Genomic DNA, 57,486 nt, shown 5'->3' on the forward strand with positions numbered 1-57,486 from the left:
ATCGTCGATCACATGGGCCATACGCCCGTCGCCGCGGGGCTGGCTTCACCGGGATTCGCCGCCCTTCGCGAACTGGTGGTCGGGCATGGCTTCTGGGTCAAGCTGTCCGGCGCTTACCGGATCAGCGATCGCTTCCCGACTTTCGACGACGTGACGCCGTTCGCGCAGGCACTGATCGAAGACGCGCCCGACCGGATGGTCTGGGGCAGCGACTGGCCGCACGTGTCTCTGGAAGCGGCCAGGATGCCCAACACCGGCCACCTGCGCAACCTGCTCGCGCAGTGGGCGCCCGACGCAGCAATGCGGCGCCGGATTCTCGTCGACAACCCGGCCCGCCTGTACGGTTTCCCGCCCGGCAATCCATAAACGACGCAAGCACGCGCCGCTCAGCGGCCATATGACAAGGAGACACGATGAACTGGTACAGCAACATGTCCGTCACCGAAAGGCGGACCTTCATTTCCGCGGCGGGCGGCTGGGCGATGGACGCGCTCGACTTCATGGTGTTCACGTTCGTGATCACGACGCTGATCTCGATTTTCAAGATCGACAGCACGCAGGCCGGCCTGCTGGCCACCGTCACGTTGCTGTTCTCGGCCATCGGCGGCTGGATCGCCGGCATCCTCGCCGACCGCTACGGGCGTGTACGCATCCTGCAGGCGACGATCCTCTGGTTTTCGGGCTGCACGGTGGCGATCGGCTTCGCGCAGAATTTCGAACAGATCTTCGTCCTGCGGGCTCTGCAAGGGCTGGGCTTCGGCGGCGAATGGGCGGTCGGCTCGGTGCTGATGGGCGAGATCGTTCGGACCGAATTCCGCGGGCGAGCCGTCGGCACCGTGCAGAGCGCCTGGTCGATCGGCTGGGGGATCGCGGCCATCGTCTACACCGTTCTGTTTTCCTGGCTGCCCGAAGACTATGCATGGCGTGCGCTGTTCTGGGTCGGCGCGCTGCCGGCGCTGCTGGTGCTGTACATCCGCAAGGGCGTGCCGGAACCTGAAGTATTCCAGCGTACCCGCAAGCAGGAGCAAGCCAGCAACAAGCGCACGTCCATCTGGACGATCTTCTCGCCGTCGCTGATCAAGACGACGGCGCTGACCTCGTTGCTGTGTACCGGCGTTCAGGGCGGCTACTACGCGGTGACCACGTGGCTGCCCACGTTCCTGAAAACCGAGCGTCACCTGTCGGTGGTCGGCACGGGCGGCTATCTGCTGGTCGTCATTCTAGGATCGTTCGTCGGCTATCTCACCGGCGCATGGCTGACCGACCGCGCCGGCCGCCGCGCGAACCTGCTGATCTTCGCGATGCTGTCCGGCATCAGTATCTACGCCTATACGCAGCTTCGACTCACCAACGACCAGATGCTGATCCTCGGATTCCCGCTCGGCTTCGCGGCCTCGGGCATCTTCAGCGGCATGGGCGCTTACCTGACCGAACTGTTTCCGTCTGCCGTGCGCGCCAACGGACAAGGCTTTGCGTACAACTTCGGGCGCGGCCTCGGCGCGCTGTTTCCGAGCCTCGTCGGGTATCTCGCCCACGGTTACGGGCTCGGCATGGCGATCGGCATGTTCGCGGGCGGCGCCTATCTCGTCGTGCTGATCACTGCGTTGCTCCTGCCGGAAACGAAGGGACGCGAAATCAGCTGAGCGCCGCCCCGCAACGGGCCGGTGCGGCGACCGCTCATGCAAGCGGAACGTCGAACGCCACGTGCAGCCGCACGAGCGCCAGCATGGCCGGAATCGTCGCGCGCAGGTCGCCGCGCCGCCACTGAAATGCGTAATGCAGCGGCGACAACGCCGGCTGACTCGTCAGACGGACCAGCGTGCCGCCCGCGCGCGACGCCTCCCATGCCGTCGGCAGAAAGCCGATGCCGACGCCTTCGCGCAACATGCCGGCCACGGCGAACCAGTTGTTGCACGTAATGTGGCGCGGACTGTCGATACCGCGCGCCAGCAGCCACTCGTCCAGAATGCGCGTGACGCCCGACCCGGCGGGCAGCGTCACGAGCGCATGCCGCGCGAGCAGGGCCGGTGTCAGTGTGCGCTGACGGCCGACGAGCCGCTCGGCGGCCATCCAGGCGAATCGCGCTTCCGCCACCGGCTGGGACACGATGCTGCTGCGCGACGAGCGACCCGCGACCACCGCGAAGTCCAGCTCGCCTGCGTCGACCTTCTCCTCGAGCGCCTCGCCGACGTCGACATGCGGCTCGAGCTGCAGCTGGCCGTGCAGCTTTTGAACGGCGGCGACGAAACGCGGCAGCCAGGTCATCGCCGACAACTCGCCGACACCGAAGCGTAGTCGCCCAGACAGTCCGTTGTGCTGACCGAAGGTGTCCTGGATCGTCGCGACCGATTCGAGCACGCGCAGCGCCGTCGGCAACAGACTTTCGCCGTCCTGAGTCAGCGTGGCGCGATAGCCGCTTCGGTCGAACAGCGTTCGCCCGAGTACCTGTTCGAGTTCGTTGATCCGCTTCGACAACGACGACACGGACAAATGAAGCCGCTGCGCGGCCGTGGCGAAATTGGCGCAGGTCGCGGCCCAATAAAAGGCATCGAGCTGCTTGAGCGTCGGCGTCGACATCGTTCTCTTTTAGCGAACATGAATTTCGAAGGAATATCGCTTTTATTCAACCCCCGGTCAACCTAGCATGAGCCCTCGTCTTGAATGAAAAGGAGAATCCGGATGAGTGTCGCCGATCGCGCCACACTTCGTCGCGACGCTGCAGTGCCCACCGACAAGCCGCCGCGCGTGCTGCGCAACATGCTGAGCCTGCACGACTTCGAAGCACGCGCGCGCCGCGTGTTACCGCGTCCGATCTTCGGCTACGTGAGCGGCGCCGCCGAAGACAATCGCACGCGCGACGACAACCGCAGCGTGTTCGACGAGTTCGGCTTCACGACGCGCGTGCTGCGCAACGTGTCGGCCCGCACGCAGGCGGTCGACCTGTTCGGGCAGCGGTTCGCCGCGCCTTTCGGTATCGCGCCGATGGGCATCAACGCGTTGTCGGCCTATCGCGGCGACATCGTGCTCGCCCGCGCGGCGCAGGCGGCAGGCATCGCGTCGATCATGAGCGGCTCGTCGCTGATCCCGCTCGAAGCGGTCGCGGCGGCAGCGCCGTCAACCTGGTTTCAGGCTTATCTTCCGGGCGCTCCCGAACGCATCGCCGCGCTGCTCGAGCGCGTCGCGCGCGCGGGATACCGGACGCTCGTCGTGACCGTCGACATTCCCGTTGCGGCGAATCGCGAGAACAACGTCCGTACCGGTTTTTCCACGCCGCTGCGTCCGAGCATGCGTCTCGCGTGGGACGGACTGACGCGGCCGCGCTGGCTGATCGGCACGTTCGCCCGGACACTGCTCCGGCACGGGATGCCGCACTTCGAAAATTCGTTCGCCACGCGCGGCGCGCCGATCCTGTCCGCGCATGTGTTGCGCGACTTCTCCGCGCGCGATCACCTCGACTGGACGCATCTCGCGCAGATTCGTGCGCAATGGAAAGGCAGTCTGGTCGTCAAGGGCATCCTCAGCGTGGAGGATGCGCTGGCCGCACGCGACGTCGGCGCGGACGGCATCATCCTGTCCAATCATGGCGGCCGCCAACTCGACGGTGCGGTGTCGCCGATGCGTATTCTGCGCGACGTCGTGACCGCTCTCGAGCCTGCGTTTCCGGTAATGCTCGACGGCGGCTTCCGACGCGGTGCGGACGTTCTAAAAGCCATTGCGCTGGGGGCGCGGATGGTGTTCGTCGGCCGACCTTTCAACTATGCGATGGCCGTTGCCGGCGAAGCGGGCGTCGCGCATGCGATCCGGCTGTTGCAAGAAGAAGTCGATCGCGACATGGCGATGCTCGGAGCGCGTACGTGCCGGGAGCTGCATCCCGGGTTGATCGTCCGCAAACGCTGAGAGACGCGCGTGCCGCGCGGCGGCGCTCGAGCGTTGACGTTGACGGTTCCCGAACGCCCTCACGTGCACATTGCCTACCCCTTGCCGGTCGGTCGGCGTCGTCCGGCCTTGACTGTCCCGTGCGTTCGCGCCGCGCCGTCGGGTTCCCTCGACTGCATCTGCGACAACAGGCGCGCCGCGTTGGCGCTGCAATCGATTTCGTCGGGCTTGCCCTCGATCTCGGCCATCAAGGACACGAGATGAGCCTTGTTCCGCGCCAGCTTGATCTGCATGGCGTCGATGTCCCGCACCTTGTGACGGAGAGCTTCGAGCAGCGCACCGCGCTGCCACTGCCCAAGATCGGGTGGCAGCAACATGCGAATCTCGTCCAGGCTGAAACCGGCCTTCTGCGCGGTCGCGACGAGGCCGAGCACTACCACGGCGTCCGGCGAATAGACGCGATAGCCGTTTGGTTGCCGCCGGACCGCCGTCAACAGGCCGATGCGTTCGTAGAAGCGGATGCGCGACGGCGTCAGGCCGGTGCGCTCGGCCAGATCGCCTATCTTCATGTCGTGAATGTGACAGTGTCTAGCCGGGTGGGCATGTTCAAGACCACCTGCGCATCCTTGACGACGTCCATGCGAAGCACCGTGGACGCCCCGAGTCCGTCGAGCAGCTGGCTCAGCGGCCCATCGTGCCGCGCCAGCCGGACGTCGCGCGGCAAGAGGCGCTGCGCGAACGACAGCATGTTGGTTTGCACGCGCGTCTGGTGCCACTCGCCGTCAATCTCGTTGACCATGGTCGCCGTCGCCATATGGGACTGCGATGGAACATCGCGCAACACCGGAAGCGGCGCACGCAGCGTCAGATCCGCTTTGCCGCCGGGGCCGGCGATGCTGGCCCTGACGTCGGCGCCGATGCTCACGCCGATCTCCGTGCGCCATTTCGGCAATTGATACCCATAGAGACCGCGCACCCGCGCGATTTCCGTCGTCACCGGCAGCGCGAGAACATGCGCGTGGAAGCTGCGGCGCCGCATGGAATCGAGCAGCTCCAGTGCATGCGGGCCGCGCGCGCCCGGCCGGCGGACGACCACCGCGACCGAGACTTCGTCGTAGGGGTCGTTATCGCAAACGGCATACGAGAAGAAGGTCAACGCCACCAGTCCGCGGCCGGGATAGGCGCGCAGCGGCTCGAGCGGCATCGGCAACATTGCCCGCAATCGATCGGCAGGCGCCAGGAACAGCAACTGCACGTGACTGGAGCGGTAGTAGAAGTTCGGCGCCCAGGTCGGCCCGACCGTGGACGCGACGAGCCGCTTCGGGATCCTGCGAAAAAAGTCGATATTCCCTGCAGCAGGATCGCGCGCCACTTCGTCGAGGTCCGGGTTCATCCGGTAACGGTCGTAGTAGCCTCCGGCAGGCACCTCGACCTTGTGCGCGCCAAACTCGACCTGCGTGAACCGCTTGTCCATATTCATTGACCCTTCTCCGTGATTGAACCGGCAGGTGGGCCTCGAGCGGCATACCGATCAACAGCCGGCAATGGTCACTCTAAGATTGAATATGACTTTAAGGTCAAGCACTTCGCAACGACGGGGAATGTATCGACGCGATTCGCCGATGTCGCGCCGCCTGATTCATGCGAATCCCGAACGGAACCGTGCGACGAGGCGTCGGGCATGCTGCGTTGGGTCCACTCCCTGACGGATTTGAGCCGACGTCCTCGTCCACGCTGTGAAAGCGAGCACACTGCTCGGACGGCATGCTTTTGCCGTCGACGCAGATCAGCCGACAGTGCCGCCGTGAAGTGGGCCCGCATCGGGCGCAATTCCCGCTGCGCACAGGCGGTCGGCCACGCGCTTCTATTGTTTGCGCGAGCGATGCCGTGCGGCTTGTCCTCGATGCTCTCGATCGCGATCACGAGCTGCGCACGGCTCTGGTCGAGACGCTCGCCAATTCTCACGCGACACGCCAAAAAACTGTTGACATTAACGTTGACTTTAATCCTAAAGTTGCCCGGTGAGGACATGGCGAAGCGCGACCGACTGGAGGTAAGCAGTCGTACGCGGCCGACCGCCCGTTTCAAATTGTCTCAACAAAGGGAGCGCAATGTCTCATCCAGGTCCAAGCGAATGGTGACGCGGACCTGCGCATCGCCGGCAACGTGTCTGGATGCCTGCTCGATCGTTGCGTTGCCGTCTCGTCCATCACCCTCACCCAAGGAGCCGCCTATTACCGAGCAGCAACGATCGCCGTATACGTCACGGGTTGTCAATCTGAATATCGACAAGGAGTGCTGACATGGGATATGTCACAACGAAGGATGGCGTTCAGATCTTCTACAAGGACTGGGGGCCGCGCGACGCACCGGTCATCTTCTTCCATCACGGTTGGCCGCTCAGTGCGGATGACTGGGACGCCCAGATGCTCTTTTTCCTGTCGCACGGGTACCGCGTCATCGCGCACGATCGCCGCGGCCACGGACGCTCCAGCCAGGTTTGGGACGGCCACGACATGGATCACTACGCCGACGACGTGGCGGCAGTAGTCGACCATCTCGGCGTGCAAGGCGCCGTTCACGTCGGCCACTCCACCGGCGGCGGTGAAGTCATCCACTACGTCGCCCGACATGGCGAAGATCGCGTGTCGAAGGCCGTACTGATCAGTGCCGTGCCGCCGCTGATGGTCAAGACCGACCAAAACCCCGGCGGCCTGCCGAAGGACGTGTTCGACAACCTGCAGGCGCAACTGGCCGCGAACCGCGCCCAGTTTTACTACGACGTTCCGGCGGGCCCGTTCTACGGCTACAACCGTGCCGGCGCGCAACCCTCGCAGGGTGTGATCTGGAACTGGTGGCGCCAGGGCATGATGGGCAGTGCCAAGGCGCATTACGACGGCATCGTCGCCTTCTCCCAGACCGACTTTACCGAGGACCTGAAGAGCACCACGATTCCCGTGCTCGTGATGCATGGCGATGACGATCAGATCGTCCCCTATGCCGATTCCGGCGTGCTGTCGGCGAAGCTCGCCAGAAACAGCACGTTGAAGATCTACAAGGGCTTCCCGCACGGCATGCCGACGTCCAACGCGGAGACTATCAACGCCGATCTGCTCGCGTTCCTCCGCGGATAACCGCCACGGGTGCCGAGGGCTCGGCCCACGGCGCCCGTTCCCTTGAAGGGCATGCGCTACAAGCCGCGAGTCGGTTCTCGTCTATCGTGGCGCTTGACGCGTCCGGGCGCCATGCCGCTCGGTTGCATCGTTTTCGAGGATCGGCGTTGCCGATCCGGTTCGTCCGTGTACTGCCCCGGCTCTACGCCGACGGAGTATCCGTGTCCCGAAACATGTCAAACAACGCGCATCGCTCCTTGCTAAGCGTAGTGGCCGCGGCCTGCGTCGCGTCGGCCTCTTCCTCAAACGCTGCCGACCTGACACGCGACAACGGCTAACTGCTTGACCTTGAAGTTGCCTTCAAGGTTAGCCTCTCGCCTGTCGTCATTTGGCGCAAAGTCGCAAAGGCAAAGGGTATGCAAACGATATTAGGGGCCAACGGTCAGATCGCCACGGAACTGGCCCGGGAACTGCGGCGTATCGACACGGCGGATATACGTCTCGTCAGCCGCAATCCGCGCAAGGTCAATGACACCGATACGCTGGTGTCGGCCAATCTGCTCGATGCGCGCCAGACCGCGCAGGCGGTGAAAGGCAGCGACATCGTCTACTTCACGGCGGGCCTGCCGCCCGACACCGTGCTGTGGGAAACGCAGTTTCCGGTCATGTTGAAGAACGCACTCGATGCGTGCCGGGCGGAAGGCGCCAAGTTCGCCTACTTCGACAACACCTACATGTACCCGCAGGACGACCGGCCGCAAACGGAATCGACACAGTTCGCGCCGGTCGGCCGCAAGGGCAAAGTGCGCGCGGCGATGGCGTCGATGGTCCTCGATGAGATGGCGCGCGGCGACATTCCCGTCCTGATCGGCCGTGCACCCGAGTTCTACGGTCCCGGCAAGACCCAGAGCTTCACGAATGCACTGATCATCGACAAGCTGAAAGCCGGCAAGAAACCGAAAGTGCCGTTGCGCGACGACACGCGCCGCACGCTGATCTGGACGCCCGACGCGAGTCGCGCGCTCGCGACGCTCGGCAACACGCCGGACGCGTTCGGACAGACCTGGCATCTGCCGTGCTGCGACGATCGCCCGACATATCGGGAGTTCGTCGAGATGGCAAGCCGCGCATTCGGACAAAAGGCCGCTTATGCGATCGTCGGGAAATGGGCCTTCCGGACCGCGGGGCTCTTCTCGCCGCAAGTACGTGAAATCGAGGAGCTGCTGCCGCGCTACGAGCAGGACAACCTCTTTGACTCCACGAAGTTCAAGCGCCGATTCCCGCGCTTCGAGGTGACCACGTACCGGCAAGGTCTCGAGCGCATTCGGCACGAGTCGTAGGCATGTGCAATCTGCCGCCTGCCGAGCCGAGCCGGCTCAGACGGCGGCAACGCACCATGGGAAGCCGCGGCGTCCTTCCACCGGCACCGTCGGCTTGATGAAACAGGCCGGCTTCGCGCCGACCTTTTTTCATTTCACGCTGCGCCCGCACCGGGCCTCAAGCACCTCCCGCAGACTGCCCGCGTCCCTGGAGCAGATCGGCCATATCGTCGGCATGCTCCTCCTCGACCGCGAGAATTTCCTCGAACAGCCGGCGCGTGGTCACATCCTTCTCGCCGAGGTATCGGATGATCTCCCGATACGTATCGATCGCGATCCGCTCGGCCACCAGGTTCTCGGCAATCATGCTGGTCAGGTCGGTGCCCTCCTTGTACTCCGAATGCGCGCGCGTTTTCAGGCCGTCCGGCGCAAAGTCGGGCTCGCCGCCGAGCTGCACGATGCGCTCCGCGATGCGGTCGGCATGCTCCTGCTCTTCGGTCGCGTGCTGCGCGAATTCCTGCGCGACGGCCTCCGAATTGATGCCTCTCGCCATGAAGTAATGCCGCTTGTAGCGCAGGGTGCAGACGATCTCGGTCGCGAGCGCGTCATTGAGCAGCTTCAGCACCGTGGTGCGATCCGCGCCGTACGTTTGCGTGACCGGGCCGTCCGCCATGTGCTTGCGCGCATCTTCGCGAATTTTTTTCAGATCCAGCACGAACGAACCGCCCGATTCGGGTGCGGCCTCGTGGGTTGCAGCTGACTTCGTCATCGATCTGCTCCTCTATTCGGTAGGGAAATCTGTCACTCGCTTCGCCCAGCGACTGAGCTAGATAGCGCCGCGGACACGACCGTCCACGGGATGTCGCGGCCCGAGTGCGGCCCCTGCCTCCAGGCAGCGCGCCATTCCGCTCGCCGTCGGCGGTAAAGCAAGCGTCGAGCGAGCAAGTTCCGAGCCTGCCCGTCGAGACGGAGCGGCCGGTTCGCGGTACGGCGATTGCTGTCTTGCTGCCGACCCGGCCCGCGCGGGGCCGGACCGTGAACTCCGAAGACTTCCGCCATGGCCCTATCGAATGCGTCCGGCAGGACGATCGCCAGCGTGATCGGCAAAGTCGTTGCGTGGCTCGTCGCGGTGCTGATCATTCTGCTCGCGGCGATCGCGCTGTTCATTTTCACGTTCGACTGGAATCGCGCGCGGCCGCTGATCGACGACAAGGTCAGCGCCGCGATCGGGCGCCCGTTCACGATCAACGGCGACCTGACCGTACGCTGGCATCGCGCCGCCGGCGAAACCGGCTGGCGCGCGTGGGTGCTGTGGCCGACTTTCGCCGCACGCAACATCACGATCGCGAACCCGGACTGGGCAAAGCAGCGGTACTTCGCCACGCTCGAGCAAATCGACTTCCAGGTGAAGATGCTGCCGCTGCTCACGCATGACATCGTGATTCCTATCATCAATCTCGTCGGCCCCTCCGTCGATCTCGAGCGGCTTGCCGACGGTCGAAACAACTGGACCTTCAAGTTCAAGTCGTCCGCGCATCCGCTGGCGTGGAAGCTCGACCTGCACGACATCCGGCTCGACAAGGGCAACATCGCACTGTCCGACCAGCAACAAGGACTGGTGATGCAAGTGACAGTCAACACGCTCGGGCAGGCGATTCCGATCGGCGAAGTCCTCAAGCAGCAGGAAAACAAATCGCGCAGCGCGTCGGCCGAGACAGTCGGCAAGCGCGGCGCGCAACAGCTGAGCAAGCAGGCGCGGAAGGCGGCTTCGGCAACCCCGGCTACCTCCGCTACATCGGGCGTATCGGCACCTGCTGCCGCACCTGCAAGCGCAGCTTCGGGCGGCAAGCCGACGGCAAGCGGAGCGGCCTCCGCCTCGCCGCAAACGAACGAACCGCAATACGGCATCGGCTGGACGGCGACCGGCAGCTACCACCATTCGCCGCTGTCGGGCAGCGGCAAGCTCGGCGGCCTGCTCGCGTTGCAGGACGCGTCGCGGCCGGTGCCGGTACAAGCCGATGTCAAGGCGGGCGACTTGCATGTCGCATTGGTCGGCACCGTCACCGACCCCGCGCACCTCGCTGCCGTCGATTTGCGTCTGTGGCTGCAAGGCTCGAGTCTCGACCGCCTCTATCAATTGACGGGCATCACGCTTCCCAAGACCCCTCCCTATGCCACCGAGGGCCACCTGATCGGCAACATCCAACCGGGCAACAGCGTGTTCCGTTATGAAAAATTTTCAAGCCGCGTGGGCGGCAGCGATCTGAGCGGCACGCTCGTCTATACGCAGCGTAAGCCGCGGCCGCTGCTCAAGGGCGACGTAGTCTCGAACCTGCTGCAGTTCAAGGATCTGGCGCCCGTGGTCGGCGCCGACAGCAACGCGAGCAAGGCAAAGCGCGGCGACACCGCGCGCCAGCCGGCGAACAAGGCGCTGCCTGTCGAAGGCTTCCGGACGGAGCGCTGGAGCGCGATCGATGCCGACGTGAAATTCACGGGCCGGCGCATCGTCAAGGACCCCGCGCTGCCCATCACCGATCTGTACACGCACATCGTGATGACCGACGGCGTGCTGTCGTTGCAGCCGCTGAAGTTCGGCGTCGCGGGCGGCTCGATCGCCTCGGACCTCCATCTCGACGGCCGCGAACGGCCGCTCAAGGCGCGCGCCTCGACGCGCGTGCGCGGTCTCAAACTGAAGCAGTTGCTGCCGACCGTGAAGACGATGCAGAGCGCACTCGGTGAAGTCAATGGCGACGCGCAGTTGTCGGCGACCGGCAACACGCCGGCCGCGCTCGCCGCAAGCTCCAACGGCGAGGTGAAGCTGCTCGTCACCGACGGCACGCTCAGCCGTCTGCTGATGGAAGCCGCAGGGCTCAACGTCGCGAACGTCGTCTACGAAAAGATGTATGGCAATCGCAATGTGCATATCAACTGTGCGGCCGCCGATTTCGTCGTCACGGACGGCGTGCTCGATTCGCATGCGTTCGCGCTCGATACCGACGACGCCGTCATCAACGTCGACGGCAAGGTCGACATGAAGAACGAAACGATGAATCTCGGCATCCATCCGCACACGAAAGGCTTCCGCATTTTTTCGCTGCGCTCGCCGCTCTATGTCAAAGGCACCTTCAAGAATCCGCACGTCGGCGTGAACGCGACGGCCCTCGCCGTGCGCGGCGGCGCGATGGTCGGCCTCGGTCTGATCAATCCATTCGCCGCGCTGATTCCGTTGATTGCACCGAGCAACCACAAACCGCTGCCATGCCAGCAGCTGATCGCGGCAATGCAGTCGCAGCAGCCGAGCGCGCCGCCGCCCGGTCAGCGCAAGAAATCGAAGGGCCTGCGCCTGCCGCCCGGCACGCCGGTGTCGGACGCAGCCCACCCGTCCGGCCCGACGCTGCCGTTGCCCAAGGCGACGCATTGATTCCGCGGACCGCGATCCGCGTCGCGCCGTCGCGCGGATGGAATCCGGAACGACATAAGTTCGTCGTCAGGCACGATCGTTGCATCGTCGGGATGACGATGCGCTCGCTGCCGGCTGCCGATCCGTGGCAGTAGCCGGCGTGGCGATCGCTCGGCGGCCGGACCGTGCCGCCCGTCATCCTCGCATTACGCGTCGCCGCGAGCACCGGCCCCCAATCGTCGTCGATCGAGTCGGACTGCCTGCGCGACATCGCCGGATCGTTGCCGGCCACCGTGTCATGAGGAAACTGGAACAGCAACGCAGGAACGGCCGAAGGGCCCCCTTCAGGCCGGCGCGCAGCGACGCCGGCCCCCGCGGCCACAAGATAGCGCCGGCCGCCGTGCCGGGTTTGAAGACGTTGACCTCGCTGGCGACGGGCGTCGTCATGGTCTGCGCGATGTATTTCGGGCGGACGGTGCTGATCCCGATCACGCTCGCCGTGCTGCTGAGCCTCCTGCTGGCACCGCTCGTGGACCTGTTGCGGCGGCTGCGTCTCGGCGAGCTCGTCTCGGTGCTGGTCGCGGTCTGGCTGGCCTTGTCGGTGCTGACGGCATTCGGTTTTCTGATCGGCGCGCAATTGGCGGAACTGGCGTCCGACTTGCCGCGCTATCAAGTCGCGATCGAACGCCGAGTCGACAATATCCAGCAAACGGTCGTGGTCCACGCGGATGCGGTCCTCACACGGACCATCGACGCGCTCAAGCGCGTGGCGCCCGTGCGCGAGGAGCACACGTCCGACACCAGGCCTGCCGGCCCGGCGGACAAAGCGCCGTTGCCCGTCGAGGTCCACGAGCCGTCGCCTTCGCCGCTGCAGCTCGCGCAAGGATTTCTTTCGCCGGTCGTCAGCCCGCTCGCGACGATCGGCATCGTGATCGTGACCGCGATCTTCATCCTGCTGCAGCGCGCCGACCTGCGCGAACGCCTGATTCGACTTGCCGGCTCGCACGACATGCACCGCACCACGACGGCAATGAGCGATGCCGCGCGTCGCCTGAGCCGCTACTTTCTCGCGCAGCTGTGCGTCAACGTGTGTGTCGGCGCGGTGTTGAGCCTCGGGCTCGCCGTGATCGGCCTGCCGGGCGCGCTGCTGTTCGGCGTGATTGCGGGGTTGATGCGGTTCGTGCCGTACGTCGGCGTGTGGATCGCCGCGCTGCCGGCCACGATTCTCGCTGCCGCCATGAGCCCCGGCTGGTCGATGATCGTGACGATACTGGTGCTCTTCTCCGTGACCGAAGTGGCCGCCGGCCAGTTTCTCGAACCGCTCGTCTACGGTCACAGCACCGGCCTTTCGCCGATCGCGGTGATCGTCGCGGCGATTTTCTGGAGCTGGCTGTGGGGCGCGGTCGGTCTCGTGCTCTCCACACCGCTTACGCTCTGCCTCGTGATTCTGGGGCGCTATGTCAGCGGACTCGAATTCCTCGACGTGCTGTTCGGCGACAGACCGGCGCTGACGCCGGGCGAGCGCTTCTATCAACGTCTGCTGACCGGCGATCGAGAACGGGCATTGGCGCAGGCCGACACGCTGCTGAAGAAACGCTCGCTTTGCGCGTACTACGACGCCGTTGCGCTCGAGGGTCTTCGTCAGGCACGAATCGACCTGCTGCGCGGCGTCGTCTCGCCGAAGCAATTGCGGCGCATCCGCGAAACGGTGCTGGACCTCGTACATAGCCTCGAGCCCGACAGGGATGCCACGCCGACGCCGCCGTCCGCATCGCCGTTGTCGGCCGACGAAGGCACGCCCGATCGCGTGCCGTCGGTGCTTTGCATTTCGGGCAGCGGCAAGCTGGACGATGTCGTCGCCACCATCGCCGTACGTCTGCTGCGCCAGCGCGGGCTGCATGCCGAAAGCGCCGGTTGCGACCGCTTTCCAAGGAGCGGCTTTCGCGACCCGCGCCTGTCCGGCGCGGCCGTGATCGCCGTGATCTCGCTCGACGCCGTCGACGCACCCCCGTACCTGCGCGATCTGATACGTCGGCTGAGCCAGCGCGCGGCAACGGCCAACATCGTCGTCGGCTTGTGTGGACGCGACACCGAGTGCCCGGCGCTTTGGCGCAAGATGGGCGTATCGGCGACGCTGTCGTTCAGCGAACTCGTCGAGCGCTGCGTACTCCTCGCGCAGCGACACGCGGACGGCGGCGAGCCCGCGCGCAGCAACCCCGTCGCACCGAACACCGGCGCAGTCGTTCACTATCGACGCGACGCATGACGCTGCCCGTAACGCGCCGCCGCCGTCCGGCGCGATACCTCACCTTTCACCTTCCCAGTCGTGCCAGTCGACCGAATGCGATTTCAGATACGCCGACACGGTTTCACCGAGCGTCGGCATGAAGTGGTCCTCGCCGATTCGCTCGTATAACCCATACCGTGTCAGGCTGTCCTTGACCGGACCCTTGAGCTCGGCGAAGCAGAGCTGCACGTCCGCATCGTGGAGTTCGCCGTCGAGCCTTGCCAGCATGTCGGCTGCAGTGACGTCGATATCCGTCACCGGCTCGGCCGCGATCGCAACCCACCGCGTGTGCGTGGGCGCCTCGCGCGCCGCCGTCAACACGCGTTCGTGAAAGATTTCCGCATTCGCGAAGAACAACGGCGCATCCCAGCGCAGCAGAACCAGCCCCGGGATGCGCCGCGCGTCCGGATGGCGCGCGATGTCGTGATAGCCCTTCACGCCGTCGCGCCGGCCGAGCACCGCTGAATAAGGGCGCCACGCGCGCCACAGGAAGGCGAGCACGGCGAGCCCGAGTGCGATGCCCACGCCGACGACGACACCCCACACCACGACGCCGACAAAGCAGGCGAGCGACTGCGCGAATTCCGGACGACGCAGCCGGTAGAGCCGCCGCAGGCCGGTGATCTCGATCAACGACAGCGACGCGGCAACGACTACGGCGCCAAGGGTCGCTTGCGGCGTATCGCGCAATGCCTGCGGGACGAAAAGCAGCAACGCTGCCACGATGAGCGCGGCAATCACGCCGCACGCCTGACTCTTCGCGCCTGCGCCCTCGGCGACCGGCGTGCGCGATCCGCTGGCCGCAACTGCGAAGCCCTGGAACAGACCGGCTGCAATATTGGCGATGCCGAGCGCCACGAATTCGCGATTGCGGTCGACGCGTTCCCCGCTGCGCAACCCGTATATCTGCGACAGCATGCTGAGGTCCGTCAACGACACCAGCGCGATGGCGGCGGCACTCGCCGGTAGTGCAAGCCATTCGCTCCACGCAAGCGCCGGAAATTCGGGCATCGGCAGCCCGCGCGGCAAGGTGCCTACCACGCCGATACCGGCGCGCGCCGCCAGATCGAAATAGGCGGCAGCGACGGTCGCGACGACCACGGCGACCAACACGCCCGGCATTCTCGGCATCCGGCGTTTGAACGCGAGGATCACGGCAAGCGAAAGCACACCGATCGACAAGGCCGCAAGGTTCGTTTTGCCGGCAGCAACGGCCGTTGCCAGCTCGCGCAGTTGCTGCGGGATCGCAGCTTCGTGCACCGTCAGACCGAGCAGCTTCGGCAGCTGGCTGACGATGATCGTGACGACGATGCCGTTCAGATAGCCGTAGCGGATCGGCATGGAGAGCAGATCGGTGATAAAGCCGAGCCGGAACAGGCCGACGGCCAGACAGAGCGCGCCGGAGAGCAACGCGAGCGCGCCTGCGAGCGCAGCCGCATGCGCGGCATTGCCGTGCGCGAGCGGCACGACGCTCGCCGCGATCAACGCAATCAGCGCGGAATCGGGTCCGAGCACGAGGACGCGGCTCGGCCCGAACACCGCGTAGGCGACCAGCGCGGCAATCGACGCATAGAGCCCCGACGCGGCGGAAAGGCCGGACGCGATCGCGTAGGCCATGCCGGCCGGCACCAGCACGGCGCTGAGGGTCGCGCCCGCGATTGCGTCGCCCGGCAGCCATGCGATCCGGTACGCGCCGATCCACGCGATACCGGGCACGTAGCGCGCGACTTCCCTGCCGAGCCGTACGACGCCGACCTTAGCCATCCGTCCCGCTCCCGCGGAATGCGGCACGGCCGTGGGTTTTCGGATCTCGTCGTTCCATGGCGACTACGGGTCGTTCCGGACGCCCGTGCGCAGCAAGTCCCATACCTGGCTGCCGCGCGGCGCGCTGACGTCGCGCCTGTTACGTATGCCCGCGCGCCGATTACGGCAGCTTCGATTTGTACGTTTTTCTCGCCCGGGCGCAAATGTATCCGCCCGTGCCGCGGCGCGCTGCGACGCGACGCAACCGGACACGAGGCCTTGGGCGCGCGCATCGTCATGGTCAAAGCCGCGCGCGGCCGCTCGACGGTGCGAAAAATGCTCGCGTGTGTCGATCGGATCGGCCCGCTACCGCATGGCCGCTATCCATGAAGCGAATGCGTCGGAACGACGACACGCGAGGGAGCGTAATGGAAAGGGAACTGAAGCTGCTGGTCGACCGTGAGCACGTCGACCGCATCCGCGAATCGCCGCTGTTCGCGGACAGCAAGCACACCGATTTGACGGTGACGCCGCTGATCAGCACGTACTACGACACATCGGAATTCGCGTTTCGTCGGTGCAATGCATCGCTGCGCGTGCGAACGCAGGGCGACAAAACCGTCCAGACCATCAAGATCGACGGCGCGACATCGGCGGGCCTATACGAACGCGACGAATTCGAAATGCCGGTAGAAGGCGCTGCGCCGGATCTGAGCTTGTTCAACGACTCGATCCGCGCCGACAGCGACCTCGGCAAGCTGATTCGCGACGAACGCACCGCGACGGACCTCGGGCCGCGCTTCGTCACGAAGATTCGCCGCACGCTGCTACCGTTGCGCGCGCAACCGGGCGAGGAAATCGAGTTTGCGATCGACGAAGGCACGATCGAAACCGAAACGGATTCGGCATCCGTCGTCGCCGTCGAAATGGAACTGAAGCAAGGCCGCGCCGAGCGTCTTTATCAAATTGCGCTCGAACTGCTCGCAACGGTGCCGCTGCGCTTCGACCCGATGAGCAAGGCCGATCGCGGCTATGAAATGCTGCTGCAACACCATCAGCCGCCGGTGAAGGCGAAGCCCGTGACGCTTCGCAAGCGGGACAGCATCGAAGACGCCTTCCGCACGATCGCGCACAACTGCCTCGAGCAGGTTCACGCGAACGAGCGCGGTGTCGTGTCCGGTCACGACCCGTCGAGCGTGCACCAGATGCGCGTCGGCTTGCGGCGCCTGCGTTCGGCGCTCGATCTGTTCGACAAGATCATCCCCGCCTATCCGGGGCTTCAGGACGAACTTCGCTGGATCGCGTCGGAGCTCGGCGAGGCGCGCGACTGGGAGGTCCTCGCACGCTCGACGCTCGGCCAGGCACTCGCGCAGACCGAGAAAGAGCAGGAACGCCGGGCGGTGGAGCGCGCGTGCAAGCGCGTGGCGACGGAAAAGCGCGCCCGTGCAGCCGCGGCCGTGCAGTCCGTCCGCTACACGCGACTGATCCTGGAACTGACTTTGTGGCTCGACGGCGCACGCTGGCATGACGACATGTCGAGGCAGGCGTCCGAGGCCGTGCAGAAACCCGTGAAGCGGCTGGCATCCGACATCCTGCGCCGCCGACACAAAAAATTGCTGAAGCGCGGCCGAGGGCTGGCCGATCTCGACGATCGTCGCCGCCATCGTGCGCGTATCGCGGCGAAAAAACTTCGGTATGCGACCGAATTCTTTGCGTCGCTGTTTCCGAAGTCGGCGGTGAAGCACTATGTGGCGACGTTGAGCGAGCTCCAGGACGATCTGGGCTGGCGCAACGATGCCGTCGTCGCCCCTCGTCTGCTCGATTCGCTGCCGCATGACGCCGCCGACACCGTAGCGGGGGCCGCTTTCGTACGCGGGTTCTGGGCTTCGCGCGCGGCCGCCGACTACGTCCAGATGAAAAAATTGTGGAAACGCTTCAGACGGCTGTCTCCGCCTCAATAGCGCGCAAGCGGCGGCCGTGTCGTAGGCGCCGAGCCGCTGCGACGACGGGGGCTCGCGCGACATGCCATGCCGCGCGAACACACAGGGCTATGCGCAGCGTGGACGGTCGGTGTCCGTCGACGTTGAATTCGACGGACCACCGCCGCGCCTGCCCGTGCTTTAACGGTGATGCGCACGTGCCGCGCGTGTCTGGGCGGCCTTCTTTGCGGCTGCCGAGCGGCCTGCCGCCCCTTTGGTCTGCGCGGCCTTCTTCGCGGCGGCGGAACGGCTCGCGGCCGGACGACGCGCGGCAGCACTCTTCGCCTGCTTCGACATTGCGGCTGACGACGCGCCCTCCTTGCTCTCGCGCTTCAACACGGCGGTCGTCGTGCGTGAGCGTTTCGCTTTCGATTCGGTGCTGGCGCTGGTTTTTTTCTTGCCGTGACCGGCGGCGGTGTCCCGTGCCGCCTTCTTGCGCGTCGCTTCACTCGTCTTGCCCTTCGCGGGCGGCTTCAGATCGACGCCCGCGCGCCGTGCTTCCGACAAGCCGATGGCCACGGCCTGCTTCGCCGAACGCACCCCGTGCTTGCCGCTGCGTACGCGGTCGATCTCCTCCTTGACGAACTCGCCGGCTTGCGTGCTCGGCGACTTGCCGGCGCGTTTGTCGGCGCGTGCTCGCTGGATCGCTCTCTGTTCGGGCATGGTCACTCTCCTTGACAAAGGTGTGGCCGTTCCTGCGAGCAACCGACGTGCCCGCCGCTTATGCCCATCGGTCGAATCGATAGCAGAATTTATCGGTTCTCGTCCGTGCTCGGCGTTGGTACGTTAGCCGGCTCGCTTCAATGCAACGAACCCGACAAGGAGCACGCTTCATGACGTCGATGAACCGCCGCGCATTCGCGCGCGCGATGCTGGCCGCCGGCCTGACTGCCGCGGGTGTCCGCGCCCGCGCCGACGATGCGCCCACCGCGCTGCGCATCGGATACCAGAAATCGTCGACGCTGATCACGCTGCTCAAGACGCGCGGCACGCTCGAACAGGCGCTCGCGCCGCTCGGCATGCGCGTGTCGTGGCATGAATTCGCGAGCGGGCTGCCGCTGACTGAGGCGCTCAACGTCGGCGCCGTCGATTTCAGCGCGGACGTGGCCGACACGGTGCCGGTCTTCGCACAGGCCGCGCACGCGCGCTTCGTGTATGTCGCGCAGGAAGCGCCGTCGCCGAAGGCACAGGCGATCGTCGTCAAGCGGGACGGCGCGCTGCGCACGCTCGCCGACCTCAAGGGCCAGCGCATCGCCGTGACGAAGGCGGCCGGCAGCCACTATCTGCTGCTCGCCGCGCTCGCGCGCGCGAAGCTCGCGCCCGCCGATGCTGCGATCCACTACCTCACGCCTGCGGACGGCCGGGCCGCATTCGAGCGCGGCAGCGTCGATGCGTGGATCACATGGGATCCCTATGTCGCGTCGGTGGACCGGAATGCCGACGTGCGGATTCTCGCCGACGGCGACGGGCTCGCGTCTTACCAGCGCTACTACCTGGCGTCGAGCAGTTTTGCCGCGGCCCGCCCTGATGTCGTGCAGATCCTGTTCGACCGGCTGTCGCAGGCCGGCACATGGTTGCGTGCGCATCAGCCGGAAGCGGCGAATACGCTCGCGCCGATCTGGGGGCTCGACGCCGCGACGATCGAGCGCGCCAACGCACGACGCAGCTACCTGGTGCGCGAGGTGCTGCGGCCGAACTTCGGCGAGCAGCAGAAGATCGCCGACACCTTTCGCGCTGCCGGACTGCTGCCGGCGCGCGTCGATACCGGGCAGGCGCTGCGCTGGAATTTCGCCGCGAAGCGGGCGGAGCCGATCGGTGCGTGAGCGTCGGCGCGGAGGGGCGCGACAATTTCGTGCGCTTTGATGAAATTATGTTGACAGACGTTTCAGACACGCTAGAATAGCGGTCTTTCGCGATGCAGCACCCAGCGAAACGTGCCCAGGTGGCGGAATTGGTAGACGCACTAGGTTCAGGTCCTAGCGGTGGCAACACCGTGGAGGTTCGAGTCCTCTCCTGGGCACCACTGTTTTAAAAAGGTCGGCTTTATGCCGGCCTTTTTCATTTCCAGTCCAGGAAGCAAAGCGCCTGCTCGCTTTGCGCGAGGACTCGAAGGCTGCGCTTGCAAGCGCAGCCGGGGTCGCGCTCACGCGCCCTGCCCGTTCCAGCGCTTCGCCGCAATCGCGACGCGCTCGCCCAGCACTTCAGCCGTTTTCCGGTCGCTCTCGATGATCGCGTCGCCGCCCTGATCGGCATTCGCCTGCGCCATCGCGCCGAGGAACGAACCAAGCCGATTCAGATCGTTGACCGATCCCTGGCTGTTGTTGTTGCCGGGCATCAGGCCGAGACTCACCCACAGCATCTGATGCTGGGCCGCGAAGATGGCGAGCTGCTGCAGCGTCGCCAGCTTGTCGCCGCTTTGCGAAGCGGAGACCGTGAAGCCGGCCGCGAGCTTGTCGCGCCACTTGCCCCAGTACTTCGACGACGCGTCCATGAATCCCTTGAACTGCGCGGACGCGCTGCCCATGTAGGTCGGCGAACCGAAGATGATCGCGTTCGCATCGTGTTCCAGATACGCCCAGTGATCGTCGATCGCCTCGACGGGGATCAGCTTCACCGACGCGCCGTCGACCTTCTCGACACCACGCGCGACGGCTTCCGCAATGACGGCCGCATGACCGTAGCCACTATGAAACACCACGGCAATTTCCGACATGAATGACTCCTTGTTCAAATTCAAAGGGAACGAGCGATGAAATGTTACCAGTTAAGTAACACATTTGCTCGCAAACGAATCGAGTCGCCGAACCCGGCCCGCGTCGCACGTCGTTGCGTCGATGATGAACGCGTACACCGCGTCGACCGTATCGGCGGAGCTCGGCACGTGTCCGCAATGACGAGTGCCGTGTCGAAACGATAGTGCGCGGGCAAACGTGCATAAATACGCATCGAGAAAATTCACCCGTTCGCGGTATGCGGCAATCGCTGCACGCCGCACGAGCGCAGCAACGAGGCCTGCTCGGCGGCGCGTGTTTTTCGATCGATCCGCAAAAAGCTGTTGACAGTCCTCGAGGACACGCTACAATAGCGGTCTTTCGCATCGCAGCAAGCGAAACGTGCCCAGGTGGCGGAATTGGTAGACGCACTAGGTTCAGGTCCTAGCGGTGGCAACACCGTGGAGGTTCGAGTCCTCTCCTGGGCACCACTTTTTTAAAAGGTCGGCTTTATGCCGGCCTTTTTCATTTTCAGCCCAGGAAGCAAAGCGCCTGCGCGCTTTGCGTGAGGACTCGAAGGGCTGCGCTTGCAAGCGCAGCCGGGGTCGCGCTCGTGTGACCGAGTCCTCTCCTGGGCACCATCTGTTTTAAAAGGTCGGCTTTATGCCGACCTTTTTTCATTGCGGTGACCCGTCCTGAAATAGGTTGACACTTTTTCGCCGAGACGAAGAGGTGGCAAGTGGAACAAGGGATCAAGCGGACGCAGCGGGACTACAGCTTGGCTTTTAAGCTATCGGTGGTGGCCCAAGTCGAAAAAGGCGAGCTGACGTATAAAGAGGCGCAGCGGCGCTACGGCATCCAAGGACGCTCGACCGTGCTGGTATGGTTACGTAAGCACGGCTTGCAGGATTGGGCCGATCCATCCGGCCGTGCGCGATCGGGTTCTACTATGTCAAAGCAAGACGCCAAGCCGCTCACGCCGGAGCAGCGCATCAAGGAATTGGAAACGCAGCTGCGAGAGGCACAGGAGAAAGCTGCGTTGTTCGAGGCCGTGCTCGACGTGATGCGCAAGGACTACGGGATCACCGTAAAAAAGCCTTCGGGCAGGTCGTCGCGCAAAAGCGGATCAAAAAGCTGAGCGTCGAACGAGCCTGCCGCTACATGGGCATCAGCCGGCAAGCGTATTACAAGCGATGTCGCAGCGAGGAACGCCGCAGCACGCAAGCCGAAGTCGTGACGACGCTGGTGCGCGATATACGGCTGCGCCAACCGAGACTCGGGGCACGAAAGCTGCACCATCTGCTCGGGCCTGTCTTGGGTGAGCGCGGCATCAAGCTCGGGCGAGATCGATTGTTCGATGTGCTGCGCGCCGCGCGCCTGTTGGTCGTGCCACACCGGGCGTACCACAAGACGACGCAGAGCCATCATCGCTTCCGGCGACATCCGAATCTGCTTAAACCCGGGCCGGATCAGGTCGTGCCGACTGGGCCCGAACAAGTGTGGGTGGCCGACATCACCTATCTGCCCACGGCTGGCCCGTTCGTGTACCTGAGCCTGATTACCGATGCGTTCTCGCGCAAGATCGTCGGTCATCACGTTCACGACAGCCTACAGACCGAACAGGTCAGTCAGGCGCTGAAGAAGGCGTTGCGCACGCGCCAGACCAGCCAGCCCTTGATCCATCATTCCGATCGTGGGATCCAGTACTGCTCGACCTACTATCAGGACATCCATCGGCGTCACGGCTTGCGCTGTTCGATGACGGACGGCTACGACTGCTATCAAAATGCGCTGGCCGAGCGGGTCAACGGCATCCTCAAGGGTGAGTTCTTGCTGCAGCGTCCTGCTGACCTCGAGCAGGCCACCAAGATGGTCGAACAGTCCGTGCGCACCTACAACCACGAGCGGCCACATGCTGCCCTGAAATACAAAACGCCCGATGCGGTGCATCGGGCGTTCTAGCGTACGGATACTGTCAACCTATTCTAGGACTTGACACGGCGCAGAAAACGACAACAGATGCGATGCGTCCCTCCTTCCGGCGACGTCCTTCAACGCCCAAACACCGCCCGACGTCCCGACCTCCCCTCCCAACAACCGGGATTTCCCTAGGCTGACACACGCGCTTGCTCGCGCTTAAATAAATCAACGTGATTTATTTAATTCGCCCCGCAGCGGCGAAACATGGAAGGAGACGCCATGAGAAGTCCGCACATCGGCCAAGGCAGCAATTCGGCCAACGTGCGCCGTTACAACGAGCGCCTGCTGCTGAAAACGCTGCGCCGCGCCGGCAGCGCGTCGAAGGCCGACCTCGCCCGCCTCGCAAACATGACGGGCACGGCGGTCGGCAGCATCATCGCGTCGCTCGCGGACGCCAAGCTGATCGAGTTCGCGGGCCGCCGCACCGAAGGTCAACGCGGGCAGCCGGCGTCGCTGATCCGTCTCGATCCGCGCGGCGCGTTCGGCATCGGCGTCCATCTCGACCGCATGCGGATCGAAACCGCGCTCGTCAATTTCACCGGCGACGTGCTCGGCCGCCGCTCGCACGACATGCTGCTGCCGCCGCCCGCCGACGTGCTCGAGATCGTCCGTCACGACATCGCGGCGATGCAGGCGCTGCTCCCCGATCACGAACGTACGCGGCTCGCCGGCATCGGCGTCGCGCAGCCGTACAACCTCGGCGCCTGGATGCGCGAACTCGGCCTCGCGCCCGATACGTTCCGCGCCTGGGAAGACGTCGATTTCGCGAGCGACCTCGGGCGCATGTCGTCGCTGCCCGTGTTCGGCGAAAACGACGGCAACGCGGCCGCAATCGCCGAGCTGTTCTACGGCTACGGCCGCCAGTGCGACGATTTCGTCTATCTGTTCATCGGCCCCGCGATCGGCGGCGGCATCGCGATCGACGGCGACTGCCTGCGCGGCGTGACGGGCAATGCGGGCGACATCGCGGTCATCCCGGTGCCGCCGAGCCGGCTCGCGTCCGCGCCGCCGCCGCGCGGCCCGTGGGACATCCTGCTCGCGCGCGCGTCGCTGCATGCACTCGTGCGTCATCTGCGCCATCACGGCGAACGCGTCGACAACCGCGCCGATCTCGAAGCGTGCATCGCGCGCGGGCTGCCCGCCGTCGCCGAATGGATCGACGACTGCGTCGATGCGCTCGCACCGGCGTTGCGCGCGGTGCTGTGCGTTGTCGATGCGCCGGTCGTCGTGCTCGACGCGGATACCGACGCCGGCCTGCTCGATGCGCTGACCACGCGGCTGCGCGCGGCGCTCGTCGCGACCGCGCCCGAAGCGCGCGGCACGCCGACGCTCGTGCGCGGCACGTTCGGCGCGGACGCCGGCGCGATCGGCGCCGCGACGCTGCCGATGTACTTCAACTTCTCCCCGCGGGCCGGCATCCTGAAAGGCGCCCGCACGGAATCGCAGGAGGTCAACCATGTCGCGATCTGAGTCGCCCCGGCCGCTGCTCGAAATGCGCCGGATCAGCAAGACGTTCCCGGCCGTGCGCGCGCTCGACAACGTCAGCCTCACCGTCTATCCGGGCGAAATCCATTCGCTGATGGGCGAGAACGGTGCGGGCAAGTCGACGCTGATGAAAATCCTGTCCGGCGCATACCGCGCCGACGCCGGCGGCGAAATCCTGATCGACGGTCGGCGCATCGAGATCGACGGGCCGCTCGCCGCGCGCGATGCGGGCGTCGCGGTGATCTACCAGGAGCTGTGCCTCGCGCCGAACCTGACGGTCGCCGAAAACATCTACGTCGGCCGCGAACTGCGGCACGGCAACCGGCGCTGGGGCACGATCGACCGCGCGGCGATGGCGCTGGGCTGTCGCGACGTGCTGTTGCGTCTCGGCGCATCGTTCGGCCCGGACACGCTCGTCGGCACGCTGTCGATCGCCGAGCAGCAGCTCGTCGAGATCGCACGCGCCGTGCACACGCGCGCACGCATTCTCGTGATGGACGAGCCGACCACGCCGCTGTCGTCGCGCGAAACCGAGCATCTGTTCCGCCTGATCCGGCAGCTGCGCGAAGAAGGCCTCGCGATCATCTACATCAGCCATCGGATGGCGGAAATCTACGAACTGTCCGACCGCGTGTCGGTGCTGCGCGACGGCACGTACGTCGGCACGCTCGGACGCGATGAGTTGTCGGCCGAGCGCCTCGTCGCGATGATGGTCGGCCGCGACATCTCGGGCTTCTACAAGAAGGAGCACGCGCCGTACGATCCCGGCCATCTGCTGCTGTCGGTCCGCGACGTGTCGGACGGCGGCCGCGTGCGCGGCTGCAGCTTCGATCTGCATGCGGGCGAGGTGCTCGGCATCGCGGGCCTCGTCGGCGCGGGCCGTACCGAACTCGCGCGCCTGATCTTCGGCGCGGAGCCGCGCACGCGCGGCGACGTGAAGCTCGGCGACCGCACGTTCGGTGCGCACTCGCCGCGCGATGCGATCGACGCGGGCCTCATCTACCTGACCGAGGATCGCAAGCGCCAGGGCCTCTTTCTCGACATGAGCGTGCGCGACAACATCAACATCTCGGTGTGCAGCCGCGATGCACGGCTCGGTGCACTCGACCTCGCACGCGGCGCCGAACGTGCGCGCGACGCAATCGCGTCGCTGTCGATCCGCGTGCCGCACGCGAACGTGAACGTCGGCGCGCTGTCGGGCGGCAACCAGCAGAAGGTGCTGCTGTCGCGCCTGCTCGAAACGAAGCCGCGCGTGCTGATCCTCGACGAGCCGACGCGCGGCGTCGACATCGGCGCCAAGTCGGAGATCTACCGGATCATCAACGAGCTGGCGCGTGCCGGCGTCGGCGTGATCGTGATCTCGAGCGAGCTGCCCGAAATCATCGGCGTCGCCGATCGCGTGCTCGTGATGCGCGAAGGCGAAATCGCGGGCGAGCTCGGCGGCTATACGGGCACGCCGATCACGCAGGAAGCGATCATCGCGCTCGCGACCGGCTCGCAGGCCGAACTCGCGGACGCGCACTGACCCCGGCCACTTCATTTCATTCTTACATTCAGGTTACCGAAATGATCAATCCGACCAAGCAGCGGAACCTCGCTTCCGCCACCGCCCATCCGGCGGCCGATCGTGCGCCGCAGGCGCGCGTCGCCGATCATCGCGCGCGCATGCAGTCGCTGATGCGCACCGCCGGCATGCTGCCGGTCCTTCTGGTCCTCTGCATCGGCTTCGGTTTTCTGACCGACGGCTTCTTCACGCTGCAGAACCTGTCGATCGTCACGCAGCAGGCCTCGATCAACATCGTGCTCGCGGCCGGGATGACGTTCGTGATCCTGACGGGCGGCATCGACCTGTCGGTGGGCTCCGTACTCGCCGCGGCAGCCGTCGCGTCGCTGCTCGCGTCGACGATTCCGGGCTGGGGCTGGCTCGGCGTCCCCGCCGCGCTCGCGGTCGGCCTCGTGTTCGGCGCGATCAACGGCGGCCTGATCTCGCTGCTGCGCCTGCCGCCGTTCATCGTGACGCTCGGCGCGATGACCGCCGTGCGCGGCGTCGCGCGACTGCTCGGCAACGACACGACGGTGTTCAATCCGCAACTGCCGTTCGCGTTCATCGGCAACGGCACGATCTTCGGCGTGCCGTGGCTCGTCGTGATCGCTTGCGCGGTGATCGCAATCTCGTGGTTCATCCTGCGCCGCACGGTGCTCGGCATGCGCATCTATTCGGTCGGCGGCAATCCGGAAGCCGCTCGGCTGTCGGGCATCAACGTGCGCGCGATCCAGCTGTTCGTCTATGCGGCCTCCGGCCTGCTCGCCGGGCTCGGTGCGGTGATGTCCGCGGCGCGGCTCTATGCGGCCAACGGGCTGCAGCTCGGCCAGTCGTACGAACTCGACGCCATCGCCGCGGTGATCCTCGGCGGCACGAGCTTCGTCGGCGGCGTCGGCTCGATCGTCGGCACGCTGATCGGCGCGCTGATCATCGCGGTGCTGACCAACGGGCTCGTGCTGCTCGGCGTGTCCGACATCTGGCAGTACATCATCAAGGGCCTCGTGATCATCGGCGCCGTCGCACTCGATCGCTATCGCCAGCGCGACTCGGCGCGCACCTGACGCGCGGCTCGCCGCTTTCCTCTGCGCGCGCAGGCAGGTCAACCTGCGCGCATTCGCCAACAGACCTCACGGAGACACAACGACATGTTCAAGCACAAAGCCGCCCTGACCGCCCTCGCGTGCGCGTTCGCCTTCGGCGCATCGGCCGCGCATGCGGCCGACAAGCCGCTGAAGCTGATCGGCGTCACGGTCGGCTCGCTCGGCAACCCGTATTTCGTCACGATCGTGAAGAGCGCCGAAGCGCGCGCGAAACAGATCAATCCGAACGCGAAGGTCACCGCTGTTTCGGCGGACTACGACCTGAACAAGCAGTTCACGCAGATCGACAACTTCATCTCCGCGCACGTCGACATGATCCTGCTGAACGCGACCGATCCGAAGGCGATCGAGCCGGCGGTCAAGAAGGCGCAGGCGGCCGGCATCACGGTCGTCGCGGTCGACGTCGCCGCGGCCGGCGCGAACGCGACCGTGCAGACGAACAACGTGAAGGCCGGCGAACTCGCGTGCGACTACATCGCGAAGAAGCTCAACGGCAAGGGCAACGTGATCATCGAGAACGGCCCGCAGGTGTCGGCCGTGATCGATCGCGTGAACGGCTGCAAGACCGTGCTCGCGAAGAGCCCCGGTATCAAGCTGCTGTCGAGCGACCAGGACGGCAAAGGCTCGCGCGAGGGCGGAATGAACGCGATGCAAGGTTACTTGACGCGTTTTCCGAAACTCGACGCGGTGTTCACGATCAACGATCCGCAGGCGATCGGCAGCGATCTCGCCGCGAAGCAGCTGAATCGTTCGGGGATCGTGATCACGTCGGTCGACGGCGCGCCCGACATCGAGGTCGCGCTGAAGTCGAACACGCTCGTGCAGGCGTCCGCGAGCCAGGATCCGTGGGCGATGGCGCAGCAGGCCGTCAACGTCGGCTACGGGATCATGAACGGCCAGAAGCCGGCGAATCCGATGATCCTGATCGAGCCGACGCTCGTCACGCGCGACAACGTGAAGAGCTACAAGGGCTGGAGCACGCCGCGCTGAGCGCCCTGCTCCGCGCGCCGCGCCGACGATGCACGCGCGACGCCGCCTTGCATCGTCGGTGCGCGCCACCCGTTCGTTTTCTCCGCGGCACCGCACGGCCCGGTGCCGCAGCACACAAGGTTCCGACATGACGACGACGTTTCCCCGCCTGATCGTATTCGGCGAAGCGCTGACCGATTTCATCCGCGACGATGCGCACCGCTGGCACAGCGTGGCCGGCGGTTCGTGCTGGAACGTCGCGCGCGTGGGCGCGCGGCTCGGCGTGCCGACCGCCTTTGCCGGCACGGTCAGCCGCGACCTGTTCGGCGACGAGCTGATGCGCAAGAGCGCCGAAGCGGGCCTCGATCTGCGCTTCATCAGGCAGGTCGATCGCGCGCCGCTGCTCGCGATGGTCGTATCCAAGCAGCCGCCGGACTATTTCTTCATCGGCGAGAACAGCGCCGATCTCGCGTTCGATCCGGCCGACCTGCCGGCCGGCGCGCTCGATGCCGCTCAGATCGTGCACGTCGGCTCGCTCGGCGTCGTGCGCGAACCGCTCGCGTCGCGTCTGCTCGAGGTCGTGCAGGCCGCCCGCGCGGCCGGCAAGCGCATCTCGTTCGACCCGAACTATCGCGCGCCGATGGCCGCGCCCGCGTATCGCGACACGCTGCGCCGGCTGGCCGCGCTCGCGGACTGGATCAAGGTGTCCGACGAAGATCTGCACGGCCTCTTCCCCGAACTCGACGAAACGGCCGCGCTCGCACAGCTGCGCGCATGGGCGCCCGATGCCGCGGTGCTCGTGACGCGCGGCGCGTCGGGCATGCAGCTATTTCATCGCGAGACGATGCTGTTCCAGCCGGCGTTCGCGACGCAGGTGGCCGATACGGTGGGCTGCGGCGACGCGAGCATCGGCGGCTGGCTCGCGAGCCAGCTCACGCGCCCCGAGGCGACCGCTGCCGAGCATCTGCGCTACGCCGCGGCGTGCGCGGCGGTCGTCTGCGCGCACCCGGGCGCGTATGCACCGACGGCGGCCGAGGTCGACGCACTCGTAGGCACGGCGGCCCACACGGACACGACCGCGGCAGCCGACGCAGCGCTGTCCGGTTGAGCGCGGCGGCCGCGCCGCCGCGCGTCATCGTGGGTCCGTGCGCTCCCTACCGTCCGTACCGTGCGTCTGCCAGAGCTGCAGGCTCTCGTCGACGCTCAACTCGGACAACGCATCGTCGCGCAGCGTATCGTCGGCCGCGCGGCGCAACGCGTGCAGTGCGTGCAGCTTCAGCCGCACGATCACGAACCGCAGCCCGTGCGCCGCGCACTCGGCCGCGAACGTGCGCAGCGACTCGATCGTCGTCCCGTCGACGTCGGGTGTTTCCTCGAGGCTCAGCATCACCGTTTGCACATCCGGCGCCGTTTTCAGCAGCGCCCGCACGCGATTGAGCATCCGGTCTGCGTTCGCGAAGAACAGCTGCGCTTCCGGCCGCACGATCAGCACGCCCGGCACGGGCCGCGCATCCGCATGACTCGCGATGTCGACGAAATCGTGGCTGTCGCGCAGCCGGCCCAGCACGCTGACGTTCGGCTCCGACAGCTTGCGCAGCGTCAGCAGCAGGCTCACGCCGATCGCGGCGAGCAGCCCCTGCAGCACGCCGAGCACGAGCACCGCGAGCAGCGCGGCGATCACGACGAGCCGGTCGCGATGCCAGGCCCAATACGGCCGAAACACGGACGGATGCAGCGAATGGCTGACCGCGAAGATCACGATCGCCGCGAGCACCGGCTCCGGCGTGCGCGCGAGCTGCGGCAGCAGTAGCCATACGATCAGCGCGACGACGGCGGCCGCCCACAGGCCGGCGAAGCGCGTCTGCGCGCCGGCCGCCTCGTTGGCCGAGCTCGCGGAATAACCGGCGCCGACCGGCATGCCGTGCAGCAGGCCCGACACCAGATTCGCGCAGCCGAGCGCGACGAGGTCGCGGTTCGGCGCAATGCTGTCGCCGTGCTTCAGCGCGAAGGCACGGATCGAGCCGTACGATTCCGCATACAGGATCAGCATCAGCGCGAACCCGAGTTCGATCGTCTGCGTCCATGCGTTGCGGTCGAGATGCGGCAATCCGAATGCCACGCGGCTCAGATCGATATGGCCGACGACCGCGATCCCGTAGCGGTGCCAGTCGACTGCATAGCCCGCCACGATCGACAACACGATCACGACGAGCGTCGCGGGCACGCGCGAGCGGCGACCCAGCACGAACAGCAGCGCAAGCGCGGCCGCGCCGAGCGCGGCGCTTGCAACGTTCGCGTGCGGCACGCCGGCGACGAGATCGAGCGCGACGCGCGGCGCATCGCTGTGCGACACCGGAATCGCGAGCATTTTCGGCAACTGCTTGAGCACGATCGTCAGCGCGAGCCCGAACGTGAAGCCGCGCAGCACGGGCCGCGCGACGAAGTCCGACATACCGCCGAGCCGCGCGGCGCCGGCGAGTATGAATAGCACGCCCGTCATCGCGACGAGTGCGGCGGCCAGCGCGATTTGCGCGGCCGGCGCGACGCCCGATTCGGCGAAGACGGTGGCCGCGAGCACCGCGGCCGACGACGATGTCGACGAGACGATCGCGAAGCGGCTGCTGCCCGTGAGCGCATAGACGACGAGCCCCGACAGCAGCGCGATCAGGCCCGCCTGCGGCGGCAGATTCGCGAGTCCCGCGTATGCGACGGCCTCCGGAATCAGCAGGCCGGCGATCGATATGCCGGCCAGCGCATCGAGCGCGATGCGGCGCGCGCGCGACGGCGATGCCTGCGCCGTGGCGAAATGCTCGGCGCGCTGCGGGCCGGCGTCGGGCCGAATCGGCGCAGTGGTCATGGTCGGTCGGCGCGTGCGCCGCTCAGGGTTTGATGGCGATCACGCCCGACCAGCCGGGCAGATAGCGCGCGTCCTGATCGTGCGCATGCCGCAGCGCGATCTCGAGCGCCTTCGAAAAATTCTTGCGGATCTGGTCGAGCGACACGTGCTGACGCAGATAGTCGGCCCACAGGAATTCGCTGAACGGCGTCGCGTCCTTCGCATAGCCGCCGGCCGTCCTCAGCTCGCCCGCGAGACTGCGATACGGATCGTCCTCGAGGCCCGTGAGGGCGTTCGGCAGCTTCGAATAGTCGCGGCGCGCGCCATCCGCACCGAACGGATGCACCCACTGGTTGTGCTCCATCATGCGCCAGAAGATCGTCTCGTCGAGCCACGACAGATCCTTCAGCAGCATCGCGTTCACGCGCATCTCGCCCTCCTCGATCAGCGCGAGACCGAGATGATGATGGTCGGTGATGTAGTGCGCGCCGCCCGGGCCGAGCACCGCCGGAAACCAGTGCGAATCGATCGCGGCTTTGCGCTCGCGTTTGCCGAGCGTCTTCCAGTGCTTGCGCTTCGCTTTCACTTCGCGATAGCCGACCGTCATCTGCGTCGGCCGCAGCGCGTCGAGCCTCACCGGAATCAGATGCACGTCGTTGCCCAGTGCCATGACACTCCCCCCTCGCCGGATTTTTTCGCAACGATACGCCGGATCTCGCGTGCCGTTAATACGTCGCGCCGATCGTTCGCGTGCGTCTGACCATCTCTGACAACCGGCGCCCCGCCGTCATCGCGCTACGCACGCAGATCGTCGCGCTCGAGCCGATGACGCACATACGGAATGCCGTCCTGAACGACGCCGACGCGGCGCATGCCGAGCTTGCGCGCGACGTTCAGCGAGCCCGTGTTCGCTTGCGCGATGTCGGCGATCACGCGCGGCAAGCGCACGCATTCGAATGCATGGCGCACGACTGCGGCAGCCGCTTCGCTGGCGATCCCGCGCCCCCACGCGCGACGCACGAGGCGCCAGCCGATCTCGACGTCCTGTCCACCGTCCGCATAGTCGGGAATCAGCAGCACCCAGCCGACGAACGTATCGGGCGCGCACTTCTCGAAGATCGACCAGTAGCCGAGGCCCGGCGGATAGTCGCGCGTGATGCGGTGTGTGACGAAGCGGCGATGCTCCGCGGGATCGTGCCACGGCCCCGCGATGTGCCGTGTGACCTCGGGATCGCGATCCATCTCGATGCACGCATCGAGATCGGCCAGCACGCGCGGACGCAGCCAGAGCCGCGCCGTTTCGAAGGTCGGCAACGTAGGTGAAGGCGAATCGGTCATCGGGTCTCCTGATTCGACGAACGCGCAGGCGAGAATTACAAACGTGATACAGCGAGCCGACTCGAATCATACAGATAGCTGTCGCAGCGGCTTCAACGGCGCACGTCGTTTTCCGAAACATGTCATTTCGTAGGGATTATTCCCGATTCGCGGCTATCGCGCCCTACATTGCGGCGCGCGTCGGCCTACACTCGATCAGTGCCCCGAACCGCGCGCGAATCGGGCCGCACGTCCTTGCGTCCCGCGCGCGCACGCCAACGAGGAGACCTCGCACATGAGCTGGACCCGCGAACAACGCAACGTGACGATTGCCGCCTATCTCGGCTGGACGCTCGATGCGTTCGATTTTTTCCTGATGGTTTTCGTGCTGAAGGACATCGCGGCGGAATTCGCGTCGACGATCCCGGCGGTCGCGTTCGCGCTGACGCTGACGCTCGCGATGCGCCCGCTCGGCGCACTGATCTTCGGCCGCCTCGCCGATCGCTTCGGCCGCCGTCCGACACTGATGGTCAACATCGCCTGCTATTCGGTGCTCGAGCTCGCATCGGGCTTCGCGCCGAGCCTCACCGCGCTGCTCGTGCTGCGTGCGCTGTTCGGCATCGCGATGGGCGGCGAATGGGGCGTCGGCTCCGCGCTGACGATGGAGACCGTGCCCACGCACGCGCGCGGCATCGTGTCCGGCCTGCTGCAGGCCGGCTATCCGAGCGGCTATCTGCTCGCGTCGATCGTGTTCGGCCTCTTCTATCAGTACATCGGCTGGCGCGGCATGTTCATGATCGGCGTGCTGCCCGCGCTGCTCGTGCTGTACGTGCGCGCACACGTGCCGGAGTCGCCCGCGTGGAAGCAGATGGAAAAGCGCGAGCGTCCGAGCCTCGCGACCACGCTGCAGCGAAACTGGAAGCTGACGATCTACGCGATCGTGCTGATGACCGCGTTCAACTTCTTCTCGCACGGCACGCAGGATCTGTATCCGACCTTCCTGCGCGAGCAGCACCACTTCGATCCGCATACGGTGTCGTGGATCACGATCGTGCTGAACATCGGCGCGATCGTCGGCGGCCTCGCGTTCGGCGCGATCTCCGAGCGGATCGGCCGACGCCGCGCGATCTTCATCGCCGCGCTGATCGCGCTGCCGGTGCTGCCCCTTTGGGCGTTCTCGAGCGGCCCGCTCGCGCTCGCGGCCGGCGCCTTCCTGATGCAGATTTCGGTGCAAGGGGCGTGGGGTGTGATTCCGGTCCACCTCAACGAGATTTCGCCGGACGAGATTCGCGCGACGTTCCCGGGCGTCGTTTATCAGCTCGGCAATCTGCTGGCGTCCGGCAACGCGACGATGCAGGCCTCGCTCGCCGTCTCGCACGACAACAACTATGCGTTCGCGCTCGCACTCGTGGCCGGCACCGTCGCGGTCGTGATCGCGGTGCTGATCCTGTTCAGCCGCGAACGGCGCGGCATCGACATGACGCAATCCGTCAATACGCGTACCGCCGCGACCTGAGCCGACGGTTTTGCGCATTGCATCACCGCGCGCGGCCCGCAGCGCCTGGGCCGCGCGCCGCGCTTTCCGCATTCGCACATCGAACTAGAGGAATCCGACCAGAATCGCCGCTTGCCCGCCCCGCCCGCGTTTTTTTATCTTAATAAAAACGCTTGTTTGAATCAGATAAACCAATCACCTGTTCGCGGCCGGGCGACCGGCATGGGAGGCGGAACATGGCAGTGAGTCAGGAGGGACGACCGTCTGCGGCGCGGTCGTCCACGGGGCGATCGTCGGGCAACCGGCAAACCGGCGGCACCAAGGCGCGCATCCTCGATGCGGCGGAGGACCTCTTCATCGAGCATGGCTTCGAAGCGATGTCGATGCGACAGATCACGTCGCGCGCCGCGGTCAATCTCGCCGCGGTCAACTATCACTTCGGCAGCAAGGAAGCGCTGATCCACGCGATGCTGTCGCGCCGCCTCGATCAGCTGAATCAAGAGCGGCTCGCGATCCTCGATCGCTTCGATGCGCAACTCGGCGCGCACATCACCTGCGAGCACGTGCTCGGCGCGATGTTCATTCCGGCGCTAAAGGCGTCGCGCGATCCGGAGCGCGGTGGCCCTGCGTTTCTGCGCCTGATCGGCCGCGCGTATACCGATCCGTCGCCGTTCGTGCGCAACTTCCTGACCGCACACTACGCGAGCGTCGCGGGACGCTTCTTCGATGCCTTCCAGCGCGCGCTGCCGCATCTGCCGCGCACCGAGCTCGGCTGGCGGCTGCATTTCGCGATCGGCGCGCTGTCGGGTGCGCTCGCCGGCGCGGAAACCGAAAGCCTGATCGACGAATTTTCGCAAGGGCGCACGATGAACGACGTGCAGATGATCGCGCGGCTGTCGTCGCTGATCGTCGCCGCGCTGAAGGCGCCGATGCCGGACAGCGCGCAGCTCGAGATCTTCGCGGCCGTGCTCGACGACGCAGGCGCGAGCGACGCGTTCGGACTGCCGCCGCCTGCGACGACGGCCGATGCCGCCACGCTGCATTCCACGAATTGAGCTGACCGTATCGCCGGATCGACAAGCGGCCGCAACGCGACCTCTCGCGCCGGCCGGGCCTCGCAGCGCGCGGGCTCGGCCGGTGTGACGCGCGGGGCCCGTCGGTCGCGACACAGCGGGCCCGAGCGTGCGCCGACGCGCGCCTCGCGCCGACCGAGAAGACCCTGGAGACGACCATGCCCGACCCCGCAGCAACCGCCACCGCACAGGTCCCGCCGAACACCGACGGCATCTGGTACGCGTCGTACCCGCGCGGCGTACCGCACGAGATCGACATCTCGCAATACACGTCACTCGTGCAGTTCTTCGACGAATGCACGACGCGCTTCGCCGATCGCGTCGCCTACGTGAGCGCCGGCGCATCGATGACCTACCGCGCGCTCGCCCAAAAAGTGGATGCGTTCGCGTCGTACCTGCAAGCGATCGGCGTCAAGCCCGGCGACCGCGTCGCGATCATGCTGCCGAATACGTTCCAGTATCCGGTCGCGCTGTTCGGCACGCTGAAGACGGGCGCGATCGTCGTCAACGTCAATCCGCTCTACACCGTGCGCGAACTCGCGCATCAGTTGAAGGACAGCGGCGCCGAGACGATCGTCGTGTTCGAGAACTTCGCGCGCACGCTGCAGGACGCGCTGCCCGACACGCGCGTGAAGAACATCGTCGTCACCGCGCTCGGCGATCTGCTCGCCGACGGCTTCAACGCGAAGGGACGCCTGATCAATTTCGTGCTGAAGCACGTGAAGAAGCTCGTGCCGGCCTACGACCTGCCGCAGGCGATCCGGCTGCGCGCGGCGCTCGCGCTCGGTGCGCGCGAACGCGCGAAGCCCGCGGCGATCACGCGCGACGATCTCGCGTTCCTGCAGTACACGGGCGGCACGACCGGCGTCGCGAAAGGCGCGATGCTCACGCACGGCAACCTGATCGCGAATCTGCTGCAGGCGAAGGCCTGGATCGCCGATCAGCTGACCGGCGAGATCGAGACCGTGCTCACGCCGCTGCCGCTCTATCACATCTATTCGCTGACGGTGAACGCGTTCATTTTCATGGGGCTCGGCGGCCGCAACATCCTGATCGCGAATCCGCGCGACACGAAGATGATGATGAAGATTCTTCGTCACGAGACGTTCACGGGCATCACCGGAATCAACACGTTGTACAACGCGTTTCTCGACAACGACGAATTCCGTCGGCGTGACTTCTCGAAACTGAAGCTCGCGATGGCGGGCGGCATGGCGATGCAGCGCGCGGTCGCCGAGCGCTTCCAGCAGGTGACCGGGCGGCCGATCGTCGAAGGCTACGGGCTGACCGAGTGTTCGCCGATCGTCACGATGAATCCGGTCGACCTGAACGACATGAGCGCGTTCAGCGGGTCGATCGGGCTGCCCGCGCCGTCGACGATCGTGCGCTTTCGCCGCGAGGACGGCACGTGGGCCGGCATCGGCGAGCCCGGCGAACTCTGCGTGCGCGGGCCGCAGGTGATGCGCGGCTACTGGCAGCGCCCCGACGAAACCGCAAAAGTGATCGACGCGGACGGCTGGCTCGCCACCGGCGACATCGGCGTGATGGACGAACGCGGATTCGTGCGGCTGATCGACCGCAAGAAGGACATGATTCTCGTGTCGGGCTTCAACGTCTATCCGAACGAGATCGAGGAAGTGCTGGTGATGCATCCGGGAATCAGCGAGGCCGCGGCGATCGGCGTCCCGGACGAGGTGCAGGGAGAACGCATCAAGGTGTTCGTCGTGCGTCGCGATCCGACGCTCACGGTCGACGACGTGCTCGCGCACTGCCGCAAGAACCTCACCGGCTACAAGATGCCGAAATTCGTCGAGTTTCGCGACGCGCTGCCGCAGACGAACGTCGGCAAGATCCTGCGCCGCGCGCTGCGCGACGAGGAACTCGCGAAAATCGGCGCCGCCGCCGGCAAGCCGCGCTGATGCGGTGCGCGTGCCCGCCGCGCGCTGCGGCGGGCTCGGCGGTCAATCGTCATCGTCGTCGTGATGCTTGCGCCAGTGCTTGTAATAGTGCTTGCGCCACTTGCGGTAACGGTCGTCGTCGTCATCGCCGTAGTAGCCGTATCCGTAGCCCGGATACGCGACGACCGCCGGCTGCGGTGCCACATAGACCGGAGCCGGCTCGGCATAGACCGGCGCAACCGGTACGCCGATGCCGACCGACAGATCGACGTGCCCCGCCATTGCGCTGCCCGAAGCCAGCAGTGTCGCCGTGCCGATCCACGCTGCCATTTGCCTGCCATTCATGTGTCGAATCCCCATTTTGCCGGCCCGCCCGGCACGCGCCCCGAATGTAGGCGAAGCGCGCGCCGCCGGGTGCTACGGCATTGCGAGAGACGTAACGCGACGTAACGAGACGGCGGGAATCGTCCGTTTTGCGCGGGAAAGACCGGAAAATTCTGCCGAAACGCACGCGGACGCGCATATTCGTCCGCGGATATGCGCGGCAGCTGACGTTGGCCATTTGGCCGCATCGCGCAAATGCGCGTTAGCGTCTATAGTGGGTTACGGTTCGACACAATCGCGACTCGGCGCTTCCCGATCGAACAGGGTAGAATCCCGCCAAACAGATTTGTGACGACCACGCCACACACGCACAACATATTCTCTGACGCAGGCTCCTGCCGCACCTCAATGGCCAATCCCGCAGAATCCCATCCGCAAAACGACTTCATCAATTCCGCGCGAAAGGAACGTAAGCGCGTCGAAATCTACCTCGTCAACGGCATTCGTCTGACCGGGTGTATCGAGTCGTTCGACCAGTATCTGGTGATGCTGCGCACCCCCGTGGGTCTGCAAGGCATCTACAAGCGTGCGATTTCGACGATCCAGCTCGACACGGGCGGATCGCGCCCCGGCGGCGGTCCGCGCGGTCCGCGCACCGGCGGGCGGCCGGGCGGCCGCGAAGGCGGCGGTCACAGCCCGTACGGCTCGCACGGCGGCTCCCGTGAGCCGCGCGAGGGCTACGGCTCGCGCGAACCGCGCGAAGGGTACGGGTCGCGTGAACCGCGTGAAGGCTACGGGTCGCGCGAACCGCGCGAAGGTTACGGTTCCCGTGAGCCGCGCGAAGGTTACGGTACGCCGCGTGAAAACTACGGTGCGCCGCGCGACGCCGGCGACGCGTCGGGCGGCGGATCGCCTTCCGATACGCGCGGCAGCAACGGGCCCGTCATCGTGACGCGCCGCCGCCGGATCGTGCCGGACGGCCAGTAAAAACAAAAAGGGCAAGCCGGTCGGCTTGCCCTTCTCTCTTCAGGACGCTGCGGCGCCACGCGCCGCCGCTGGGTCGGTCAGTGTGCCGCGCTCGGCAAACCGGCGTTGGCCTCGCGCTGCAGCGAACGCACCTGCTGCTGCAACGCGCGCAGTTGCGCCTGAAGCTCCGCCTGCTGCGCCTGCAACGCCGCCGTTTCGTCGCGTACGCTCTTCTGGCGATCGGCCACCGCGGCCTGCTGCTCGCGTGCGATGGAAATATCGGCCTGCAGTCGCCGCGCACGTTCCTGCGCGACTTCGATCTGCCGATCCATCTGCACTTTCTGCGATTCGAGCTTGGCCGCACGCAGCTCGTTGACGGCCAGCCGCTCGGCCTGGCGCGAGAAGTCGCGATAGATCATTTCCGCACGCGCTTCGTCGTAGGTCTTGATCACGCGCCAGAACGCCTTCTGCTGGAACAGCGCGACGAAATATGCGCCGTCTTTCACGTTGAACAGCAGGCTCGAACCGTAGCTGCCGTTGTAGCTCGTGCGCATCTCCGTCAGCGCATGCGCCTGAATCTGACGCTGCAGTTCGTCGACGGTGCTTTGCCCGGTCGTCTCGCCGGCCTGGGCCTGCACCGCCGTCTGCCCCTGCGCATCGACCGAAGGAATCGCAGCCACCGGCGCCGACGCCTGCTGCACCGGCGAGGCCGTATTGCCGGCGAGCCCTTGCGCGTACGCGCCCTGCATGCCTCCTACCGCGGCGAGCAATACGAACGCCCGCCCCAACCCCGTAACATGGCTCTTCAAGTGTTATTCCTCGCGCGAGTTGTTGTAATTCAGTGCGATTTTATCTCATTAATTACTCGCTTTCGCGGGTCTCGGGCTCTTCGTCGAATATCTGGTACTTCCGCATTTTTTCCCACAGCACCTTGCGGCTGATCCCCAGTTGCTGCGCGGTATCCTGGCGCCGCCAGCCGTTCGCGTCGAGCGCGGCAATCACGCGGTTGCGCTCGTTCATGTCCCACTTGCTGCGGTCGACGAACACCTCCGCCGCGCTTTCCGCCGGCACCGGCTGCGCGGCGCTGCGTGCGTGCGCGATCAAGCGCTGCAGCCGCGCGGCGTCCCAACCGCCCGTCTGCCGCACCGTCACGCCGACGCGCTCGGCCAGATTGCGCAGTTCGCGGACGTTGCCGGGGAAATAGCTGTCCGCGACCGCGTCGGCAAGCCAGTACGGCAGATCCGGCAATTCCGCGAGCCGCTCCTCGCCGACCACCTCCGCGACGAACGACTTGAACAGCGCGATCTTGTCGACCGCGCCACGTTCCTCGAGCGACGGAATGTTCAGCTCGATCACCGCGAGCCGGTAATAGAGATCCGCGCGGAACAGCCCTTCCTTCACGAGCTGCGGCAGCTTCTTGTTGCTCGCCGCGACGAGACGGAAATCGACCTTGACGGGCGACGTCGCGCCGACACGCAGCACCGCACCGTCTTCGAGCACGCGCAGCAGCTTCACCTGCTGATAGAGCGGCAGATCGCCGACTTCGTCGAGAAACAGCGTGCCGCCGGCGGCCTGCTCGAAATAGCCTTTATGCGCGACCACCGCGCCGGTGAACGAGCCTTTCGCGTGTCCGAAGAACAGCGATTCGAATAGGCCGTCCGGAATCGCGCCGCAGTTGACCGGCACGAATTCGCCGTGCCGATAGCGCGAATGCTTTTCGTGCAGCAACTGCGCGATGCGCTCCTTGCCGACGCCGGTCTCGCCGTGCAGCAGCACGTTCGTATCGCAATCGGCAAAGGTATCGACTTCGCGCAGCAGCGCCTGCATCGATTCCGAGTGCGCGACGAGCACCGAGGGCTGCAGCGTTTCGGCGGCGTGCGCGCGTAATTGCGTGACGAGCTTGCCGACCATGCCGCGCAGTTCCGCGCACGTGAAGTCGAGCGGGAGGATATGCGAGTACTCGGGCGGATACTGCGACGCGTCGTGATCGCGCGCGGCGCCGACCCAGACGACCGGCATGCCGATGTTGGCTTGCCAGTCGCGCAGGAACGCCGCGCCGCTTTCGATCATCGTCACGCTGATGATCGCGAGCGACGGCCGCAACGCGGCGCGTTCGGGCGAGATCTCCGCGTTGTCGGCGCGGATCACTTCGACGTCGAAGCTCGCCATGCATCGGGCGACGCGGTCGACGATGTCCGCCTTGCCTTCCCAGACGTAGAGGTCGAGTTCTTCGATTGCGGGGGGGGTTCTCATCGGTTTCAACTGCTTCTTTAATTACCTACCGTTTGTGCGACACCGCAAGCCAGCGACATATTGTGCACCGTGGCTACGCCGACCTGAACACCAAGGAGCTGAAGCAACGGTACGAGCAGCTGATCCAGTGCTCCAAGTATCGGATTCAGCGTCGATTGAGTCAGCAGTGCGAGCAGATTCCCGATCAACCCGGTGCTCACACGGATCGGGATCCCGAGCAGCGTCGCGTTGACGACGAGCCCCGCCGAACTTGAAAGTGCTGCGACGGGGCCACTCAACGCGTTCGCCAATACGTGGCCCACTCCGGAGCTCGTGCTCTGATAGTCATCGGAATTACCGCTGATCCCGTCGAAAACCAACGATCCGCCCGTGGACGCCACGCCGGGAACCGAGATCGCCGGAACGGTCGCGTTGAGCGTCGCGATGCCGAGCTTGCCGAGCACGTCGACGTTCACCAGCGTCGCCGTCTTGCTGCACGAGTAGCCGCCCGATACGTCCATCATGCCGTACTTGTTGAGCGGCGCGTCGCCGACGCAAGCGTTCAGCAGTCCGGGGGTGGCAGTGATATACGCGCGGCTGTCCGCGGCGGTCGCGGCGCAACTCGTGGACGTTAGCACCGCGGTCCCGGGCGCGACCTCGAGGTAGACCGGCAACTGGACCTGCGCCGAAATACCGAGGAGGCTCAGTAGATCCCATGTCCCGACGCCGATATTCAGGTAGACCGCGACGTCGGCCGTGTGAGCGGATGTACGCCAGGTGCCGGCCGGTTTCGACGGATCCGTGCCGCCCTCGCCGATCGCGATCGTCGGCGGACGAATGACCTGCACTTGCAGCGTCGCCTGGGCGAGGCCGAGCAGATTGAGTCCCGTATTGACGTTGACGGCCGGGCTTTTCGCATTCGCGTTGGCGATCTCCGCAGCTGTGAACAGCAGATCGAGCAAGCTGACCGATGCGTCGGCCGCCGCCTGCGTATTCGCGATGCCGAGCGACAACAGCCCCGGCGCATTGCTCGCGTCGCCGATCGGAATCTGGCCGCCGGGAAGCGTCAGGTGCGCCAGCGTATCGAGCGCGGCAGAACTCGCCGACGAATAGATGCCGAGGTTTGCCACCGACGTGTTCTTCAACGCCGTCGCCATCACCGATACCAGTTGGTTCAGCGTGAGCTTCGTCGCCAGCAACTGATCGACGGTACCTGCGCCGACTTGCGCCTTCACCAGATCGCCGACTTTCACCCGTGTGCACGCGAGCGCCTGATACGAACCGATATTGAGCGACAGCGACGTATTGAGCAGCGCACCGAGCAATGCATTGACGAGCCCTGTGTTGCGCTGATCGGCTGAAACGCTATTGCCGGCGCAATCCTGATTGCTGCCGAACATCGCAAGCGTCGTGCCGATCGAAAACGTGTCGATATTGCTCGCCTTCGCCGTCGACGCGGCGCTGATCGTGCGGGGCGGGCCGATGAAAAAAAGCGGCACGGTCTTCGTGGCCACTACCCGGACCGCATTCAACTGGTTCGTCGCCGTTCCGAAATAACCGGCGGCCGCACCGTAGTCGCTCACGTCCCAGCGGCCGCATGCAATGCTCATCGAATTGCCCGATGCCTGCGCATCGAATCCGTTCAATGCGGCGCCCCGATATGCAGCCGTCACGACGGCATTCGATCCCGACGCGGTCACGGTCGTATCCGTTTGCGGGCACAAATCGTTCACGCTCTGTACGGCCGCGAGCGCGGTCATGTCCGCCACGCGCTGCAAATCGCGCCGCTGAAAATAGAGATTTCCGACGTCGATCGAGCCCAGCACGATGAGGGCGACAGCAATCCAGATCGCCGCGACGACCGCCACCGAGCCGCGCTGAGCTCTCGAGCCGGCGCGTTGCGACCGGGCAAAACCGTCTTGCCGCCGCGGATCCGAGCGCATCTTCACCTCGCTATTGAGCAGCGCCCGCGCCGAGTGACGACGACATGCCGCTTGAACTCAACGTCGAACCCATCGACTCCGGAATCTTGTGCTTGAACGATTCCAGATACCGCTGATAAACCAGCGACGCGACGTCGCCGAGCAACGGCTGCGTCGGCGCCGCCGCGCGGTTGTCGCGCTGCATCGACAGCCATTCCGTCGTCGAGCGCCCGACGTCCGAAGCGGTCGCCTGCGCACGCGCGACGCCCGAGCCCGCTGCCGTCCACGCGATCGCGCCCGCCAGCGCGATCCGCGCCGCCCACCCGTTCCGCTGCCGCTTGTTGCCGTTCATGTCGTTCCCCGCCTGTCCATTCATTGTGCAAACCGTTGTAGCAGCGGCACGGTCTGGTCGTAACCGAGATTGCTCGCCATCGGCGTGATCGGCTCGGTTGCACCGCGACGCGACACGACCGGCGGCGTCGCGACCGCCCGCTGCTGGGCGCGCACGGCCGCCGCGATCTTCGCGGCGTCGTTCGCGATGTCCTTGCGGATGTCGGGCGACAAGCGCTGCTGATTCATCAGCCGCTGCGCATCCTGCGAACGCCCGGCCGCGAGGAGATAAAGCGCGAGGTTGCTGACGATCTTCGGATTGCGCTGATCCAGCTCGACCGCCTTCATCAGCGGCACGCGCGCACCGACGACATCGCCGTTGCGCAGCTTCGCGTACGCGAGATCCGACAGCAGCGACGCATCGGTCGGCGCAAGATCGGACGCGCGCGTCAGCGCCTGCACCGCACGCTCGAAATCGCCTGCCGCGCCGGCGAGCAGACCGAGCCCGCGATAGCCGCGCGCGGCGAGCGGCGTCTGCAGCAGCTGCGTATACGCGGCCGCGCTCGCGGCCGGCTGATCGGTCATTCGAAGCGCATCCGCACGCAGCAGGATCGTGTCCGGCGAGCCGCCGTACGCCTTCTCGTACGCATCGATATGCGCAAGCGATGCGTAGTACAGTCCCTGCGTCTGCATCCGTTGAATCAATCCCAGATACATCGCCGGCGTATCGGGCACCGCCTGCTTCTGGTCGGCCGCCTGCAGCAGCGCCGCGCGCTCGGTCTGTGCGTTGACGCCGTAGCCGCTGTCCTTCGTCGCGCACGCGCCGAGCAGCAGCGCTGCCGCCGCCGCGCCCGCGCATCGCATCGTCTGGTTGATCCGCTTCATCGTTCTTTCCTTCCGTCCGTCAATGGTGCGGCGACAGCGCGCGCATTACCGCGAGCATCCCGGGCCCGGCCGTCACGATCAGCAGCGCGGGCAACAGCGTCAGCACCATCACGCCGGTCATCTTCACCGTCAATCGACCGATCCGCTCGCGCAGCAGCGCGCGGCGCGTCTCGCGCAGCCGGTCGCCGAATTGCTTCAGCGGCTCCTGCACCGCGCCGCCATGCTTGTCGACCTGAATCATCAAGCGCACGACGGCACGCAAATCCTCGTTGTCGAAGCCGCTCGACAGCCGCTGCAACGACTGCTCGCGCGTGCGTCCCGCCGCGAACTGCCGCTGCGCGATGCCGACTTCCGACGACAGCACGGGCAGCATTCCGCGAAAATCGTTCGTCACGACCTGCAGGCTTTGATCGAGCGACAGCCCGACGCCCTGCAGCAGACGCAGCATGTCGACGAGCAACGGCAATTCGTTGCCGACGCTTTGTCGCCGCGCCGCCGCGCGACGCCGGATGTAAAGCTTCGGCAGCATGAAGCCGACCCCGAACGCCGCGCACATGCCGATCATCCAGTACCCGCCGCTCACACGGCCGCTCGCCACGATCGCGAACAGCAGCGGCAGCCCGACGCCCATCGCAAGCCGCGCGCTCAGAAACAAGCCGCGCGTGCGCGCATCGACGTAGCCGCACTGCTCGAGGAGCCGGCGGTCCTCTTCGGCGACGACGTGCTTGCCGAGCCCTGTGTCGAGCCAGCGCATGCCGGCCGCCGACAGCCGCTCGAGCAAGCGTTCGACACGCTGACTGCGACGCGCATCGGGTTTCGCAGCGGCATCCTCTTCGCCTGCGGGGCGTGTGCGCGCCGCTTCGAGCGCGGCCATCCGCCGGTCGAGCGCATCGTTCAGCGCGCGCTCCGCACGCGAGGTCGCGCTCGCGCGCCGCAACGCAGCGATCCCGAGCAGCAATAGGCCGAATGCGCCGAGTGCGAGCGCCAACGCGCCGATCTGGGTAGCCGTCATTGCATCACCTCAGTCGAGCCATTCGATACAGCCAGATACTGCCGAACAATTGAAGCAGGAACGCGATCACGAGCAGCATTTGCCCGCTCGGGTCGTTCCACATCCCGTGCAGATACTGCGGGTTCGTCATGATCACGAAGCTCGCGATCGCGATCGGCAGCATCACGAGCACGAATGCCGACAGCCGTGTCTCGGCCGACATCGCGGTCAGTTCGCGCTCGGCCTGTTCGAGATCGCGCATGAACACGGCCATGCGTTCGAGCATCACGTCCGCGCGGCCGCCGTATTTGACGGACAACCGCAGCACCGAACCGACGAGCTCGAACTCCTCGGTTCGGTAGATCTTCGCGATATGCAGCATCGCGCGATCGATTTCGACACCGCCGCGCAACATCCGCGACACGTGGTCGAGGCATCCGCGCAGCGGCTCCTCGGTCGTCAGCAACGCGGCCTGGAATGCGGCCGGCACGCTGTTGCCGAGCGTCACGAGCCGCACGATCCCGTCGAGAAACGACGGAATCTGCCGGACGATCTTCAGCCGGCGCCGCTGAATTCGCGACGCGAGCCACACGCCGAACACCGAGATGCCGCAGGCGAGCGCGGCGAGACACGCGAGCGGACCGCCACGGCTGGCGGCGATGGCGGCCAGCGCGACGAGCGCCGCCAGCGCGACGAGCGCCTTGCCGCGCGCATCGGCGATGCCGGCGCGGCTCGCGAGATGGGTCAGATAATCGGCCGCGACCGCGTATCCATGCGACCAGAACGTGCCCGGCGCCGGACCGCCGCGTGCGCCGGCCGGTTGCGGCGTGCCGCGCGGCGCGCCGGATGCTCCTGCCGGGCCGGACGCTGCAGGCCTCGCGGCCGGCGCCGCCGCGCGTGCGCCCGGCTCGAGCCGGCTGTCCATGAAGCGCTTCGCGTCGGTGCGCACGCGATGCGTTTCCGCATATCGCCACAGCATCAGCCCGGACGCGACGCACAGCATCGCGAACGCGAGCACCCAGAGCATCGCGCTATACATTGAAGCCCCCGCCGCGACCGAAGCCGCCGCCTCCAAAGCCGCCGCCGAACCCGCCGGTGTCGCCGAAGCCGCTGTTCGCGAGCGTCTGGCGGAAGCGCGCAAGCTTCGGCGAGTGCGGATGAATGCCGAGCGATTCCCAGTGATCGATCTCCTCGCCTTCCGGCGTCACGCGCGCCTCATAGCGATAGAGCTCCTGCGTCGAGATGATGTTGTCGGACAGCCCGGTCACTTCGGTAATCGAAAGAATCCGGCGTCGCCCGTTCGAGAGGCGCCCGATCTGCACGATGAAATCGATCGCGTTCGCGATCTGCCTGCGCAGGCTCGACTCGGTGCCCTGGAAGCCGGCGAAGCCCGCGAGCATCTCGAGGCGGTACAGGCACTCGCGCGGCGAACTCGCGTGCACGGTGCCCATCGAGCCGTCGTGGCCGGTGTTCATCGCCTGCAGCATTTCGAGCACTTCGCCGCCGCGCACTTCGCCGACGATGATCCGGTCCGGACGCATCCGCAGCGTATTGCGCAGCAGGTCGCGGATCGTCACGACGCCCGTGCCGTCGAAACCGCCGGGCCGGCTCTCGAGCCGCACGACGTGCGGATGGTTCAGCGACAGCTCGGCCGTGTCCTCGATCGTCACGACGCGCTCGATTTCGGGAATGTGGAACGCGAGCGCATTGAGCAGCGACGTCTTGCCCGAACTCGTACCGCCCGACACCAGCACGTTGCAGCGCGCCTCCACCGCGGCTTCGAGCAGCGCACCGATTTCCTCGTTGTAGGTGCCGTTGCCGAGCAGGTCCGCAGGCTTCAGCGGATCCTTGCGGAATTTCCGGATCGAGACGATCGGCCCGTCGATCGACAGCGGCTCGATCACGACGTTGACGCGGCCGCCGTCCGGCAGGCGCGCGTCGACCATCGGATTCGATTCGTCGAGACGGCGGCCGATCGGCGCGAGGATGCGGCGCACGATCCGCAGCAGATGCGCGTTGTCGGTGAAGCGGACCGGCAGCTTCGTCAGGATCCCGTGACGCGAGACATACACGTCCTTGTAGCCGTTGATCAGGATGTCCTCGACGGCCGGGTCGGCGAGCAGATCCTCGATCGGGCCGAAGCCGGCGAGCTCCTTCGTCAGCGCCTCGGCGATCGTGCGCACCTCGTTCTCGTTGAGCGGGATGCGGCGCAGGCGCACGAAGCTGTCGATCTCGAGGTCGACGAACTGGTTGATCGCCTGTCGCGACCAACGGCCGAACTCGGCGCCCAGTTCCTCGATACGCGTCAGCAGATGCTCGTGCGCGGCATTCTTGATGTCGTGAAATTGCTGCGTCTGGGAGAACGGCGCTGCGCCGTCGGCGAATTGAATGTCGTGTGCCATCGCTTACGACCGCTTGGACGAAGGTTGAATGAGACGTTTGAGCGCGGACAGCCGCGGCGCCGCGCGCGACGGACTCGCGCTGCCGGACACGCCGGGCAGCCGCGCGGCGAGCTGTTCGAGCGCGCGCACGTACGGATCGCGCTCGGCTTCGTCGACGATCAGCCGCCCCTGGTTCGCGGCACGCCCGAGCGCGACGCGGCGCGACGGCAGCGTCCCGACGAGCGCAATGCCGAGCCGGTCGGCGATCTGGCCGGGCAGCAGGTCGAGCGCCGGATCGTACTGATTGACGACGAGCCGCAGGCGGTCGGTGTCGACGCCCGCATCGCGCAGCCCGGTCAGCAGATCGGCCGCGGACACGATCGATGCGACGCCCTGGTCGCAGACGAGCCACGCCTCGTCGGCGGACGATGCAATTTGCGTCACGAACTCGCGGTTCGAGAATCCGCCGAGATCGACGACCTGCTGGTCGAAGAACGCGCGAAAACGGTTCAGCAGGCCGATGCACGACGCATACGACACGTCGCGCAAGCCGCCGAGGTCGGGCGGCAGCGTGGTCAGCGCGACGCCGCTGCGGTGGCGCGTGAGCGCGGTGTTGACGAAGGTGCGGTCGATGCGGCGCAGGTTCTGCACGGCATCGACGAAATGGAACTCGCAGCGCGTGTTCAGGAACAGCGCGCCGTCGCCGGCCGGCAGGCCGAGATCGAGCAGCGCGGTTTGACGGCCGGCCGGCACGCCGGCGTCGGGCTTGGCGACCGCGCCGGGCCCGAGCGCGTGTTTCTGCAGCCACACCGCGAGATTCGCCGCGAGCGTGCTGACGCCCATGCCGGCGCGCGCGCCGAGCAGCGCGACGACCTTGCCGTGGCGGCTCGCCGGCTCGCCGACGTTCGCGAGCAGCCCGCGGGTCGTGCGCAGCGCGTCCTCGGCCGACGCCGACACGTCGATGAAATCGCGCACGCCGGCGCGCAGCGCGGCGAGCGTGCTTTCCGGCTGAGCCAGCGAGCCGAGCGCGACGATCGGCAACCCCGGATGCGCGGCGCGCACGGCGGCCGCCGCGACGCTCGCGGCCGCGCTGCCGTCGGAGAAATCGATGAAGACGAGCGCCGGATTGAGTCCCGTGATGCGCTGCGCGAGGACGCCCGGCTCGAGCGACGCGCCCTCGACCGCGCCGGCCGACACGAGCGTATCGGCGAGCCAGCGGACGTGCGATTCTTTCGACGAGGCGCAGACGAAATAGTCGGTCACGGCGGGTTCAGACAATGATTGGGTTCGTGCATTCATCTCGAACAGCCCCGAATACGCAGATCGTCGCGACGCGCCGCAACCTGCAATGTTTCGCGTTCATTTCGAAAATCCCGGTGCGGCATCCGGCGAGGCGGCGCCGCCCAGATACGAGCGCCACACCGGGCCGTCGCGCTGCTCCGACAACTGGCCCGGCGTCGCGGGCAGCGCCGCGCCCTTCGCGATCGGTGCAACGAGATGCGGCGTGACGATGATCAGCAGTTCCTTGTCGTTCTGCTGGTAGTTCAGGTTCTTGAAGAACGTTCCGATGATCGGCAGGTCGCCGAGCAGCGGCACCTTGCTGACGTTCGACATCGTCTGGCGATCGATCAGGCCGCCGATCACGAAGCTTTCGCCGTCGCCGAGCTCGACCGTCGTATCGGCGCGGCGCGTCGTGATGCCCGGCACGGCGACGCCGCTGATCGTCACGCTGTTCACGAAGTCGAGCTGGCTCGATTCGGGCGCCACCTTCAGCGCGATGCGCTGCGGGCTCAGCACGGTCGGCGTCAGCGACAGACCGACACCGTATTGCTTCCACTGGATCGCCGTCGAGCCGAGCCCTTGCGGCGACGGCACCGGAATTTCGCCGCCGGCGAGGAAGCTCGCGCTTTGTCCCGACAGCGCGACGAGCGTCGGCTCGGCGAGCACGCGCGCGAGGTTGTTCGCCTCGAGCAGCGACAGATCCGCGAAGATGCCGCGGCCCGCCGCATTGACGACGAGGTTGAACGCGGACGCCACCGGCGCGCCCAGCGTCGGGAGGTAGCCGGCCGAGCCGGGCCCCGCGCCGCCGTTGTACGACTGAACGCCGCCCGGCGAGAACGAGCCGAACGAAAAGCCGTTGCTCTGCTTGAAGAAATTGAAGCCGACCTGCTTGAGCACCGAGCGGCTGAATTCGACGACGCGCACGTCGACCTGCACGACGTTCTTGCCGGCCAGCGTCGAGCGATCGATCACCGCGCCCTTTCCGCTCACGTTCTTGCCCACCGCGACCGCCCGTTCGTGCGCATCGAGCGACGCCGCCGTGCCGCGCAGCACCGACGTGCCGCCGTACGTGTTCACGCGCGGCGTCGAATCGTCGAGCACCGCGTGCGCGGCCGCGTCGACGACTTCCACGTTCCAGACCGTCGGCTCGTCGCGGCCGCGCTCCCAGAGCATCACGTTCGTCGCGCCCGGCGCTTTCGCGATCACGAGCACGGCCCCGGAACGGCTGCCCTTCATGATCAGCACGTCGGCGATCGCCGGATCGCCGACCGCCACGCGTTGCAGCGCACGGCCCGCCGAGATCTGGCGCTGCGCGCCGACCGCGAGTTCGATCGTGCCGCCCGCACTCGCGAGCGACGCGAAGGTCAGGGTCCAGACGGCAATCGCGAAAGCAATCAGGGTGTTTTTCATTGTGTGGTAGGCCGCCGTGCGGCCATGCTTACTTGTCGTCGCTGACATCGATGGCCATCGATACCGTTCAATACGCAACCGTTTCCGACCGGCCGCCTCGAATCACTTCAATGCTGCTGCCGCCGGCCGCGCTCGCGCGGACCGCCGGCGGCAGCCGCGTCGGCAGCGGCGGAACGTTCACGTTCGCGACGGCGGTTCTCGTGGTGCCGGACAGTTGCTGCAGCGATACGCCCGCCGCGGCGAGCGCCGACGGCGACAGCTTGTTGTCCGTGCGCACCGCGACCGTCTGCATCGCCATTTCGTCGTCGCGCGGATTGCGCAGCGCGAGCGTCAGCCGGCCGCTCGCCTCGCCGAGCGTCAGCGCGTCGACCTGCGCGGTCGGCACGGCGAGCACGGCAATCCGCACGTTGCTCGGCTGTGCGTTGCTGCCGTTCGTGTTGCTGCCGCTGTCGCGCTCGGGCGTGGCGTCGCCGAATGCGAGCACACGGACTTTCGACATCAACAGTCGCGCCTGCGTCTGCGACACCTCGCCGTCGAGCATCGCGTTGCCTTCGCGCTTCAGGTTCAGGAACACGTCGACGAAATTGCCGGGACGCAGCCGGTTGCCGACCGCGTTCGTTTCGTCGACGCGCACTGCCACCGCGCGCTCGCCGGGCTGCACGTCCTCGGCGAGCCCCGATACGAGCGCGTCGGAGACGACCGGCGACGACGCCGGGATGTCGCGCGCCGGCACGCGGCCGACGAGTGTGGAGGCGTCGGCAAATGCGCCGGCGGGCACGGGCGACGTCGGCTGGATTTTCAATGCGTCGGCGGCGATCGGCTGCCCGGCCGGCAGCGTGCGCGTCGCGATGACGATCGGCACCGGGCTCGCAGCAATCGTTTGCTGTACCGGCGCGGGACGCGGCGTGCTGCGCCCGAGCATCCAGGCATAGATGCCGAGCAGAACCGCGATCGCGATGAGGAGCCCCGCGATGATCTTCGTCAAGTTGTTCGTCATGTTGATCTAGGAATGCCGGAATGAATGCTCGAATGTTCTTGCGTCGCGCGGCTCATATGCGCCCGTTACAGCATCGACTGCGGAATCTGTACGACCGCGGAACTCGTCAGCGGCCCGTTCAGCACTTTCCCGACAAACGGCATCGTCGCGAGCCAGGCAAGCGGCGAATAGCTCGCGGTGACCGTCAGGCAGTTCGTCGAACCCGACGAGCCGTTGCTGCACGCGGCCGTCTTGACGGCAACCGACAGGTGCTGCGCGTCGCTGCCCAGCCAACCCAACGCGCCCAGTGTCGTATTGCACGCGTTCTGCGTACGCGTCACGGAATTCGATGCGGTCGCACATGAAGTGACGTCGCCACCGAGGCCGGGCGCGTAGTTCAAGCCGGCCCGGGCGCCCTCGCTGACCGCGAAAGTGAGGCTCTGCTGAATGACGAAGACCATCCCGAAGGTGACGATCGCATAGAAGATCACGAAAAACAGCGGGAACACGATCGCGAACTCGACGGCCGTCGCACCGCGCTGATGCCGCCGCCCGCAAAGCGTTCCTGGCCGCTTCATCGACCGCCTCCCGCCACGGCAAGGTAGACGAGCCACACGGCCGCCGGCGCCACGAGACAGGCCGCGTACGGTGTGGCGCGATGGCCGCCGAGCATGAGCACCGGCTGGCCCTGCGGCCACAAGGCGCGAATCGGCGTGCGCGACACCAGCATCAGCACCAGCGCATGGATACCGGCGGCGAGACTCGCGACGATCCACAGCCATAGCAGCGCATGCGCGCCGCACCAGGCGCCGAGTACCGCGAAGACCTTGAGGTCTGCTGCGCCCATCACGCGAAGCAGGAAAAACGGGACTAAAGCAATCAGGCCGATCAGCATGCCGATCGTTGCCGAAAGCGGGGAAATGCCGAAGGGATTCGCGTTCAGAAATGCACTGAGAAACGCCAAAGCCAGTCCGCCCAGAACGAGCGAATTCGGAACGCGCCGAACGCGAACATCGCTTGCAGCGACAAACGCCGCCCAAGCCAGAAATGCACCGATGAAGATTAACTGTGCCATCGCATCACGATCGCCGAGCGCAACGCGACAGACGAATTGCCCAAGGGCAATCCGTCTGTCAGCACATCAGGACGATCTTATAGCGGTGATGAAATTGGCTTACTCGCTCGTGCCCTTAGTCCAGGGAGACGTGCACGCCGCACTATTCGACGGGTCGGTGATGCACTTGCCGAGATTGTTGAACATGTTCCCCAGGCTCCCGCCAATCGACGAAACCCCCGCGACGATTGCCACGGCAATCAACCCCGCGATCAGCCCATATTCGATCGCGGTCACCCCGGTTTCTTCCTTAAGGAAGCGCTTGATGATTGCTTTCATTTTCTTTCCTCGTGCCTTTATCTATGTACTGTGGCCTTTTATACGTTCTACTGCCTCGCATATCTGGCCCGTTTGCCCCACGTCGCCCGCCGCGCTTGCCGCGACGATGACCGGGTGCTTTCTCTTTATAGGTCGCCCCGAAGGGCATAGCTCAACATTTGATGCAAGTTAACATTCGCGATAGAGCCCCTCCTCGAACGTCGTGTACCGATCTGTACATTTCCTTACACCTGCCCAGAATCTTATCTCTGATTCTCTTTAATTTCCAACCCCTTTTTGGCCATCGGGACCGGAAATTGCCAGTGGGCGCACGTGTATTTGTACGGCGTTTCCGCGCGTCCCACACATAGGACTTACGATAGGTTAGATGTGCACACCTAATCCATCAGTAAAACAGTCCGACCGGCCTGCCGGCCCCCGCTCCACCCCGTGCCGCTTCCTGTTCCGCGTTACGCCGCACGCGTAACGCCAATGCTGTGACGTTACGTTACGCGGCGGCAGAAATCACGGGGTTCGGGGTGCCCTTAAAAAGATTTAACAATCTTTCTACTCCCCTAAATTCCTTTTCCCACAAGGAATTGCGTGGTTTAAAACGATTTCGGCGCGTTCGGCCGCCAAATTGGCACGACAGTTGCAGAGTAGTCCCCGCATCACTCAACACAACACAGCTTTTAATGCGAGGACGAAATGGACATTCAGGTTATCCCTCATGGCACGTTCCGGGCGACTCTGATCGCGGCCACCGTAGCAGCCATGCTCTCCCTCTCCGCATGCGGCGGTTCCGGTTCCATCAGCAAGGGACTCGGCGGCGGCTCGAGTTCCGGCGGCGGCGATATCGTGACGTCCGGCGGCACGTCGGGCTCGTCCGGTTCGTCGGGTTCGTCCGGCACCTCGGGCACGAGCGGCACCAGCGGCTCGAGCAGCGGTAGCACGAGCGGCTCGACGAGCGGCAGCACCAGCGGCTCGACGAGCGGCACGACGAGTGGAACGTCCAGCGGAACGAGTGGAACGTCCGGCGTGTCCGCGAACCCGGTGGGACAGGTCCTCGCACAAGGCAGCAACGTCGTCACGAACCTGGGCGATACCTTGTCCGGCGCCGGCTCGATGCTCGCAGGGCAATCGCTGCCCGGCGTCAATCCGGCCACCACGCAGGCAGCGGGCGGCATCGTGCAGAACGTCGGCGGCGCAGTCAGCGCGCTCGGCACCGGCCTCGGCAACGGTCTCGGCCAGCTCGGTGCGACCGCCAATCCGGTCGGCACTACGGTCGCCAGCACGGGCGGCGTCGTCAATCAGCTCGGCGGCGCAGTCACGCAGACCGGCAATCTCGTCACGAGCCTCGGCAGCGGTCCGCTGTCGCCGCTCGCACCGGTCACGGGCGCGGTCGGCGGCCTCGTGTCGACGGTCGGCAACGCGGTATCGAACGGCGGCACGACGCTCGGCAATGTGCTGTCGACGGGCCCGATCCAGCAAGTGACGCAGACGGTCAGCTCGGCCATCACGCCGATCACGACGATGGTCGGTCAGACGACGCAGACGATCGGCACGACCACCGGTCTCGGCGCACCGGTCAACACGCTGCTCGGCACCGTCGGGAACGGCCTGAACCAGGCCGGCGCGCTGCTCGCGTCGACGGGCGGCAACCCCGTCACGACCGGCCTCGGCAATACCGTTTCGTCGACCGGCAACACCGTGAAGGCCGTCGGCGGCTTGCTTACCGGCAGCACCGGCGGCGTGACGAACCCGCTCGCGCCGCTCACGGGTCTCGTCTCGACGGTCACGGGCACGCTCGGCGGTGCCACAGGCGGCGGCAGCGGTCCGCTCGCACCCATCACCGGCCTCGTCTCGACCGTCACCGGCACGCTCGGCGGTGCCGCAGGCGGTACGAGCGGCGGCCCGCTCGCGCCCGTCACCGGCCTCGTCTCGACCGTCACGGGCACGCTCGGCGGTGCCGCAGGCGGCGGCAGCGGTCCGCTCGCGCCCGTCACCGGCCTGGTCTCGACCGTCACCGGCGCACTCGGCGGTGCCGCGGGCGGCGGCAGCAGCCCGCTCGCCCCCGTCACCGGTCTCGTCTCGACCGTCACCGGCGCGCTCGGCGGTGCCGCAGGCGGCAGCAGCCCGCTCGCCCCCGTCACCGGTCTCGTCTCGACCGTCACCGGCGCGCTCGGCGGCGCCGCAGGCGGCAGCAGCCCGCTCGCCCCCGTGACGGGCGCGGTCTCGACGGTCACCAGCACGGTCGGCAGCGCAACGGCCGGTGCGCCGGCGCTGAGCGGCAGCACGGGCGCCGTCACGAACTCGGGCTCGTCGTCGAACCTGCTGTCGCCGGTGACCTCGCTGATCGGCGGCCTGCTCGGCGGCACGCGCGGCAAGTAATCCGACATCCATTCATCGACAAGACAGCGAGGAGCCCACCATGTCCCAACAACGTTCCCTGACGACGGCCGCCCTGCAACAGTGGCGCGTCCCCCTCACCGCTTTCGCGGCCGCGTGCCTGCTCGCCGCATGCGGCGGCAACAGCGTGAGCAATCCGCCGACCAGCAGCAGCGGCGGCAACAACCCGAGCACGAGCGGCACGCCGAGTACGAGCGGCACCAGCGGCACGTCGAGCGGCACGAAGGGCGTCGTCACGACGGTCGGTCAGACGGCGACCGACCTCGGCAACACGGTCGGCAACGTGAGCGTGCCCGGTCTCGGCGACGGCGTGACGAAGGGTGTCGGCGCCACGATCGCGAGCACCGGCACGATCATCGATGCGGCCGCCGATGCAGTCAGCAACGGCCTCGGCCAGATCGGCTCGACGAACGATCCGGTCGGCACGACGGTCGCCGGACTCGGCAACGTCGTCGGCGCGACGAGCAACACGGTGTCGGGCGTGAGCTCGACGGTGAAGGCGCTCGGCACGGGCCCGCTGTCGCCGCTCGCCCCCGTCACGACGCCGGTCGGCACCGTGCTCGACACGGTCGCGAACGGCCTCTCGGCAGCCGGCACGACGGTCGGCTCGACGCTGTCGTCGGGCGCCGTGCAGCAGGTCACGCAGCCGATCAGCTCCGCCGTCACGCCGCTCGTGATCACGGCCGGCCAGATCACGCAGCAGGTCGGCACGACGACCGGCCTCGGTCAACCCGTGTCGGGCCTGCTCGGCCAGGTCGGCGGCGCGATCAGCTCGGCCGGCACACAGGTGGCCGGCACGTCGAGCCAGCCGCTGGTCGGCGACGTCGGTCAGCTCGTCACCGCGGTCGGCAACACGGTGACGAACGCCGGCGGCCTCGTGAATCCGAACGGCCCGAACGGCGCGGCACCGATTCCCGGACTGCTGACGAGCCTCGTCGGCGGCTCGACCGCGACGGTCCAGAGCGGCACCGGATCGGCCGCCGGTGCAACCAACCCGCTCGGCGGCCTGCTGTCCGGCCTCGGTTCGACGCCGCTCGGCTCGCTGACGGGCGCACTCGGCGGGGCGACCGGCGGCACGAGCAGCGGCCCGCTCGCACCGGTGACCGGTCTCGTGTCGACCGTTACCGGCGCGCTCGGCGGCGCAACGGGCGGCGCAGGCGGCGCGAATCCGCTCGCGCCCGTCACCGGATTGCTGAATACTGTCACCGGCGCAGTCGGCGGCGCGGCAGGGTCCGCCGGCGGCACGTCGAGCCCGCTCGCACCGGTCACGTCGCTGGTCGGCGGCGTCACGGGCTCGGCATCGACGGGCAGTTCGACGGGCCTGCTCGCGCCGGTCACGGGGTTGCTGGGTACGCTGGGCAGCGTCGGCAAGTAAGGAGGACGGTCGCGTCGTCGCAGCCGGAGCGCGCGACGCGGCCGTACCAACACATCCGGCAAGGCGGCACACGGCACACGGCGCGCGGTACCGACGGTATCGCGCGCCGGCATTAGAAGACGAGAAGCAAGGCCTACGAGGAAAAGAAATGAAATCCAGACTCGATACATGGATGATGCTGCTCGCGATCGCGGCAGCAGGCACGGCACAGGCGCAAACGCGCGTCGCGGGCAATCCGCTCGACTCCCTCCCGCAGATCAACGCACCGAAACAAGGGCCCAACGTGACGGTGCAGGTCGCGCCGCAGGCACCGCAGCTGCAGGAACTGCTGTCGCGTCACCTGACGCCGACGACGTTCCAGGTCGAAGGCGTGAAGTCCGTTCCGTTCGAAGAGATCTCGCGTCGCTTCACGCCGCTCGTCGGCAAGGACATCACGATCGGCGAACTGATCGAGACCGCGAACGGCGTGACGAAGCTGTACCAGGACCGCGGCTACGCGCTGTCGTTCGCATTCATTCCCGCGCAGACGTTCGAGAACGGCGCCGTGCGCGTGACGGTCGTCGAAGGCTACGTCGCGGACGTGAAGGTCACCGGCAAGCCGGGCGCGATGGAGTCGAAGATTCGCGCGATCGCTGCGCACATCACGGCCGATCGTCCACTGCGTCGCGCGACGTTCGAACGCTACGTGAACACGTTCGGTCTGCTGCCGGGCGTCAGCGTGAAAGCGAACGTGCCGCCGCCGCAAACGACGGACGGCGCGACCACGCTCGAGCTCGCCGTCGACCGCAAGCCGTTCAACGTCAGCACCGGCATCGACTTCAACCATCCGGGCGTGCAGGGGCTCATCACCGCGACCGAGAACGGCCTCACGTCGTTCGGCGAACAGCTGAGCATCTCCGCCCTCGCGCCGCCGGGGCGCGACAAGCAGACGTACTTCGCATTCAGCGGCGCGGTGCCGGTCGGCAGCAGCGGCCTGATCACGCGGCTCGACGCGAGTACGTACCGCGGCAAGCCGACCGACAATCCGGGCCTGCCGTCGTACATCGAACGCACGGTGAAGAACGAGAAGCTCGGCCTGTCGGCATCGTATCCGCTGCTGCTGAACAATCAGCGCAGCCTGCTCGGCACCGTGTCGGCCTATGCATCGCACAACGAAGACAACTATCAGAATCGGATCACCGGTGCGACGCTCGACAACCGCTCGCAGGTGCGCGTGCTGCAACTGCAGTTCGACTACACGAGCGTGCAGCCGAAGCAGGTTCGCAAGCTGAGCTTCAACGTCGCGAAGGCGTTCGACATTCTCGGCGCATCGAAGTCGCAGATCGGCACGGCCTCGGGCGTCACGACGACGTATGCCGATCCGATCTCGCTGACGTTCGTCCGCACCGGCGCGACCTTTACGCAAACCAACGAATGGCCGTTCCGGATCGGCACGTCGATCTCGCTGACGGGCCAGTACAGCCCCGACTCGCTGCCGACGTCCGAGCAGATCTCGTTCGGCGCGACGCGTTACGCGCTCGGCTATCAACCGGGCGAGACGTCGGGCGATTCGGGCTGGGGCATGTCGCTCGAAGTGAACCGCGCGTTCTCGCCGGGCTGGACCTATCTGAAGTCGATCACGCCGTACGTCGCGTACGACATGGCGCGCGTGTATCTGCACGCAGGCACGCCGTTGCCGAACCGGCTCTCGTCGGTCGGCGTCGGCGTGCGGCTGACCGACAGCCGCTACTACAGCCTCGATCTGTCCGTCGCGAAGCCGGTCGGCGACGCGCCGGTCGAAAGCGCATCGAGAAGCCCGCGCGTGAACGCCGCATTTTCGTATCAGTTGAACTGATCGTCCGAACGGCCCGCCTCGCGCGGGCCGTTTCGATTAGAGTGCCCTCTATCAAACGCGGCGCACGGTTTCACGTATTCTGGCTGAGCTCGCAACAAGTGGCCGTCCGATGCAGGCGGCTCGCGCGCGCAATCGAACACGACACGAGAAACAAGGAGGACGACAATGATTCAACTGACCCGCCCGTTGCGCATCATTGCACTCGCCGGCGCCCTGCTCGCCTGTGCCGCCCCGTCGTTCGCGCAAGCGGACAGCCCCGTCGGCGTCTGGCAGACGATCGACGACAACACCCATCAGCCGAAGGCGCTCGTGCAGATTGCCGACGACGGCGACGGCACGTTGTCGGGCAAGGTGATCAAGGGGCTCGGCGCGAACGATACGCCCGATCGCCGCTGCACGGCGTGCACGGACGAACGCAAGGATCAGCTGATCAAGGGCATGACGATCATCAAGGCGATGAAGAAGGACGGCGATCACTGGGACGGCGGCAACATCCTGGATCCGGAGAACGGCAAGGTCTACAAGTGCAAGATGACGCTCGAAGACGGCGGCCAGAAGCTCGTCGTACGCGGCTATATCGGCGTGTCGCTGCTCGGCCGGTCGCAGACCTGGGTGCGCCAGCAGTAACGCACTGCGCGTTCGCGCGCGCAACGCGATAAAGCAATCGGCCTGCG

Annotated in this window: 48 protein-coding genes and 2 tRNA genes (1 of these 50 only partly in view); 25 read left to right on the forward strand and 25 right to left on the reverse strand. The window is 66.2% G+C overall.

What is annotated here, in order from left to right:
- Both BCR55_RS00330 and BCR55_RS00335 read left to right on the forward strand, forming a co-directional pair.
- Nucleotides 1–366 carry the 3' portion of an amidohydrolase gene (locus BCR55_RS00330; protein WP_065494005.1) on the forward strand. Its footprint begins 537 nt before the window's first position, so 366 of the gene's 903 nt are visible here — the last part of the coding sequence; its start codon lies off the left edge, out of view; its stop codon occupies nt 364–366.
- Nucleotides 367–413: 47 nt separating this feature from the next.
- Nucleotides 414–1,643, forward strand: a complete 1,230-nt coding sequence (locus tag BCR55_RS00335) for an MFS transporter (RefSeq protein ID WP_065494006.1) — start codon at nt 414–416, stop codon at nt 1,641–1,643.
- Nucleotides 1,644–1,677: 34 nt separating this feature from the next.
- Here BCR55_RS00335 and BCR55_RS00340 read toward each other — a convergent pair whose 3' ends face one another.
- Nucleotides 1,678–2,577 (reverse strand): LysR family transcriptional regulator, encoded by a 900-nt coding sequence (locus tag BCR55_RS00340; RefSeq protein WP_006404904.1) that lies wholly within the window; start codon nt 2,575–2,577, stop codon nt 1,678–1,680.
- A gap of 102 nt (nt 2,578–2,679) precedes the next feature.
- On the opposite strand from BCR55_RS00340, the gene BCR55_RS00345 reads away from it, so the two are divergent.
- A complete protein-coding gene (locus tag BCR55_RS00345; RefSeq protein ID WP_065494007.1) occupies nt 2,680–3,897 on the forward strand; it encodes an alpha-hydroxy acid oxidase in 1,218 nt (405 codons plus the stop codon).
- Between the two features lie 74 nt (nt 3,898–3,971).
- Here BCR55_RS00345 and BCR55_RS00350 read toward each other — a convergent pair whose 3' ends face one another.
- Both BCR55_RS00350 and BCR55_RS00355 read right to left on the reverse strand, forming a co-directional pair.
- Nucleotides 3,972–4,445, reverse strand: a complete 474-nt coding sequence (locus tag BCR55_RS00350; protein WP_006400259.1) for a MerR family transcriptional regulator — start codon at nt 4,443–4,445, stop codon at nt 3,972–3,974.
- Nucleotides 4,442–5,350 (reverse strand): acetoacetate decarboxylase, encoded by a 909-nt coding sequence (locus tag BCR55_RS00355; protein WP_175403822.1) that lies wholly within the window; start codon nt 5,348–5,350, stop codon nt 4,442–4,444. The genes BCR55_RS00350 and BCR55_RS00355 overlap by 4 nt, the downstream gene beginning before the upstream one ends.
- Before the next feature lie 829 nt (nt 5,351–6,179).
- On the opposite strand from BCR55_RS00355, the gene BCR55_RS00360 reads away from it, so the two are divergent.
- Nucleotides 6,180–7,010: an alpha/beta fold hydrolase gene (locus BCR55_RS00360; RefSeq protein WP_006400261.1), complete on the forward strand. Its 831-nt coding sequence runs from the start codon at nt 6,180–6,182 to the stop codon at nt 7,008–7,010.
- 395 nt (nt 7,011–7,405) lie between these two features.
- Nucleotides 7,406–8,329, forward strand: a complete 924-nt coding sequence (locus BCR55_RS00365; protein ID WP_006404908.1) for an SDR family oxidoreductase — start codon at nt 7,406–7,408, stop codon at nt 8,327–8,329.
- Nucleotides 8,330–8,486: 157 nt separating this feature from the next.
- Here the strand turns inward: BCR55_RS00365 and BCR55_RS00370 are convergent, their stop codons facing one another.
- A complete protein-coding gene (locus BCR55_RS00370) occupies nt 8,487–9,077 on the reverse strand; it encodes a bacterioferritin (protein WP_006400263.1) in 591 nt (196 codons plus the stop codon).
- Between the two features lie 288 nt (nt 9,078–9,365).
- On the opposite strand from BCR55_RS00370, the gene BCR55_RS00375 reads away from it, so the two are divergent.
- Both BCR55_RS00375 and BCR55_RS00380 read left to right on the forward strand, forming a co-directional pair.
- Nucleotides 9,366–11,729, forward strand: a complete 2,364-nt coding sequence (locus BCR55_RS00375) for an AsmA family protein (protein WP_065494008.1) — start codon at nt 9,366–9,368, stop codon at nt 11,727–11,729.
- 277 nt (nt 11,730–12,006) lie between these two features.
- Nucleotides 12,007–13,974: an AI-2E family transporter gene (locus BCR55_RS00380; protein WP_371493273.1), complete on the forward strand. Its 1,968-nt coding sequence runs from the start codon at nt 12,007–12,009 to the stop codon at nt 13,972–13,974.
- Nucleotides 13,975–14,013: 39 nt separating this feature from the next.
- On the opposite strand, the gene BCR55_RS00385 is transcribed toward BCR55_RS00380, so the two are convergent.
- Nucleotides 14,014–15,759, reverse strand: a complete 1,746-nt coding sequence (locus BCR55_RS00385) for a SulP family inorganic anion transporter (RefSeq protein ID WP_065494010.1) — start codon at nt 15,757–15,759, stop codon at nt 14,014–14,016.
- A gap of 407 nt (nt 15,760–16,166) precedes the next feature.
- Between BCR55_RS00385 and BCR55_RS00390 the strand changes: the two genes are divergently transcribed.
- Nucleotides 16,167–17,699: a CYTH and CHAD domain-containing protein gene (locus BCR55_RS00390; RefSeq protein WP_053297299.1), complete on the forward strand. Its 1,533-nt coding sequence runs from the start codon at nt 16,167–16,169 to the stop codon at nt 17,697–17,699.
- A 159-nt stretch (nt 17,700–17,858) separates the two neighbouring features.
- On the opposite strand, the gene BCR55_RS00395 is transcribed toward BCR55_RS00390, so the two are convergent.
- Nucleotides 17,859–18,380 carry a DUF6496 domain-containing protein gene (locus tag BCR55_RS00395; protein WP_059939836.1) on the reverse strand — a complete coding sequence of 174 codons (522 nt, stop codon included), beginning with the start codon at nt 18,378–18,380 and terminating at the stop codon, nt 17,859–17,861.
- A gap of 170 nt (nt 18,381–18,550) precedes the next feature.
- Here BCR55_RS00395 and BCR55_RS00400 point away from each other — a divergent pair, with 170 nt between their 5' ends.
- Together BCR55_RS00400 and BCR55_RS00405 are read left to right on the forward strand one after the other, a co-directional pair.
- On the forward strand, nt 18,551–19,540 hold the full coding sequence (locus BCR55_RS00400; RefSeq protein WP_006400271.1) for an aliphatic sulfonate ABC transporter substrate-binding protein: 990 nt from the start codon (nt 18,551–18,553) through the stop codon (nt 19,538–19,540).
- A gap of 113 nt (nt 19,541–19,653) precedes the next feature.
- A tRNA-Leu gene (locus BCR55_RS00405) sits at nt 19,654–19,740 on the forward strand.
- A 120-nt stretch (nt 19,741–19,860) separates the two neighbouring features.
- On the opposite strand, the gene BCR55_RS00410 is transcribed toward BCR55_RS00405, so the two are convergent.
- The gene (locus tag BCR55_RS00410; RefSeq protein WP_053297301.1) at nt 19,861–20,430 is read right to left on the reverse strand and encodes a flavodoxin family protein; all 570 of its coding nucleotides are present in this window, start codon (nt 20,428–20,430) and stop codon (nt 19,861–19,863) included.
- Between the two features lie 402 nt (nt 20,431–20,832).
- Between BCR55_RS00410 and BCR55_RS00415 the strand changes: the two genes are divergently transcribed.
- The 7 genes from BCR55_RS00415 to BCR55_RS00450 all read left to right on the forward strand — a co-directional run bounded on the left by BCR55_RS00415 (nt 20,833) and on the right by BCR55_RS00450 (nt 28,613).
- Nucleotides 20,833–20,919 (forward strand) — tRNA-Leu (locus BCR55_RS00415).
- A gap of 248 nt (nt 20,920–21,167) precedes the next feature.
- Nucleotides 21,168–22,390, forward strand: a protein-coding gene (locus tag BCR55_RS00425) for an IS3 family transposase (protein WP_105775252.1) whose coding sequence is annotated in 2 segments (ribosomal slippage) — nt 21,168–21,533 and nt 21,536–22,390 — 1,221 coding nt in all. Because the reading frame shifts where the segments join, the coding sequence is not laid out codon by codon here.
- A gap of 237 nt (nt 22,391–22,627) precedes the next feature.
- Nucleotides 22,628–23,878, forward strand: a complete 1,251-nt coding sequence (locus BCR55_RS00430; protein WP_006400274.1) for an ROK family protein — start codon at nt 22,628–22,630, stop codon at nt 23,876–23,878.
- Complete coding sequence (locus BCR55_RS00435) at nt 23,865–25,418, forward strand: sugar ABC transporter ATP-binding protein (RefSeq protein ID WP_065494011.1); 1,554 nt, start codon at nt 23,865–23,867, stop codon at nt 25,416–25,418. The genes BCR55_RS00430 and BCR55_RS00435 overlap by 14 nt, the downstream gene beginning before the upstream one ends.
- 41 nt (nt 25,419–25,459) lie before the next feature.
- Complete coding sequence (locus BCR55_RS00440) at nt 25,460–26,497, forward strand: ribose ABC transporter permease (RefSeq protein ID WP_006404919.1); 1,038 nt, start codon at nt 25,460–25,462, stop codon at nt 26,495–26,497.
- An 84-nt stretch (nt 26,498–26,581) separates the two neighbouring features.
- Complete coding sequence (locus tag BCR55_RS00445; RefSeq protein ID WP_006400278.1) at nt 26,582–27,526, forward strand: ABC transporter substrate-binding protein; 945 nt, start codon at nt 26,582–26,584, stop codon at nt 27,524–27,526.
- Between the two features lie 127 nt (nt 27,527–27,653).
- Nucleotides 27,654–28,613: a carbohydrate kinase gene (locus BCR55_RS00450; RefSeq protein WP_065494012.1), complete on the forward strand. Its 960-nt coding sequence runs from the start codon at nt 27,654–27,656 to the stop codon at nt 28,611–28,613.
- Nucleotides 28,614–28,637: 24 nt separating this feature from the next.
- Here the strand turns inward: BCR55_RS00450 and BCR55_RS00455 are convergent, their stop codons facing one another.
- The 3 genes from BCR55_RS00455 to BCR55_RS00465 form a co-directional block, all read right to left on the reverse strand.
- Nucleotides 28,638–30,362 carry a SulP family inorganic anion transporter gene (locus BCR55_RS00455; protein ID WP_006410135.1) on the reverse strand — a complete coding sequence of 575 codons (1,725 nt, stop codon included), beginning with the start codon at nt 30,360–30,362 and terminating at the stop codon, nt 28,638–28,640.
- Between the two features lie 22 nt (nt 30,363–30,384).
- Nucleotides 30,385–31,011, reverse strand: coding sequence for a ParB-like protein (locus tag BCR55_RS00460; RefSeq protein ID WP_006400281.1), 627 nt, complete (start codon nt 31,009–31,011; stop codon nt 30,385–30,387).
- A 125-nt stretch (nt 31,012–31,136) separates the two neighbouring features.
- Nucleotides 31,137–31,679, reverse strand: a complete 543-nt coding sequence (locus BCR55_RS00465) for a GNAT family N-acetyltransferase (RefSeq protein WP_006404922.1) — start codon at nt 31,677–31,679, stop codon at nt 31,137–31,139.
- Between the two features lie 274 nt (nt 31,680–31,953).
- Between BCR55_RS00465 and BCR55_RS00470 the strand changes: the two genes are divergently transcribed.
- From BCR55_RS00470 to BCR55_RS00480, 3 genes are all read left to right on the forward strand, one after another.
- Nucleotides 31,954–33,174 (forward strand): MFS transporter, encoded by a 1,221-nt coding sequence (locus BCR55_RS00470; protein ID WP_006416546.1) that lies wholly within the window; start codon nt 31,954–31,956, stop codon nt 33,172–33,174.
- A gap of 215 nt (nt 33,175–33,389) precedes the next feature.
- Nucleotides 33,390–34,208, forward strand: a complete 819-nt coding sequence (locus tag BCR55_RS00475; protein WP_012213446.1) for a TetR/AcrR family transcriptional regulator — start codon at nt 33,390–33,392, stop codon at nt 34,206–34,208.
- A gap of 176 nt (nt 34,209–34,384) precedes the next feature.
- Entirely contained in the window at nt 34,385–36,145 is a 1,761-nt protein-coding gene (locus tag BCR55_RS00480) for an AMP-binding protein (protein WP_065494013.1), read from the forward strand.
- Nucleotides 36,146–36,187: 42 nt separating this feature from the next.
- Here the strand turns inward: BCR55_RS00480 and BCR55_RS00485 are convergent, their stop codons facing one another.
- Complete coding sequence (locus BCR55_RS00485; RefSeq protein ID WP_170933522.1) at nt 36,188–36,469, reverse strand: PXPV repeat protein; 282 nt, start codon at nt 36,467–36,469, stop codon at nt 36,188–36,190.
- A 387-nt stretch (nt 36,470–36,856) separates the two neighbouring features.
- Here BCR55_RS00485 and hfq point away from each other — a divergent pair, with 387 nt between their 5' ends.
- Nucleotides 36,857–37,435: an RNA chaperone Hfq gene (gene hfq / locus BCR55_RS00490; RefSeq protein ID WP_006400289.1), complete on the forward strand. Its 579-nt coding sequence runs from the start codon at nt 36,857–36,859 to the stop codon at nt 37,433–37,435.
- Nucleotides 37,436–37,512: 77 nt separating this feature from the next.
- Here hfq and BCR55_RS00495 read toward each other — a convergent pair whose 3' ends face one another.
- From BCR55_RS00495 to BCR55_RS00560, 14 genes are all read right to left on the reverse strand, one after another.
- Nucleotides 37,513–38,163: a DUF2968 domain-containing protein gene (locus BCR55_RS00495; RefSeq protein WP_006404926.1), complete on the reverse strand. Its 651-nt coding sequence runs from the start codon at nt 38,161–38,163 to the stop codon at nt 37,513–37,515.
- Between the two features lie 112 nt (nt 38,164–38,275).
- Entirely contained in the window at nt 38,276–39,667 is a 1,392-nt protein-coding gene (locus BCR55_RS00500; RefSeq protein WP_006400291.1) for a sigma 54-interacting transcriptional regulator, read from the reverse strand.
- Between the two features lie 17 nt (nt 39,668–39,684).
- Nucleotides 39,685–41,589 carry a TadG family pilus assembly protein gene (locus tag BCR55_RS00505; RefSeq protein WP_227747609.1) on the reverse strand — a complete coding sequence of 635 codons (1,905 nt, stop codon included), beginning with the start codon at nt 41,587–41,589 and terminating at the stop codon, nt 39,685–39,687.
- A 10-nt stretch (nt 41,590–41,599) separates the two neighbouring features.
- Nucleotides 41,600–41,920, reverse strand: coding sequence for a DUF3613 domain-containing protein (locus BCR55_RS00510; RefSeq protein ID WP_043279511.1), 321 nt, complete (start codon nt 41,918–41,920; stop codon nt 41,600–41,602).
- 20 nt (nt 41,921–41,940) lie between these two features.
- The gene (locus BCR55_RS00515) at nt 41,941–42,783 is read right to left on the reverse strand and encodes a tetratricopeptide repeat protein (RefSeq protein WP_065494015.1); all 843 of its coding nucleotides are present in this window, start codon (nt 42,781–42,783) and stop codon (nt 41,941–41,943) included.
- 19 nt (nt 42,784–42,802) lie between these two features.
- Nucleotides 42,803–43,795, reverse strand: coding sequence for a type II secretion system F family protein (locus tag BCR55_RS00520; protein WP_006400295.1), 993 nt, complete (start codon nt 43,793–43,795; stop codon nt 42,803–42,805).
- Nucleotides 43,796–43,799: 4 nt separating this feature from the next.
- Nucleotides 43,800–44,813, reverse strand: coding sequence for a type II secretion system F family protein (locus tag BCR55_RS00525; RefSeq protein WP_006400296.1), 1,014 nt, complete (start codon nt 44,811–44,813; stop codon nt 43,800–43,802).
- Entirely contained in the window at nt 44,806–46,176 is a 1,371-nt protein-coding gene (locus BCR55_RS00530) for a CpaF family protein (RefSeq protein WP_006400297.1), read from the reverse strand. Before BCR55_RS00530 ends, BCR55_RS00525 begins: the two co-directional genes overlap by 8 nt.
- A 3-nt stretch (nt 46,177–46,179) precedes the next feature.
- Nucleotides 46,180–47,454, reverse strand: a complete 1,275-nt coding sequence (locus BCR55_RS00535) for a fimbrial protein (protein WP_035488227.1) — start codon at nt 47,452–47,454, stop codon at nt 46,180–46,182.
- 60 nt (nt 47,455–47,514) lie between these two features.
- A complete protein-coding gene (locus tag BCR55_RS00540) occupies nt 47,515–48,846 on the reverse strand; it encodes a type II and III secretion system protein family protein (RefSeq protein ID WP_006400301.1) in 1,332 nt (443 codons plus the stop codon).
- Nucleotides 48,847–48,913: 67 nt separating this feature from the next.
- Entirely contained in the window at nt 48,914–49,843 is a 930-nt protein-coding gene (gene cpaB, locus BCR55_RS00545) for a Flp pilus assembly protein CpaB (protein ID WP_006404933.1), read from the reverse strand.
- A 65-nt stretch (nt 49,844–49,908) separates the two neighbouring features.
- Nucleotides 49,909–50,400, reverse strand: coding sequence for a TadE/TadG family type IV pilus assembly protein (locus BCR55_RS00550; RefSeq protein ID WP_006404934.1), 492 nt, complete (start codon nt 50,398–50,400; stop codon nt 49,909–49,911).
- Nucleotides 50,397–50,897 (reverse strand): prepilin peptidase, encoded by a 501-nt coding sequence (locus BCR55_RS00555; protein WP_065494016.1) that lies wholly within the window; start codon nt 50,895–50,897, stop codon nt 50,397–50,399. Before BCR55_RS00555 ends, BCR55_RS00550 begins: the two co-directional genes overlap by 4 nt.
- A 99-nt stretch (nt 50,898–50,996) precedes the next feature.
- A complete protein-coding gene (locus BCR55_RS00560) occupies nt 50,997–51,215 on the reverse strand; it encodes a Flp family type IVb pilin (protein ID WP_006404936.1) in 219 nt (72 codons plus the stop codon).
- 687 nt (nt 51,216–51,902) lie between these two features.
- Between BCR55_RS00560 and BCR55_RS00565 the strand changes: the two genes are divergently transcribed.
- The 4 genes from BCR55_RS00565 (at nt 51,903) to BCR55_RS00580 (ending at nt 57,439) form a co-directional block, all read left to right on the forward strand.
- Nucleotides 51,903–53,585 carry a collagen-like triple helix repeat-containing protein gene (locus BCR55_RS00565; RefSeq protein WP_065494017.1) on the forward strand — a complete coding sequence of 561 codons (1,683 nt, stop codon included), beginning with the start codon at nt 51,903–51,905 and terminating at the stop codon, nt 53,583–53,585.
- A 40-nt stretch (nt 53,586–53,625) separates the two neighbouring features.
- Entirely contained in the window at nt 53,626–54,978 is a 1,353-nt protein-coding gene (locus BCR55_RS00570) for a collagen-like triple helix repeat-containing protein (protein ID WP_065494018.1), read from the forward strand.
- A gap of 148 nt (nt 54,979–55,126) precedes the next feature.
- A complete protein-coding gene (locus BCR55_RS00575) occupies nt 55,127–56,812 on the forward strand; it encodes a ShlB/FhaC/HecB family hemolysin secretion/activation protein (RefSeq protein WP_065494019.1) in 1,686 nt (561 codons plus the stop codon).
- Between the two features lie 165 nt (nt 56,813–56,977).
- Nucleotides 56,978–57,439, forward strand: a complete 462-nt coding sequence (locus BCR55_RS00580) for a DUF2147 domain-containing protein (protein ID WP_006404940.1) — start codon at nt 56,978–56,980, stop codon at nt 57,437–57,439.
- The last annotated feature ends 47 nt before the right edge of the window (nt 57,440–57,486 follow it).

Source organism: Burkholderia sp. CCA53 (assembly GCF_001685525.1).
Classification (GTDB): Bacteria; Pseudomonadota; Gammaproteobacteria; order Burkholderiales; family Burkholderiaceae; genus Burkholderia; species Burkholderia multivorans.

Excerpts from the sequence above, each read along its gene's own strand:
- BCR55_RS00335 (WP_065494006.1), top strand. The coding sequence starts at position 414 with ATGAACTGGTACAGCAACATGTCCGTCACCGAAAGGCGGACCTTCATT.
- BCR55_RS00340 (WP_006404904.1), bottom strand. The coding sequence starts at position 2,577 with ATGTCGACGCCGACGCTCAAGCAGCTCGATGCCTTTTATTGGGCCGCG.
- BCR55_RS00345 (WP_065494007.1), top strand. The coding sequence starts at position 2,680 with ATGAGTGTCGCCGATCGCGCCACACTTCGTCGCGACGCTGCAGTGCCC.
- BCR55_RS00350 (WP_006400259.1), bottom strand. The coding sequence starts at position 4,445 with ATGAAGATAGGCGATCTGGCCGAGCGCACCGGCCTGACGCCGTCGCGC.
- BCR55_RS00355 (WP_175403822.1), bottom strand. The coding sequence starts at position 5,350 with ATGGACAAGCGGTTCACGCAGGTCGAGTTTGGCGCGCACAAGGTCGAG.
- BCR55_RS00360 (WP_006400261.1), top strand. The coding sequence starts at position 6,180 with ATGGGATATGTCACAACGAAGGATGGCGTTCAGATCTTCTACAAGGAC.
- BCR55_RS00365 (WP_006404908.1), top strand. The coding sequence starts at position 7,406 with ATGCAAACGATATTAGGGGCCAACGGTCAGATCGCCACGGAACTGGCC.
- BCR55_RS00370 (WP_006400263.1), bottom strand. The coding sequence starts at position 9,077 with ATGACGAAGTCAGCTGCAACCCACGAGGCCGCACCCGAATCGGGCGGT.
- BCR55_RS00375 (WP_065494008.1), top strand. The coding sequence starts at position 9,366 with ATGGCCCTATCGAATGCGTCCGGCAGGACGATCGCCAGCGTGATCGGC.
- BCR55_RS00380 (WP_371493273.1), top strand. The coding sequence starts at position 12,007 with ATGAGGAAACTGGAACAGCAACGCAGGAACGGCCGAAGGGCCCCCTTC.
- BCR55_RS00385 (WP_065494010.1), bottom strand. The coding sequence starts at position 15,759 with ATGGCTAAGGTCGGCGTCGTACGGCTCGGCAGGGAAGTCGCGCGCTAC.
- BCR55_RS00390 (WP_053297299.1), top strand. The coding sequence starts at position 16,167 with ATGGAAAGGGAACTGAAGCTGCTGGTCGACCGTGAGCACGTCGACCGC.
- BCR55_RS00395 (WP_059939836.1), bottom strand. The coding sequence starts at position 18,380 with ATGCCCGAACAGAGAGCGATCCAGCGAGCACGCGCCGACAAACGCGCC.
- BCR55_RS00400 (WP_006400271.1), top strand. The coding sequence starts at position 18,551 with ATGACGTCGATGAACCGCCGCGCATTCGCGCGCGCGATGCTGGCCGCC.
- BCR55_RS00410 (WP_053297301.1), bottom strand. The coding sequence starts at position 20,430 with ATGTCGGAAATTGCCGTGGTGTTTCATAGTGGCTACGGTCATGCGGCC.
- BCR55_RS00430 (WP_006400274.1), top strand. The coding sequence starts at position 22,628 with ATGAGAAGTCCGCACATCGGCCAAGGCAGCAATTCGGCCAACGTGCGC.
- BCR55_RS00435 (WP_065494011.1), top strand. The coding sequence starts at position 23,865 with ATGTCGCGATCTGAGTCGCCCCGGCCGCTGCTCGAAATGCGCCGGATC.
- BCR55_RS00440 (WP_006404919.1), top strand. The coding sequence starts at position 25,460 with ATGATCAATCCGACCAAGCAGCGGAACCTCGCTTCCGCCACCGCCCAT.
- BCR55_RS00445 (WP_006400278.1), top strand. The coding sequence starts at position 26,582 with ATGTTCAAGCACAAAGCCGCCCTGACCGCCCTCGCGTGCGCGTTCGCC.
- BCR55_RS00450 (WP_065494012.1), top strand. The coding sequence starts at position 27,654 with ATGACGACGACGTTTCCCCGCCTGATCGTATTCGGCGAAGCGCTGACC.
- BCR55_RS00455 (WP_006410135.1), bottom strand. The coding sequence starts at position 30,362 with ATGACCACTGCGCCGATTCGGCCCGACGCCGGCCCGCAGCGCGCCGAG.
- BCR55_RS00460 (WP_006400281.1), bottom strand. The coding sequence starts at position 31,011 with ATGGCACTGGGCAACGACGTGCATCTGATTCCGGTGAGGCTCGACGCG.
- BCR55_RS00465 (WP_006404922.1), bottom strand. The coding sequence starts at position 31,679 with ATGACCGATTCGCCTTCACCTACGTTGCCGACCTTCGAAACGGCGCGG.
- BCR55_RS00470 (WP_006416546.1), top strand. The coding sequence starts at position 31,954 with ATGAGCTGGACCCGCGAACAACGCAACGTGACGATTGCCGCCTATCTC.
- BCR55_RS00475 (WP_012213446.1), top strand. The coding sequence starts at position 33,390 with ATGGCAGTGAGTCAGGAGGGACGACCGTCTGCGGCGCGGTCGTCCACG.
- BCR55_RS00480 (WP_065494013.1), top strand. The coding sequence starts at position 34,385 with ATGCCCGACCCCGCAGCAACCGCCACCGCACAGGTCCCGCCGAACACC.
- BCR55_RS00485 (WP_170933522.1), bottom strand. The coding sequence starts at position 36,469 with ATGAATGGCAGGCAAATGGCAGCGTGGATCGGCACGGCGACACTGCTG.
- hfq (WP_006400289.1), top strand. The coding sequence starts at position 36,857 with ATGGCCAATCCCGCAGAATCCCATCCGCAAAACGACTTCATCAATTCC.
- BCR55_RS00495 (WP_006404926.1), bottom strand. The coding sequence starts at position 38,163 with ATGCAGGGCGCGTACGCGCAAGGGCTCGCCGGCAATACGGCCTCGCCG.
- BCR55_RS00500 (WP_006400291.1), bottom strand. The coding sequence starts at position 39,667 with ATGAGAACCCCCCCCGCAATCGAAGAACTCGACCTCTACGTCTGGGAA.
- BCR55_RS00505 (WP_227747609.1), bottom strand. The coding sequence starts at position 41,589 with ATGCGCTCGGATCCGCGGCGGCAAGACGGTTTTGCCCGGTCGCAACGC.
- BCR55_RS00510 (WP_043279511.1), bottom strand. The coding sequence starts at position 41,920 with ATGAACGGCAACAAGCGGCAGCGGAACGGGTGGGCGGCGCGGATCGCG.
- BCR55_RS00515 (WP_065494015.1), bottom strand. The coding sequence starts at position 42,783 with ATGAAGCGGATCAACCAGACGATGCGATGCGCGGGCGCGGCGGCGGCA.
- BCR55_RS00520 (WP_006400295.1), bottom strand. The coding sequence starts at position 43,795 with ATGACGGCTACCCAGATCGGCGCGTTGGCGCTCGCACTCGGCGCATTC.
- BCR55_RS00525 (WP_006400296.1), bottom strand. The coding sequence starts at position 44,813 with ATGTATAGCGCGATGCTCTGGGTGCTCGCGTTCGCGATGCTGTGCGTC.
- BCR55_RS00530 (WP_006400297.1), bottom strand. The coding sequence starts at position 46,176 with ATGGCACACGACATTCAATTCGCCGACGGCGCAGCGCCGTTCTCCCAG.
- BCR55_RS00535 (WP_035488227.1), bottom strand. The coding sequence starts at position 47,454 with ATGAATGCACGAACCCAATCATTGTCTGAACCCGCCGTGACCGACTAT.
- BCR55_RS00540 (WP_006400301.1), bottom strand. The coding sequence starts at position 48,846 with ATGAAAAACACCCTGATTGCTTTCGCGATTGCCGTCTGGACCCTGACC.
- cpaB (WP_006404933.1), bottom strand. The coding sequence starts at position 49,843 with ATGACGAACAACTTGACGAAGATCATCGCGGGGCTCCTCATCGCGATC.
- BCR55_RS00550 (WP_006404934.1), bottom strand. The coding sequence starts at position 50,400 with ATGAAGCGGCCAGGAACGCTTTGCGGGCGGCGGCATCAGCGCGGTGCG.
- BCR55_RS00555 (WP_065494016.1), bottom strand. The coding sequence starts at position 50,897 with ATGGCACAGTTAATCTTCATCGGTGCATTTCTGGCTTGGGCGGCGTTT.
- BCR55_RS00560 (WP_006404936.1), bottom strand. The coding sequence starts at position 51,215 with ATGAAAGCAATCATCAAGCGCTTCCTTAAGGAAGAAACCGGGGTGACC.
- BCR55_RS00565 (WP_065494017.1), top strand. The coding sequence starts at position 51,903 with ATGGACATTCAGGTTATCCCTCATGGCACGTTCCGGGCGACTCTGATC.
- BCR55_RS00570 (WP_065494018.1), top strand. The coding sequence starts at position 53,626 with ATGTCCCAACAACGTTCCCTGACGACGGCCGCCCTGCAACAGTGGCGC.
- BCR55_RS00575 (WP_065494019.1), top strand. The coding sequence starts at position 55,127 with ATGAAATCCAGACTCGATACATGGATGATGCTGCTCGCGATCGCGGCA.
- BCR55_RS00580 (WP_006404940.1), top strand. The coding sequence starts at position 56,978 with ATGATTCAACTGACCCGCCCGTTGCGCATCATTGCACTCGCCGGCGCC.